47 protein-coding genes (1 of these 47 running past the window's edge) are annotated in these 57,671 nt (G+C 72.0%); 29 read left to right on the top strand and 18 right to left on the bottom strand.

What is annotated here, in order from left to right:
• Nucleotides 1–1,213 carry the 5' portion of an aldehyde dehydrogenase family protein gene (locus ACZ60Q_RS33025; protein ID WP_469641250.1) on the bottom strand. The gene continues 227 nt to the left of window position 1, outside the view, so only the first 1,213 of its 1,440 coding nucleotides appear in the window; it begins with the start codon at nucleotides 1,211–1,213; the stop codon falls past the left edge of the window.
• A 5-nt stretch (nucleotides 1,214–1,218) separates the two neighbouring features.
• Nucleotides 1,219–2,166, bottom strand: coding sequence for a deoxyribose-phosphate aldolase (gene deoC, locus ACZ60Q_RS33020; RefSeq protein ID WP_469641296.1), 948 nt, complete (start codon nucleotides 2,164–2,166; stop codon nucleotides 1,219–1,221).
• A gap of 178 nt (nucleotides 2,167–2,344) precedes the next feature.
• Here deoC and ACZ60Q_RS33015 point away from each other — a divergent pair, with 178 nt between their 5' ends.
• On the top strand, nucleotides 2,345–2,983 hold the full coding sequence (locus ACZ60Q_RS33015; RefSeq protein ID WP_469641249.1) for a PH domain-containing protein: 639 nt from the start codon (nucleotides 2,345–2,347) through the stop codon (nucleotides 2,981–2,983).
• Nucleotides 2,984–3,074: 91 nt separating this feature from the next.
• Here the strand turns inward: ACZ60Q_RS33015 and ACZ60Q_RS33010 are convergent, their stop codons facing one another.
• The 3 genes from ACZ60Q_RS33010 to ACZ60Q_RS33000 all read right to left on the bottom strand — a co-directional run bounded on the left by ACZ60Q_RS33010 (nucleotide 3,075) and on the right by ACZ60Q_RS33000 (nucleotide 6,339).
• Complete coding sequence (locus ACZ60Q_RS33010; RefSeq protein WP_469641248.1) at nucleotides 3,075–4,715, bottom strand: phospho-sugar mutase; 1,641 nt, start codon at nucleotides 4,713–4,715, stop codon at nucleotides 3,075–3,077.
• A 245-nt stretch (nucleotides 4,716–4,960) separates the two neighbouring features.
• On the bottom strand, nucleotides 4,961–5,785 hold the full coding sequence (locus tag ACZ60Q_RS33005; protein WP_469641247.1) for a purine-nucleoside phosphorylase: 825 nt from the start codon (nucleotides 5,783–5,785) through the stop codon (nucleotides 4,961–4,963).
• A 116-nt stretch (nucleotides 5,786–5,901) separates the two neighbouring features.
• Nucleotides 5,902–6,339 carry a gamma-glutamylcyclotransferase family protein gene (locus ACZ60Q_RS33000; RefSeq protein WP_352240392.1) on the bottom strand — a complete coding sequence of 146 codons (438 nt, stop codon included), beginning with the start codon at nucleotides 6,337–6,339 and terminating at the stop codon, nucleotides 5,902–5,904.
• Between the two features lie 271 nt (nucleotides 6,340–6,610).
• Between ACZ60Q_RS33000 and ACZ60Q_RS32995 the strand changes: the two genes are divergently transcribed.
• On the top strand, nucleotides 6,611–8,050 hold the full coding sequence (locus ACZ60Q_RS32995) for an NAD(P)H-quinone dehydrogenase (RefSeq protein ID WP_469641246.1): 1,440 nt from the start codon (nucleotides 6,611–6,613) through the stop codon (nucleotides 8,048–8,050).
• Nucleotides 8,051–8,246: 196 nt separating this feature from the next.
• Nucleotides 8,247–9,206 (top strand): DeoR/GlpR family DNA-binding transcription regulator, encoded by a 960-nt coding sequence (locus ACZ60Q_RS32990; RefSeq protein ID WP_469641245.1) that lies wholly within the window; start codon nucleotides 8,247–8,249, stop codon nucleotides 9,204–9,206.
• Between the two features lie 177 nt (nucleotides 9,207–9,383).
• Here the strand turns inward: ACZ60Q_RS32990 and ACZ60Q_RS32985 are convergent, their stop codons facing one another.
• From ACZ60Q_RS32985 to ACZ60Q_RS32960, 6 genes are all read right to left on the bottom strand, one after another.
• Complete coding sequence (locus ACZ60Q_RS32985; RefSeq protein WP_469641295.1) at nucleotides 9,384–9,926, bottom strand: TetR/AcrR family transcriptional regulator; 543 nt, start codon at nucleotides 9,924–9,926, stop codon at nucleotides 9,384–9,386.
• A 218-nt stretch (nucleotides 9,927–10,144) separates the two neighbouring features.
• Nucleotides 10,145–11,899, bottom strand: a complete 1,755-nt coding sequence (locus ACZ60Q_RS32980) for an acetyl/propionyl/methylcrotonyl-CoA carboxylase subunit alpha (RefSeq protein ID WP_469641244.1) — start codon at nucleotides 11,897–11,899, stop codon at nucleotides 10,145–10,147.
• Between the two features lie 443 nt (nucleotides 11,900–12,342).
• Nucleotides 12,343–12,987 (bottom strand): nucleoside triphosphate pyrophosphatase, encoded by a 645-nt coding sequence (locus ACZ60Q_RS32975; RefSeq protein ID WP_469641243.1) that lies wholly within the window; start codon nucleotides 12,985–12,987, stop codon nucleotides 12,343–12,345.
• A gap of 71 nt (nucleotides 12,988–13,058) precedes the next feature.
• Nucleotides 13,059–13,187, bottom strand: coding sequence for a morphogenic membrane protein MmpB (gene mmpB, locus ACZ60Q_RS32970; protein WP_469641242.1), 129 nt, complete (start codon nucleotides 13,185–13,187; stop codon nucleotides 13,059–13,061).
• Between the two features lie 111 nt (nucleotides 13,188–13,298).
• Nucleotides 13,299–13,505: an acyl-CoA carboxylase epsilon subunit gene (locus ACZ60Q_RS32965; protein WP_469641241.1), complete on the bottom strand. Its 207-nt coding sequence runs from the start codon at nucleotides 13,503–13,505 to the stop codon at nucleotides 13,299–13,301.
• 55 nt (nucleotides 13,506–13,560) lie between these two features.
• Nucleotides 13,561–15,141 carry an acyl-CoA carboxylase subunit beta gene (locus tag ACZ60Q_RS32960; RefSeq protein WP_469641240.1) on the bottom strand — a complete coding sequence of 527 codons (1,581 nt, stop codon included), beginning with the start codon at nucleotides 15,139–15,141 and terminating at the stop codon, nucleotides 13,561–13,563.
• A gap of 153 nt (nucleotides 15,142–15,294) precedes the next feature.
• On the opposite strand from ACZ60Q_RS32960, the gene ACZ60Q_RS32955 reads away from it, so the two are divergent.
• The 5 genes from ACZ60Q_RS32955 (at nucleotide 15,295) to hutH (ending at nucleotide 21,694) form a co-directional block, all read left to right on the top strand.
• On the top strand, nucleotides 15,295–16,203 hold the full coding sequence (locus tag ACZ60Q_RS32955; protein WP_469641239.1) for a biotin--[acetyl-CoA-carboxylase] ligase: 909 nt from the start codon (nucleotides 15,295–15,297) through the stop codon (nucleotides 16,201–16,203).
• 203 nt (nucleotides 16,204–16,406) lie between these two features.
• On the top strand, nucleotides 16,407–17,606 hold the full coding sequence (locus tag ACZ60Q_RS32950; RefSeq protein WP_469641238.1) for an adenylate/guanylate cyclase domain-containing protein: 1,200 nt from the start codon (nucleotides 16,407–16,409) through the stop codon (nucleotides 17,604–17,606).
• Nucleotides 17,607–17,779: 173 nt separating this feature from the next.
• A complete protein-coding gene (locus ACZ60Q_RS32945; protein ID WP_469641237.1) occupies nucleotides 17,780–18,592 on the top strand; it encodes an enoyl-CoA hydratase/isomerase family protein in 813 nt (270 codons plus the stop codon).
• Nucleotides 18,593–18,739: 147 nt separating this feature from the next.
• Entirely contained in the window at nucleotides 18,740–19,894 is a 1,155-nt protein-coding gene (locus tag ACZ60Q_RS32940) for a GGDEF domain-containing protein (protein WP_469641236.1), read from the top strand.
• 249 nt (nucleotides 19,895–20,143) lie between these two features.
• Nucleotides 20,144–21,694 (top strand): histidine ammonia-lyase, encoded by a 1,551-nt coding sequence (gene hutH, locus ACZ60Q_RS32935; protein WP_469641235.1) that lies wholly within the window; start codon nucleotides 20,144–20,146, stop codon nucleotides 21,692–21,694.
• A gap of 53 nt (nucleotides 21,695–21,747) precedes the next feature.
• On the opposite strand, the gene ACZ60Q_RS32930 is transcribed toward hutH, so the two are convergent.
• Entirely contained in the window at nucleotides 21,748–22,074 is a 327-nt protein-coding gene (locus ACZ60Q_RS32930) for a hypothetical protein (RefSeq protein ID WP_469641234.1), read from the bottom strand.
• A 153-nt stretch (nucleotides 22,075–22,227) separates the two neighbouring features.
• On the opposite strand from ACZ60Q_RS32930, the gene ACZ60Q_RS32925 reads away from it, so the two are divergent.
• Complete coding sequence (locus ACZ60Q_RS32925) at nucleotides 22,228–22,632, top strand: hypothetical protein (protein WP_469641294.1); 405 nt, start codon at nucleotides 22,228–22,230, stop codon at nucleotides 22,630–22,632.
• A gap of 236 nt (nucleotides 22,633–22,868) precedes the next feature.
• Nucleotides 22,869–24,137: a L,D-transpeptidase gene (locus ACZ60Q_RS32920; protein ID WP_469641233.1), complete on the top strand. Its 1,269-nt coding sequence runs from the start codon at nucleotides 22,869–22,871 to the stop codon at nucleotides 24,135–24,137.
• 98 nt (nucleotides 24,138–24,235) lie between these two features.
• Here the strand turns inward: ACZ60Q_RS32920 and ACZ60Q_RS32915 are convergent, their stop codons facing one another.
• Nucleotides 24,236–24,805 (bottom strand): ATP-binding protein, encoded by a 570-nt coding sequence (locus ACZ60Q_RS32915; RefSeq protein ID WP_469641232.1) that lies wholly within the window; start codon nucleotides 24,803–24,805, stop codon nucleotides 24,236–24,238.
• A complete protein-coding gene (locus ACZ60Q_RS32910) occupies nucleotides 24,802–25,095 on the bottom strand; it encodes a recombinase family protein (protein ID WP_469641231.1) in 294 nt (97 codons plus the stop codon). Before ACZ60Q_RS32910 ends, ACZ60Q_RS32915 begins: the two co-directional genes overlap by 4 nt.
• A 243-nt stretch (nucleotides 25,096–25,338) precedes the next feature.
• On the opposite strand from ACZ60Q_RS32910, the gene ACZ60Q_RS32905 reads away from it, so the two are divergent.
• The 3 genes from ACZ60Q_RS32905 to ACZ60Q_RS32895 all read left to right on the top strand — a co-directional run bounded on the left by ACZ60Q_RS32905 (nucleotide 25,339) and on the right by ACZ60Q_RS32895 (nucleotide 26,961).
• Nucleotides 25,339–26,217, top strand: a complete 879-nt coding sequence (locus tag ACZ60Q_RS32905; RefSeq protein ID WP_469641230.1) for a helix-turn-helix domain-containing protein — start codon at nucleotides 25,339–25,341, stop codon at nucleotides 26,215–26,217.
• Between the two features lie 3 nt (nucleotides 26,218–26,220).
• Complete coding sequence (locus tag ACZ60Q_RS32900; protein WP_469641229.1) at nucleotides 26,221–26,433, top strand: DUF397 domain-containing protein; 213 nt, start codon at nucleotides 26,221–26,223, stop codon at nucleotides 26,431–26,433.
• Between the two features lie 168 nt (nucleotides 26,434–26,601).
• On the top strand, nucleotides 26,602–26,961 hold the full coding sequence (locus ACZ60Q_RS32895) for a DUF1330 domain-containing protein (protein WP_469641228.1): 360 nt from the start codon (nucleotides 26,602–26,604) through the stop codon (nucleotides 26,959–26,961).
• A gap of 106 nt (nucleotides 26,962–27,067) precedes the next feature.
• Here the strand turns inward: ACZ60Q_RS32895 and ACZ60Q_RS32890 are convergent, their stop codons facing one another.
• Nucleotides 27,068–27,520: an RDD family protein gene (locus ACZ60Q_RS32890; protein ID WP_469641293.1), complete on the bottom strand. Its 453-nt coding sequence runs from the start codon at nucleotides 27,518–27,520 to the stop codon at nucleotides 27,068–27,070.
• 523 nt (nucleotides 27,521–28,043) lie between these two features.
• Here ACZ60Q_RS32890 and ACZ60Q_RS32885 point away from each other — a divergent pair.
• The 3 genes from ACZ60Q_RS32885 (at nucleotide 28,044) to ACZ60Q_RS32875 (ending at nucleotide 30,567) form a co-directional block, all read left to right on the top strand.
• Nucleotides 28,044–28,226 carry a hypothetical protein gene (locus tag ACZ60Q_RS32885; protein WP_469641227.1) on the top strand — a complete coding sequence of 61 codons (183 nt, stop codon included), beginning with the start codon at nucleotides 28,044–28,046 and terminating at the stop codon, nucleotides 28,224–28,226.
• 334 nt (nucleotides 28,227–28,560) lie between these two features.
• Nucleotides 28,561–29,949: an NADP-specific glutamate dehydrogenase gene (gdhA, locus tag ACZ60Q_RS32880; RefSeq protein ID WP_469641226.1), complete on the top strand. Its 1,389-nt coding sequence runs from the start codon at nucleotides 28,561–28,563 to the stop codon at nucleotides 29,947–29,949.
• Nucleotides 29,950–30,162: 213 nt separating this feature from the next.
• Nucleotides 30,163–30,567, top strand: coding sequence for a helix-turn-helix domain-containing protein (locus ACZ60Q_RS32875; RefSeq protein WP_469641225.1), 405 nt, complete (start codon nucleotides 30,163–30,165; stop codon nucleotides 30,565–30,567).
• 46 nt (nucleotides 30,568–30,613) lie between these two features.
• Here the strand turns inward: ACZ60Q_RS32875 and ACZ60Q_RS32870 are convergent, their stop codons facing one another.
• The gene (locus ACZ60Q_RS32870; protein WP_469641224.1) at nucleotides 30,614–31,528 is read right to left on the bottom strand and encodes an alpha/beta fold hydrolase; all 915 of its coding nucleotides are present in this window, start codon (nucleotides 31,526–31,528) and stop codon (nucleotides 30,614–30,616) included.
• A 94-nt stretch (nucleotides 31,529–31,622) separates the two neighbouring features.
• Between ACZ60Q_RS32870 and ACZ60Q_RS32865 the strand changes: the two genes are divergently transcribed.
• On the top strand, nucleotides 31,623–32,327 hold the full coding sequence (locus ACZ60Q_RS32865) for a TetR/AcrR family transcriptional regulator (protein ID WP_469641223.1): 705 nt from the start codon (nucleotides 31,623–31,625) through the stop codon (nucleotides 32,325–32,327).
• A gap of 94 nt (nucleotides 32,328–32,421) precedes the next feature.
• On the opposite strand, the gene ACZ60Q_RS32860 is transcribed toward ACZ60Q_RS32865, so the two are convergent.
• Nucleotides 32,422–32,637 (bottom strand): hypothetical protein, encoded by a 216-nt coding sequence (locus tag ACZ60Q_RS32860; RefSeq protein WP_469641222.1) that lies wholly within the window; start codon nucleotides 32,635–32,637, stop codon nucleotides 32,422–32,424.
• A 323-nt stretch (nucleotides 32,638–32,960) separates the two neighbouring features.
• Here ACZ60Q_RS32860 and ACZ60Q_RS32855 point away from each other — a divergent pair, with 323 nt between their 5' ends.
• The 11 genes from ACZ60Q_RS32855 (at nucleotide 32,961) to ACZ60Q_RS32805 (ending at nucleotide 54,314) form a co-directional block, all read left to right on the top strand.
• Complete coding sequence (locus ACZ60Q_RS32855) at nucleotides 32,961–33,713, top strand: HalD/BesD family halogenase (RefSeq protein ID WP_469641221.1); 753 nt, start codon at nucleotides 32,961–32,963, stop codon at nucleotides 33,711–33,713.
• Between the two features lie 183 nt (nucleotides 33,714–33,896).
• Nucleotides 33,897–34,472 (top strand): isochorismatase family protein, encoded by a 576-nt coding sequence (locus tag ACZ60Q_RS32850; protein ID WP_469641220.1) that lies wholly within the window; start codon nucleotides 33,897–33,899, stop codon nucleotides 34,470–34,472.
• On the top strand, nucleotides 34,469–36,889 hold the full coding sequence (locus ACZ60Q_RS32845) for a M20/M25/M40 family metallo-hydrolase (RefSeq protein ID WP_469641219.1): 2,421 nt from the start codon (nucleotides 34,469–34,471) through the stop codon (nucleotides 36,887–36,889). The genes ACZ60Q_RS32850 and ACZ60Q_RS32845 overlap by 4 nt, the downstream gene beginning before the upstream one ends.
• Before the next feature lie 6 nt (nucleotides 36,890–36,895).
• The gene (locus tag ACZ60Q_RS32840) at nucleotides 36,896–39,061 is read left to right on the top strand and encodes an ABC transporter ATP-binding protein/permease (RefSeq protein ID WP_469641218.1); all 2,166 of its coding nucleotides are present in this window, start codon (nucleotides 36,896–36,898) and stop codon (nucleotides 39,059–39,061) included.
• A 123-nt stretch (nucleotides 39,062–39,184) separates the two neighbouring features.
• Nucleotides 39,185–44,470 carry an amino acid adenylation domain-containing protein gene (locus ACZ60Q_RS32835; protein WP_469641217.1) on the top strand — a complete coding sequence of 1,762 codons (5,286 nt, stop codon included), beginning with the start codon at nucleotides 39,185–39,187 and terminating at the stop codon, nucleotides 44,468–44,470.
• Nucleotides 44,471–44,567: 97 nt separating this feature from the next.
• Nucleotides 44,568–45,875 (top strand): cation:proton antiporter, encoded by a 1,308-nt coding sequence (locus ACZ60Q_RS32830; protein ID WP_469641216.1) that lies wholly within the window; start codon nucleotides 44,568–44,570, stop codon nucleotides 45,873–45,875.
• Between the two features lie 139 nt (nucleotides 45,876–46,014).
• Nucleotides 46,015–47,361, top strand: coding sequence for a serine hydroxymethyltransferase (locus ACZ60Q_RS32825; protein ID WP_469641215.1), 1,347 nt, complete (start codon nucleotides 46,015–46,017; stop codon nucleotides 47,359–47,361).
• Entirely contained in the window at nucleotides 47,358–48,341 is a 984-nt protein-coding gene (sbnA, locus tag ACZ60Q_RS32820; protein WP_469641214.1) for a 2,3-diaminopropionate biosynthesis protein SbnA, read from the top strand. Before ACZ60Q_RS32825 ends, sbnA begins: the two co-directional genes overlap by 4 nt.
• Nucleotides 48,342–48,424: 83 nt before the next feature.
• Nucleotides 48,425–49,471, top strand: a complete 1,047-nt coding sequence (gene sbnB / locus ACZ60Q_RS32815; protein ID WP_469641213.1) for a 2,3-diaminopropionate biosynthesis protein SbnB — start codon at nucleotides 48,425–48,427, stop codon at nucleotides 49,469–49,471.
• Nucleotides 49,468–49,674, top strand: a complete 207-nt coding sequence (locus ACZ60Q_RS32810; protein ID WP_469641212.1) for an MbtH family protein — start codon at nucleotides 49,468–49,470, stop codon at nucleotides 49,672–49,674. Before sbnB ends, ACZ60Q_RS32810 begins: the two co-directional genes overlap by 4 nt.
• The gene (locus tag ACZ60Q_RS32805; protein WP_469641211.1) at nucleotides 49,671–54,314 is read left to right on the top strand and encodes a non-ribosomal peptide synthetase; all 4,644 of its coding nucleotides are present in this window, start codon (nucleotides 49,671–49,673) and stop codon (nucleotides 54,312–54,314) included. Before ACZ60Q_RS32810 ends, ACZ60Q_RS32805 begins: the two co-directional genes overlap by 4 nt.
• Here the strand turns inward: ACZ60Q_RS32805 and ACZ60Q_RS32800 are convergent.
• The gene (locus tag ACZ60Q_RS32800) at nucleotides 54,300–54,470 is read right to left on the bottom strand and encodes a hypothetical protein (RefSeq protein ID WP_469641210.1); all 171 of its coding nucleotides are present in this window, start codon (nucleotides 54,468–54,470) and stop codon (nucleotides 54,300–54,302) included. The genes ACZ60Q_RS32805 and ACZ60Q_RS32800 overlap by 15 nt on opposite strands.
• A 26-nt stretch (nucleotides 54,471–54,496) precedes the next feature.
• Here ACZ60Q_RS32800 and ACZ60Q_RS32795 point away from each other — a divergent pair.
• A partial coding sequence (locus ACZ60Q_RS32795; RefSeq protein WP_469641209.1) for an amino acid adenylation domain-containing protein occupies nucleotides 54,497–57,671 on the top strand: 3,175 nt, incomplete at its 3' end.

Here is a 57,671-nt window from a genome sequence, read left to right as displayed (position 1 = left end):
CGTCCGGGGTGCGGAACGTCAGGACGGAGAGCACCGGGCCGAAGATCTCGTCACGGGCCACCGTGTGCGCCTGGGTGACGTTCGTGAAGAGCGTCGGGGCGAACCAGTAACCGGAGGACGGCAGTTCGCAGGGGGCGCTCCAGCGCTCCGCGCCCTCCGCCACGCCGGTCTCCACCAGGGCGGTGATCCGGGCCAGCTGCTCGGCGGAGTTGATCGCGCCGATGTCGGTGTTCTTGTCCAGCGGGTCGCCGAGGCGCAGCGTGGACAGCCGGCGCTTCAGGGCGTCCAGCACCTCCTCCTGGACCGACTCCTGGACCAGCAGCCGGGAGCCCGCGCAGCAGACCTGGCCCTGGTTGAAGAAGATCCCGGTGACGATGCCCTCGACGGCCTGGTCGATCGGGGCGTCGTCGAACACGATGTTCGCGCCCTTGCCGCCCAGCTCCAGGGTGACCTTCTTGTCCGTGCCCGCGACGGAGCGCGCGATGGCCTTGCCGACGGCGGTCGAGCCGGTGAAGGCGACCTTGTCGACGTCCGGGTGCGTGACGAGCGCCTCGCCCGCGTCCCCGTAGCCGGTGAGGATGTTGACGACGCCCTTGGGGAGCCCCGCCTGGCGGCAGATGTCCGCGAAGAACAGTGCGCTGAGCGGGGTCGTCTCGGCGGGCTTCAGGACCACCGTGTTGCCGGTGGCGAGCGCCGGGGCGATCTTCCACGCGAGCATCAGCAGCGGGAAGTTCCACGGAATGACCTGGCCGGCGACGCCCAGCGGGCGGGGACTGGCCCCGTACCCCGCGTGGTCCAGCTTGTCGGCCCAGCCCGCGTAGTAGAAGAAGTGCGCCGCGACCAGCGGGAGGTCCGCGTCGCGGGTCTCCCTGATCGGCTTCCCGTTGTCGAGCGTCTCCAGGACGGCCAGCTCACGGCTGCGCTCCTGGATGATCCGCGCGATCCGGAACAGGTACTTGGCGCGCTCGGAGCCGGGCAGCGCCGACCACGTCCCGAACGCCCTGCGGGCCGCCTGCACGGCCCGGTCCACGTCCGCCGCGCCCGCCCGCGCGACCTCGGAGAGGACTTCCTCGCTGCTCGGCGAGATGGTCTTGAAGACCTTGCCGTCGGCTGCCTCGGTGAACTCGCCGTCGATGAACAGCCCGTAGGAGGGGGCGATGTCGACGACGGCGCGGGACTCCGGCGCCGGTGCGTACTCGAATGCGGATGCCATGGCTATCAGTCCACCGTCACGTAATCGGGGCCGGAGTAACGGCCGGTGCTGAGCTTCTGGCGCTGCATCAGCAGGTCGTTGAGCAGGCTGGACGCGCCGAACCGGAACCAGTGCGGGTCCAGCCAGTCCTCGCCCGCGGTCTCGTTCACCAGCACCAGGAACTTGACCGCGTCCTTGGTGGTGCGGATGCCGCCGGCCGGCTTCACGCCGATCTGCGTACCGGTCTGCGCCCGGAAGTCGCGGACGGCCTCCAGCATGAGGAGGGTGTTGGCGGGGGTGGCGTTGGTGGCCACCTTGCCGGTCGAGGTCTTGATGAAGTCCGCGCCCGCCAGCATCCCGATCCAGGAGGCCCGGCGGATGTTGTCGTACGTGGACAGCTCGCCGGTCTCGAAGATCACCTTGAGGCGGGCGGTCCCGCACTCCGCCTTCACGGCGAGGATCTCCTCGTACACCTTCAGGAACCGGCCGGAGAGGAACGCCCCCCGGTCGATCACCATGTCGATCTCGTCGGCCCCGGCCGCCACGGCGTCGCGGACGTCCGCCAGCTTGACGGCCAGCGCGGCACGGCCCGCCGGGAAGGCGGTCGCCACGGACGCCACCTTCACCCCGGAGCCGGTCAGCGCGGCGGCGGCGGTGGCCGCCATATCGGGGTAGACGCAGACCGCGGCGGTGTGCGGGGCCGTGCGGTCGGTCGGGTCGGGGTTGACGGCCTTGGCGGCGAGAGCCCGGACCTTGCCCGGGGTGTCCGCGCCTTCCAGCGTCGTCAGGTCGATCATCGAGATGGCGAGATCGATGGCGTACGCCTTGGCCGTCGTCTTGATCGAACGGGTTCCGAGGGAGGCGGCGCGCGCTTCGAGGCCGACGGCGTCGACGCCGGGGAGCCCGAACAGGAAGCGGCGCAGCGCACTGTCGGACGCCGTCGCGTCGGAGAATGCGGGAGCAGTGGTGGGCATGGTCACCAGAGGAGCATATCTACGCGCGTAGCGACCTGTACAGGGGGCCGGGCCGTCCGCGCGTCCAGCACCCCTCGCCCGCCGGCCCCGCACCTCCGGGCGCCACGGCCCGGCGGCGGGCGGCCGTGCGGTGCGTCCGCCGCGACGCCCCCCGCGCCCGTCAGGCAGAATCGGCTCCATGACGCGCCCCACACCTCCCGCGGAGCCGCCCCCCGCGACCCGGACCCACCGTTCCGTCGCCGCCCTGGTCTGCGGGTCGCTGCTGCTCCTGCTGATCGCCTGGATGGCCGGGGACGCCATGATCCGGGGCGAGGGACGGGTGCCCTGGCTGGCGGCGGCCGCACTGCTCCTCGTGGTGCCGCTGGTCGTGGCGTTCACCCTGCGGCCCGCCGTCTTCGCGGACGACGAGCGCATCCGGATCCGCAACCCGTTCCGGACGATCCAGCTGCCCTGGACCGAGGTCGCCGACGTACGGGCCTCGTACTCCTCCGAGCTGCTCGCCCAGGACGGCACGAAGTACCAGCTGTGGGCGATTCCGGTCTCCCTGCGCTCCCGCAAGCGCGCGGCGCGCAGCGCGGCCCGCGCGGCACACGACGACCCCTACGGCCGCACCTCCGTCAGCGCCGACGTCCGCGACTCCGCCGCGCGCACCGCCTCCGCCGACCAGACCGTCCGCGATCTGCGGGACATCGCCGAGCGGGCCGGCGGCACGACCGCCGAGGGCGCGGACCGGGGCTCCGTGCGCTGGGCGTACGAGGTGATCGCCCCGGCCGTCGCGGGGGCCGTCCTGCTCGTGGTGGTGGGGGCGCTCGGCTGAGACCGACGCCACCGGACACCGAAGGGCCGGCGCCCCTGGGAGGGGCGCCGGCCCTTTCGCGTGGAGCGGCCCTTTCGCGTGGAGCGGCGCGTCAGATGCCCGCTGCCGCCGCCAGGTCCCGCTTGATCCCGGCGAGGAGTCCGGCCCCCCGGGCCCGCGCGGCGGGCAGCCCGGCCGCGTCCGCCACCGGGACGACGACCTCCAGGTAGCACTTCAGCTTCGGCTCGGTGCCGCTCGGGCGGACGATCACCCGGGCGCCCTCCAGGTGGTAGCGCAGCCCGTCGGTGGGCGGCAGCCGGTCCGTGCCCCGCGCCAGGTCCTCGGCCGAGGTGACGGCGAGGCCCGCCAGCGCGGCCGGCGGCTGCTCCCGGAGCCGGGCCATGGCGTCCGCGATGACCGAGAGGTCCTCCACCCGCACCGAGAGCTGGTCGGTGGCGTGCAGGCCGTGCGCGAGCGCCAGGTCGTCCAGCAGGTCCAGAAGCGTACGGCCCTGCTCCTTGAGTACGGAGGCGAGCTCGGCGACGAGCAGGGCGGCGGTGATGCCGTCCTTGTCGCGGACGCCCTCGGGGTCGACGCAGTAGCCGAGCGCCTCCTCGTAGCCGTACCGCAGGCCGCCCACCCGGGCGATCCACTTGAAGCCGGTCAGCGTCTCCTCGTAGCCGAGGCCCGCCTTCTCCGCGATCCGGCCGAGCAGCGACGACGACACGATCGACTCGGCGAACACGCCGCTCACGCCCCGCTCCACCAGGTGAGCGGCCAGCAGCGCCCCCACCTCGTCGCCGCGCAGCATCCGCCAGCCGCCCGCCGTGGCGGTGTCGGGCACGGCGACGGCGCAGCGGTCCGCGTCCGGGTCGTTGGCGATGATCAGGTCCGGTGCGGCCCGGCGCGCGGTGGCGAAGGCGAGATCCATCGCGCCGGGCTCCTCCGGGTTGGGGAAGGCCACGGTGGGGAACGCCGGGTCGGGCTCGGCCTGCTCGGCCACCAGTACCGGCGCGGGGAACCCGGCCCGCTCGAACGCGGCGGTCAGCACGGAGGTGCCGACGCCGTGCATCGCGGTGTAGACGGTGCGTGCGGTACGGGGGCTGCCGGGGGCCAGGACCGCGTCCGTACGGGCGAGGTAGGCCTCCAGGACCTCCTCGCCGAGGGTCTCCCAGCCGTCCCCGGGGCGAGGCACGCCCGCCAGGGGGCCGACCGCGTCGATGGCGGCGGCGATCTCGCCGTCGGCCGGCGGCACGATCTGCGAGCCGTCGCCCAGGTAGACCTTGTAGCCGTTGTCACGCGGCGGGTTGTGGCTGGCGGTTACCTCTACCCCGGCGACGGCTCCCAGATGCCTTATGGCGTACGCCAGTACGGGGGTGGGGAGCGGGCGGGGGAGCACGGCGGCGCGCAGCCCGGCCCCGGTCATCACGGCCGCCGTGTCGCGTGCGAAGTCGGCGGACCTGTAGCGGGCGTCGTACCCGATGACGACGAGCCCGCCCTCCTCGCCCCGGGCCTTCAGATACGCGGCGAGGCCCGCCGCCGCCCGGATCACCACGGAACGGTTCATCCGCATCGGCCCGGCTCCCAGCTCCCCGCGCAGCCCGGCGGTGCCGAACTGGAGCGTGCCCGCGAAGCGGGCGGCCAGCTCGGCGGTGTCGCCCGCCTCGACGATCGCGCCCAGTTCCGCACGCGTCTCGGGGTCGGGGTCCTCGGCCAGCCAGGTCCTGGCCTGCGCGATGAGGTCGAGCTGCACGGGGTCCGCCTTTCGGGGGCGCGGAAGGGGTACGGGGATGGGGTGCGGGGGTGGGGTGCGGGCGGGGCGGGGCCGGGCTCCGCCCCGGACCCCGGTCCTCGAACGCCGGACGGGCCGGAAGGCGGCCGGACGGGCCGAGGAGAGGCCGGGAGCCGAGGAGGAGCCGGGAGCCCAGGAGAGGAGCCGGGGGAAAGGCGGGAGCCGAGGAGGGAGGGACGGCGGAGCCGGTCCCCGAAGGGTTCGGCTCAGACGCGGTCGAGCACCCGGGCCAGCAGCGCGCCCATCCGGGTCGCCGAGTCGCGGCCGGCCTGGAGGACCTCCTCGTGGTTGAGGGGTTCTCCGGACAGGCCCGCCGCCAGGTTGGTGACGAGGGAGAGGCCGAGCACCTCGGCACCCGCCTCCCGGGCCGCGATGGCCTCCAGGACCGTGGACATGCCCACCAGGTCGCCGCCGAGCACCCGGACCATGTTGATCTCGGCCGGGGTCTCGTAGTGCGGACCGGGGAACTGGACGTAGACGCCCTCTTCCAGGGTGTCGTCGATCTCCTTGCACAGCGCGCGCAGCCGCGGGGAGTAGAGGTCGGTCAGGTCGACGAAGTTGGCGCCGATGATCGGGGAGGCGGCCGTCAGGTTGATGTGGTCGCTGATCAGGACCGGCTGTCCCGGGCGCATGCCCTCGCGCAGACCGCCGCAGCCGTTCGTCAGGATGACGGTCCCGCAGCCCGCGGCCACCGCCGTACGGACGCCGTGGGCGACGGCGGCGACGCCCCGGCCCTCGTAGAAGTGTGTGCGGCCGAGGAAGACCAGAACCCGCTTCTCGCCGATCCTGTACGAGCGGACCGTGCCGCCGTGGCCCTCGACGGCGGGCGCCGGGAAGCCGGGCAGGTCGGTCACGGGGAACTCGGCCTCCGGGACGCCGAGCGCTTCGCCCGCGGGCGCCCAGCCGGAGCCCATGACCAGGGCGACGTCATGGGTCTCGGCGCCGGTCAGCTCGCGCAGGCGGGCGGCGGCCCCGGCGGCGGCTGCCCGCGGGTCGCCCTGGATGTTGTCCGGAATAACAGATGCGTTCACGCGGACGAGCGTAACCGCTCAATCCCTACGCGCGTAGATATACGGGCGCAAAGACGTCCCGCGGGTCTTTGTGCTTTTGTACGAAGGCGGGGTGACCGGGCTCCGGTCCGCCCCGGTCAGCAGGGGCGCTTGCGCAGTTCCATCGCATAGTCGTGCGGTGCGCCGGCGGATTCCGCGGCGTCCGCGATCTCGCCCAGATAGCGCGCCGAGGGCAGCCCGCCCTCGTAGCCGTTCAGCACGTACATCCAGGCCGGCTCCTCGCCGTCCAGGGTGTGCACCCGCACCCGCATCCGACGGTAGATGTCGAGCCCGACACCCTCCCAGCGGTCCATCGAGTCCTCGTCCATCGGCGCCAGGTCGTACAGCGCGACGAAGACCTGGGAGCGCGGCGCCTCCACCACGGTGGCCAGCGCCCCCTCCCAGCCCATCTGCTCCCCGCCGAAGGTCAGCCGCCAGCCGTTGAGCCAGCCGGTGCTGCGCATCGGGGAATGCGGAGCGCGGCGGGTCATGAGCCGCGCGTCGAGGTTGCCGGCGTACGCGGCGTAGAGCGACATGGGACCGAGGGTACGGGAGGTGGGCGCGGGAGCGGCGGTTCCTGTGACAAAGGCCCCGGTCGGGGGAGTGCGCGGCGGGTCCGCGGCCCCGTTCCCGGCGGTTCGTTCCCGTGCGACGGACGCCCTCGTTCCCGTATGGAGGGCCCCGGGGCGAAGCACTTTGGCGCGTGCGGGACAATGGAGTACGTACTGCATTCCCCCGGGGCGATCCCCCGGACCCCCGGCCGGGGCGGCGATGGCCGCGGGTTACACAACGCGAGGCGGACTTTTCGTGACCCGGATCGTGATCATCGGCGGCGGCCCCGGCGGCTACGAGGCAGCCCTGGTGGGCGCCCAACTCGGCGCGGAGGTGACCGTCGTCGACTGCGACGGTCTGGGCGGGGCCTCGGTCCTGACCGACTGTGTGCCCTCGAAGACCCTGATCGCCACGGCCGAGGTGATGACCACCTTCGACTCCTCGTACGAGGAGCTGGGCATCATCGTCGCCGACGACACCCCGCACCACGAGCAGGCGGCCCGGGTCGTCGGTGTGGACCTCGGCAAGGTCAACCGCCGGGTCAAACGCCTCGCGCTCGCCCAGTCCCACGACATCACCGCCTCCGTCACCCGGGCCGGCGCCCGCGTGATGCGCGGCCGGGGCCGGCTCGACGGGCTCCAGGCCGCCGACGGGTCCCGCCAGGTCGTCGTCACCGCCGCCGACGGCACCGAGGAGCGGCTGACCGCCGACGCCGTGCTGATAGCGACCGGCGGTCACCCCCGGGAGATCCCGGACGCGCAGCCCGACGGCGAGCGCATCCTGAACTGGACCCAGGTCTACGACCTCGACGAGCTTCCCGAGGAGCTCATCGTCGTCGGATCCGGTGTCACCGGCGCCGAGTTCGCCGGGGCCTACCAGGCGCTCGGCTCGCGCGTCACCCTCGTCTCCTCCCGCGACCGGGTGCTGCCCGGCGAGGACCCGGACGCCGCCGCCGTCCTGGAGGACGTCTTCCGCCGTCGCGGGATGAACGTCATGGCCCGCTCCCGCGCCCAGTCCGCCAAGCGCGTCGGCGACCGGGTCGAGGTGACGCTCGCCGACGGCCGGGTCATCACCGGCTCGCACTGTCTGATGGCGGTCGGCGCGATCCCGAACACCGCGGGCATGGGCCTGGAGGAGGCCGGCGTACGGCTCAAGGACTCCGGGCATGTCCTCACCGACCGGGTCTCGCGCACCAGCGCACCCGGCGTCTACGCGGCCGGTGACGTCACCGGGATCTTCGCGCTGGCCTCGGTCGCCGCGATGCAGGGCCGCATCGCGATGTACCACTTCCTGGGCGACGCGGTGGCCCCGCTGAACCTCAAGGCCGTCTCCGCCAACGTCTTCACCGACCCGGAGATCGCCACCGTCGGCTACAGCCAGGCCGAGGTCGACGCGGGCAAGATCGAGGCCCGGGTGGTGAAACTGCCGCTGCTGCGCAACCCGCGCGCCAAGATGCAGGGCATCCGTGACGGCTTCGTCAAGATATTCTGCCGTCCCGGCACGGGGATCGTGGTCGGCGGCTGCGTGGTCGCGCCGCGTGCCAGCGAGCTGATCCACCCCATCTCGATCGCGGTCGACAACAACCTCACGGTGGAACAGATCGCCAACGCGTTCACCGTGTACCCGTCCCTGTCCGGATCGATCGCCGAAGTGGCCCGACAGCTGCACACCCGCAAGCTCACGGGCGAGGACTGAGGCCCCGGGGGGCGCGGCATTTCCGGCATCTCGCCGCAACTCGGCGGCAGTCCGGGCGGCGCGGCGACCGCCTGACGATCACCGCCGGACAACAAAGGGGCCTCCTATACCACTTGGGGGCCCCTTTGAAGTACAACTTCTGCTATTCGGCGCAAACTACTGAAAACTCACCCGCGATCAGGTTACTGTCAGTTCCGTGTTCGCTGCAGAACGTCGTCAGTTGATCCTCGAAATGGTGCGTGCCAACGGGGCGGTATCGCTCCGTGAGCTCGCCCGCGTCGTCCAGACCTCAGAAGTGACCGTACGGCGGGACGTGCGGGCACTGGAGGCAGAAGGACTCCTCGACCGCCGGCACGGCGGTGCGGTCTTGCCGGGCGGTTTTACGCGGGAGTCCGGCTTTCCGCAGAAATCCCATCTCTCCACCGCGGAGAAGACTGCCATCGCCGACCTGGCCGCGGGCCTCGTCGGCGAGGGCGAGGCCATTGTGGTCGGCGCCGGCACGACCACGCAGGAGCTGGCCCGTCGGCTCGCGCGGGTTCCCGGTCTGACCGTCGTCACCAACTCCCTGCTGGTGGCCCAGGCGTTGGCCCACGCCAACCGGGTCGAAGTCGTCATGACCGGCGGCACCCTGCGCGGGAGCAACTACGCGCTGGTGGGCAGCGGGGCCGAGCAGTCCCTCCAGGGGCTGCGGGTCTCCCGGGCCTTCCTCTCCGGTAGCGGACTCACGGCGGAGCGTGGCCTGTCCACCTCCAACATGCTCTCGGCCAGTGTCGACCGGGCTCTCGTGCAGGCAGCCGCGGAGGTGGTCGTCCTGGCGGACCACACCAAGCTCGGCTCGGACACCATGTTCCAGACGGTGCCCACCGAGCTGATCACCCGCCTGGTGACGGACGAGCCCCCGCTCCACGACGAGCGGGCCGCCGCCGAACTCCAGTCCCTGGCGGACCAGGGCGTGGAGATCACGGTGGCCGGTCCGGGCGCGGACGCGTCCGGCGGGAACGGCCCCTCTCCGGGGCGTCAGCCCCGCCGGGACATGCCGCTCCCCGGTCAGCGGCGCACGCAGAACGGTGGTCTCGGGCCGCAGCTCCGCAGCGCCTCCGCGCTGGCGGACGTACCGGGAGAGCGGGCGCGGGTCGCGGACCTGCGGAGGCGGTAGGCCCGGTTCGGGGGCGCCGCCCCCGAACCCCCGCTCAGGCCCTCACCTTTCAGCCCCTCCGGCGTTCGGGGAGCGGGGTCCGGGGTGGAGCCCCGGGGTCGGGAGGGGGCGGGGTGGGGAGAGGCCCCGAGCGGGGGCCGGCCACGTCGGGCGCAGGGGTGGAGCCCGGAACGCCCGCTACTTCAGCCCGCGCAGCGTCAGCCGCAGCAGCCGGTCCGCCAACTCCGGATCGTCGGGCGACTGCTCGGCGGCCAGCGCGATCGCGTTGGTGAGCTGGAGCAGATCGTCGATCGAGACGTCGGCCCGCACCGACCCGCTCTCCTGGGCCCGGCGCAGGAGCCCCGCGCCCGCCTCCCGGAGTGGCAGATGGCACTGGACGAGCGCCGAGGTCCCGTCGCGCGAGGCGGACATCAGGCCGTGGGCCAGGCCGCGGTACTCACCCGCATGAGTGATAATCGCGCCCAGCCAGTCCACCAGTGCCCGGCACGGGGCTTCCGCCGCCGCCAGCTCCCGGGAGCGGTCCAGGAGTGAGCACAGCGCGTCCTGGAAGACCGCGTTCATCAGGGCGTCCCGGTTCGGGAAGTGCCGGTAGAGGGTGCCGATGCCCACACCCGCCCGCCGGGCGATGTCCTCCAGCGACGCGTCCGTGCCGTGCTCGGCGAAGGACCTGCGAGCCTCGGCCACCAGCCGGTCGTGGTTCCGGCGCGCGTCCGCGCGCATCGGCCTGGCCGGCGGTTGTGCCGTGCTCGTCTCCATCGGGATCGCCCCTGCCATGGCTTCTGCCCCTCCCTCGGTCCTCGGACCCTCTGGGTTCCAGGATGCCACTGTGACGAGGGGGCCCGGCCCGTTGTGGCGAAGAGGACCGGCCCGCTGTGACGCAGGGGCCCGGTCCGCGTCATCACGACGTGGACCGGGCCCCTGCGGAGTGTGCCGGGCGGTCAGTCCTTGATCTCGCAGATCAGGGCGCCGGAGGAGACGGAGGAGCCGACCTCGGCGCTGAGGCCCTTGACGATGCCGGAGCGGTGCGCGTTGAGCGGCTGCTCCATCTTCATGGCCTCCAGGACGACGACCAGGTCGCCCTCCTGGACCTCCTGGCCCTCCTCCACCGCGATCTTGACGATGGTGCCCTGCATGGGCGAGGCGAGGCTGTCGCCCGAGGCTGCGGAACCGGCCTTCTTCGCGGCGCGGCGCTTGGGCTTCGCGCCGGCGGCGAGGCCGGTGCGGGCCAGCGACATGCCGAGCGAGGACGGCAGCGACACCTCCAGGCGCTTGCCGCCGACCTCGACGACGACGATCTCCCGCCCGGCCTCGTCGTCCGTGTCGGCGTCGGCGGGGGCGGCGAAGGGCTTGATGTCGTTGACGAACTCGGTCTCGATCCACCGGGTGTGGATGGTGAACGGGTCCGAGGTGAAGGCGGGATCCGCGACGACGGCACGGTGGAAGGGGATGGCCGTGGCCATGCCCTCGACGGTGAACTCGGCGAGCGCGCGGGCGGCGCGCTGGAGCGCCTGCTCGCGGGTCGCGCCGGTGACGACGAGCTTGGCGAGCAGGGAGTCCCAGGCGGGGCCGATCACGCTGCCGGACTCGACGCCCGCGTCGAGGCGGACACCGGGGCCGGTGGGCGGGGCGAAGGTGGTGACGGTGCCGGGGGCGGGCAGGAAGCCGCGGCCCGGGTCCTCGCCGTTGATGCGGAACTCGAAGGAGTGACCGCGTACGGCGGGGTCGCCGTAGCCGAGTGCCTCGCCGTCGGCGATGCGGAACATCTCGCGTACGAGGTCGATGCCCGTGACCTCTTCGGTGACGGGGTGCTCGACCTGGAGGCGGGTGTTGACCTCCAGGAAGGAGATCGTGCCGTCGCCGCCGACGAGGAACTCCACGGTGCCCGCGCCGACGTATCCGGCTTCCTTCAGGATCGCCTTCGAAGCGGCGTACAGCTCCTCGTTCTGCGCCTGGCTCAGGAACGGGGCCGGGGCCTCCTCCACGAGCTTCTGGTGGCGGCGCTGGAGCGAGCAGTCGCGGGTGGAGACGACGACCACGTTGCCGTGGGTGTCGGCCAGGCACTGGGTCTCCACGTGGCGCGGCTTGTCGAGATAGCGCTCGACGAAGCACTCGCCCCGGCCGAACGCCGCGACGGCCTCGCGGACCGCGGAGTCGTACAGCTCCGGGATCTCCTCCAGGGTGCGGGCCACCTTCAGGCCGCGACCGCCGCCGCCGAAGGCGGCCTTGATCGCGATCGGCAGTCCGTTCTGCTCGGCGAACGCGACGACCTCGTCGGACCCGGAGACCGGGTCCGGGGTGCCGGCCACCAGCGGGGCCCCCGCGCGCTGCGCGATGTGCCGGGCGGCCACCTTGTCGCCGAGGTCGCGGATGGCCTGCGGCGGCGGGCCGATCCAGGTCAGCCCGGCGTCCAGGACGGCCTGGGCGAACTCCGCGTTCTCCGACAGGAATCCGTAGCCGGGGTGGATCGCGTCCGCCTCCGAGTCCTTGGCGGCCTGAAGCACCTTGGCCATGTCCAGATAGCTGGCGGCCGGGGTGTCACCGCCCAGGGCGAACGCCTCGTCTGCGGCCCGGACATGCAGCGCGTCCCGGTCCGGCTCGGCGTAGACCGCGACGCTCGCGATCCCCGCGTCCCGGCACGCCCGAGCAACGCGGACAGCGATTTCGCCACGGTTGGCGATGAGCACCTTGCGCACGATGACTCCCTCCTCGAAACAAGCTGAGTTTAGGGACTACCGACACGGCTGTACGACCCGTCCCCATTGGTGAGCTTGCCCACACGGAGTGTGATCCGAGGCTTGCCCCAGTAGTGAAATCCCTTGTGGCACCACGGTACGCCGCGATCCTCAACCGCACAGTAACCAGCCGGTGTGGTGCGGGTCTCTGTCTTTAGGGTCAACGCCTCACGGCATTTCTTTGTGGGGTTCCTACGAACGGTCGATGGATTCTTTGCCCCGGGCGCGGGCCCGTCCAGGGCCTTGTCCGAAGCAATACCCAGGAGTAGGGCCCGCGCCACATGCGTACCGTGGGTAACAGAGGGTGGATCGGTTATGTGCGGACCGGTGGCGATCGTGACCGCGCTCGTGCTGTTCGGGGAGGCGGCCCAGGCTGTGGCCCGGACCGCCCGGGGGCCGGCCCTTCAGGAGGCGTCCGCCGGGGCCGCCGGCCGGTCTTGGACCCACAGTTCCGTGACGGAGACGTCCAGCTCGCCCAGCAGTCGGCGCAGCAGCGGCAGCGAGAGCCCGATGACATTGCCGTGGTCGCCCTCGATGGAGTCGACGAACGGCGCCGAGCGGCCGTCCAGGGTGAACGCCCCCGCGACATGGAGCGGTTCGCCCGAGGCCACGTAGGCGGCGACCTCGGCGTCGCTCGGCTCGCCGAACCGTACGACCGTGGACGCCGTCGCCGAGGCCGTACGACCGGAGGCGGTGTCGATCACGCTGTGGCCGGTCCGCAGGACGCCCGACCGGCCGCGCATCGACATCCAGCGGGCGGTGGCCTCCTCGGCGTCGGCCGGCTTGCCCAGCGCCTCGCCGTCCAGCTCCAGCACCGAGTCACAGCCGATGACCAGGGCGCCCGCCGCCTCGGCGCGCTCCGCGACGGCCGCCGCCTTGGCCCGGGCCAGGACGAGCGCCAGCTCGGCGGGGGTCGGCGCGCTCAGGGCGTCCTCGTCCACACCGCTGACGATCACCTCGGGCGCGAATCCGGCCTGGCGCAGCAGACCGAGACGGGCGGGGGAGGCGGAGGCGAGCACGAGACGGCGCTGATCAGTCATGCGGGCCATCGTAGAAGGGCCGTGAAAGCCGTGAAAGCCGTGGGGGGCATGGGGGCCGTGGGGGCTGAGGGGCCCGGCTCTCAGCGGATGCCGAGGACGAACATCGCCACCAGCATCGCCAGCGCCAGCAGGACGCCGGCTCTGCGCATCATGGCCTGGGCGTCGCGCAGTTCCTTGGGCGGCCTGTTCTCGGGGTCGGACCACAGCATGCCTCCGATCCTGCTGCGCCGCCCGCCCGCACGCCTGAGTACGGGTACTCAAAGCCGCCCCCGGTGCGGACGGGGGCGGCTCGGGGGCGGCTCGCGACCGGGCCGGCGTGCTCAGGCCGGCCAGTACGTCCGCGCCCAGGCCCGGGGGCCCGGCTGCGGGCTGCCGCTGCGGGCGATGCGCCCCGGGTCGGACCACTGCTCGGGCGGCAGTGGCGCTCCGGACGAGACGGCGGACGCCGCCGCGGCGCGCGCCCGGACCACCGCCAGTGCGGCGGCCAGCTCCTCCGGGGTGGGGTTGCCCCGTACGACCTTGATCATGGGGGGACCTTTCTGCGATCGGGCGAACGGCGATCGGGCGAACGTACGGCTGTGGCTAGAGCGGGATATTGCCGTGCTTCTTCGGAGGCAGGGATTCCCGCTTCGTACGCAGTTGACGCAGCCCCTTGACGATATGGGCCCGGGTGTCGGACGGCATGATGACCGCGTCGACGTAGCCCCGCTCGGCCGCCACGTACGGGTTGAGCAGCGCGTTCTCGTAGTCCGTCATCAGCTCGGCCCGCGTCGCGTCCGGGTCCTCGGCTGCCGCGATGGTGCGGCGGTGCAGGATGTTCACCGCGCCCTGGGCGCCCATGACGGCGATCTGGGCGGTCGGCCAGGCCAGGTTCAGATCGGCGCCCAGGTGCTTGGAGCCCATCACGTCGTACGCGCCGCCGAAGGCCTTGCGGGTGATGACGGTGATCAGCGGGACCGTCGCCTCCGCGTAGGCGTAGATCAGCTTCGCGCCGCGCCGGATGATGCCGCCGTACTCCTGGTCCACTCCCGGCAGGAAGCCCGGCACGTCCACGAAGGTGATGACGGGGACGTTGAACGCGTCGCAGGTGCGGACGAAGCGCGCCGCCTTCTCGCTGGCGTTGATGTCCAGGCAGCCGGCGAACTGCATCGGCTGGTTGGCGACGATGCCGACCGGGTGGCCCTCGACCCGGCCGAAGCCGGTGATGATGTTCGGCGCGAACAGGGCCTGGGTCTCCAGGAACTCTCCGTCGTCCAGAACGTGCTCGATCGCGGTGTGCATGTCGTACGGCTGGTTCGCCGAGTCCGGGATGAGCGTGTCCAGCTCGCGGTCCTCGTCGGTGGTGGCGAGGTCCGCCTCCTCCGGGAAGACCGGGGCCTCGGAGAGGTTGTTCGACGGCAGGTACGACAGCAGCGACTTGACGTACTCGATGGCGTCCTTCTCGTCGCCCGCCATGTGATGCGCCACCCCGGAGGTGGTGTTGTGCGTCCGGGCGCCGCCCAGCTCCTCGAAGCCGACGTCCTCGCCGGTGACCGTCTTGATGACGTCGGGACCGGTGATGAACATGTGTGAGGTCTGGTCGACCATCACCGTGAAGTCGGTGATGGCGGGGGAGTAGACCGCACCGCCCGCGCACGGGCCGACGATCAGCGAGATCTGCGGAATCACCCCGGAGGCGTGCACGTTGCGGCGGAAGATCTCGGCGAACAGGCCGAGCGCGACGACGCCTTCCTGGATCCGCGCGCCGCCGCCGTCGTTGATGCCGATGACCGGACAGCCGGTCTTCAGCGCGAAGTCCATGACCTTGACGATCTTCTCGCCGTAGACCTCGCCGAGTGAGCCGCCGAAGATCGTGAAGTCCTGCGAGTACACGCAGACGGGGCGGCCGTCGACCGTGCCGTAACCGGTGACGACACCATCCCCGTACGGGCGGTTCTTCTCGATGCCGAAGTTGGTGGAGCGGTGCCGGGCGAACTCGTCGAGCTCCACGAAGGAGTCCTCGTCCAGCAGCAGTTCGACCCGCTCACGGGCCGTCAGCTTGCCCTTGGCGTGCTGCTTCTCGACCGCGCGGGCCGAACCGGCGTGCGTCGCTTCGCCGATACGGCGGGTCAGGTCCGCGAGCTTGCCCGCGGTGGTGTGGATGTCGCTTTGCGGCTCGGACATCGGGGGGCGGCTCCCTGCCTGGTCACGGGGACGACGTCTGGCACCGGTCACGGGGACGGCCAGCTGTCGGTCCGGCTCTGGCTACTGACTCGTAGGGTATCGGCGCGTCCCGGGAAAGGCAGTGCGTCCTTTGCCACACCTAGGCTGGGTTGCATGACACCACCGGATGCGCCACACAACCGCTGGTCGGACCTCGACCGGCCGCCCCTCAACGTGACCGCGCTGCGTCGCGGACTGCTGCGGCCGGACGCGCTGTGGACGTCGCTGGAGGTCGTGGAGTCCACCGGATCCACCAACACCGACCTCGCCGGGCGGGCCCGTGGCGGGGCGGCGGGCGAGGGCACGGTGCTGGTCGCCGAGGAGCAGACCGCCGGGCGCGGACGGCTGGAGCGGACCTGGACGGCACCGCCCCGCTCCGGGTTGTTCTTCTCGGTCTACCTGGAGCCCGGCGACATCCCCGTGGAGCGCTGGGGGTGGGTGCCGCTGCTGGCCGGGGTCGCCGCCGCGACCGGGCTCGCGAAGTCGGCGGGTGTCGACATGTCGCTGAAATGGCCCAACGATCTGCTGGTCACGATCCCCAAGGGCTCCGGCGGGCTCCGTCCGGGGGAGGCCCCGCCGAGGGAGGAACGCAAGACGGGCGGCATTCTCGGCGAGTTCGCCGGGGACGGCATCGTCGTCGGCCTGGGCGTCAACGTCTCCCTGCGCGCCGACGAGCTGCCCGCCCCCACCGCCGGGTCGCTGGCGCTCGCCGGAGCGGTCTCCACCGACCGGGAGACCCTGCTGCGCGCCGTCCTGCGCTCGCTGGAGCACTGGTACGGCCGGTGGAAGGCGGCCGACGGCGACGCGGCCGCGAGCGGGCTCCAGGCCGCCTACGCGGCGGGCTGCGCGACGCTGGGCCGGACCGTGCGGGCGGAGCTGCCGGGGGGTACGTCCCTGGTCGGCGAGGCGGTCGCGATCGACGGGGACGGGCGTCTCGTCCTCTCCACCGAGGACGGGCTCCGGCAGCCGGTGTCGGCCGGGGACATCGTCCATCTGCGGGGAGCGGCGGGCGGCCTGACCTGAGGCGTGTCCGATCGTCCCGCAGGGGCGGGTTCCCACCCCCCGATGGGCGTACGGGCCGATACCGCGTATGCCTGAGATGTCACGCGCGACGCACCGGGGACGGACGACCAAGGACGTGAGCTGGGGCACACCTGTCGTATCGTTGGGGCGATCCAGCGACAGATCGGCAGGGCAGTGCGCAGGGAACGGGCAGGAGGCGGCTGGTGACCGTCGGCGACACGACGTCCGGCGCGGGTGAGGAGCCAGGGCCGGACTCCTCGGTCCACGCCACACCCCACCTCGAGGTCGACCACACGGTGGAGCCGACCGACGACCCCCTCGCCATCCGCCTCGAAGCACTGATCCTGGGGGCCGACCGGCGCTACACGCCCTTCCAGGCGGCCCGCACCGCCGGGGTCTCCATGGATCTGGCCTCCCGGTTCTGGCGGGCGATGGGCTTCGCCGACATCGGTCAGGCCAAGGCGCTCACCGAGGCCGACGTGCTCGCCCTGCGGCGGCTCGCCGGTCTCGTCGAGGCGGGGCTGCTCAGCGAGCCGATGGCGATCCAGGTCGCCCGCTCCACCGGGCAGACCACCGCCCGGCTGGCCGAGTGGCAGATCGACTCGTTCCTGGAGGGTCTGACCGAGCCGCCCGAGCCCGGCATGACCCGCACCGAGGTCACGTATCCGCTGGTCGAACTGCTGCTCCCGGAGCTCCAGGAGTTCCTCGTCTACGTGTGGCGGCGCCAGCTGGCCGCCGCCACCGGCCGGGTCGTGCAGGCCGCGGACGACGAGGAGATGGTCGACCGGCGGCTCGCCGTCGGCTTCGCGGACCTGGTCGGCTTCACCCGGCTGACCCGGCGGCTGGAGGAGGAGGAGCTCGGCGAACTGGTCGAGTCCTTCGAGACGACCGCCGCCGACCTGGTCGCCGCGCACGGCGGCCGGCTCATCAAGACCCTCGGCGACGAGGTCCTCTTCGCCGCCGACGACGCGGGCACGGCCGCCGAGATAGCGCTCCGGCTGATCGAGGCCATGTCCCAGGACGAGACGATGCCGGCCCTGCGCGTCGGCATCGCCTTCGGCACGGTCACCACCCGGATGGGCGACGTCTTCGGCACCACGGTGAACCTCGCCAGCCGGCTCACCTCGATAGCGCCGAAGGACGCCGTCCTGGTCGACGGGGCGTTCGCCAAGGAACTGGTCCGGCACGGGGACGCCCCGGAGTCCGAGGCGCAGGCCGCCGAGGCCGTCGCGGCCGCCGCCGAACGGGCCCGGGTCGCCGAGAAGGAGGGCCGCGAGCCCGACGACACGTCGCCGCTGCCCACGTACCGCTTCGGGCTCCAGCCGATGTGGCAGCGTCCGGTGCGCGGGCTCGGCGTGGTGGAGCCGTGGCTGCTGGCCCGGCGCGGGAAGACCGGTTCCTGAGCGCGGCGCGCCCCTTCGCCGCGCCTCTGCCGTCCCGCCTCTGCCGTCAGGCCCTCATCGTCCGGGTCGTTACGTCCCCGTCCCCGTCCCGCTCTGTCGGGGCGGTGCCGTCCTGTCTAGGATCCGTGACGGTAACGCTCGTTAACAGGCCGTCCATGAACAGGGGTGCAGCCATGACCGTCACGTCCGAGCAGCGGTACGGGGAGTTCGTCGTCGTACGACGGCACGAGGGGCAGGACCACGTCGCCGAGCTGGTCCTCGACCGGACCGAGGCCATGAACGCCGTCTCCACCGACATGGCCCGCTCGATCGCCGCCGCCTGCGACGCTCTCGGCGCCGACCGGGACGTCCGGGCCACCGTCCTGACCTCCAGCCACGAGCGGGCCTTCTGTGTGGGCGCGGATCTCAAGGAGCGCAACTCCTTCACCGACGCCGATCTCGTACGCCAGCGGCCCGTCGCGCGCGCCGCCTACACCGGGGTCCTGGAGCTGCCGATGCCGGTGATCGCCGCCGTGCACGGCTTCGCCCTCGGCGGCGGCTTCGAACTCGCCCTCGCCTGCGATGTGATCGTCGCCGACGCCACCGCCGTGGTCGGGCTGCCCGAGGTGTCCGTGGGCGTCATCCCGGGCGGCGGCGGTACGCAGCTGCTGCCGCGCCGGGTGGGGGCGGCGCGCGCCGCCGAGCTGGTGTTCAGCGCCCGCCGCGTCGAGGCCGCCGAGGCGCGCGAACTGGGGCTGGTCGACGAGCTGGTCGAGGCGGGCCGGGACCGCGAGGAGGCGCTCGCGCTGGGCGGCCGGATCGCGGCCAACTCGCCGGTCGGGCTGCGTGCGGCCAAGAAGGCGCTCCGGCTGGGGCAGGGGCTCGACCTGCGGGCGGGCCTGGAGGTGGAGGACGCGGCCTGGCGGTCGGTGGCCTTCTCCGGGGACCGGGCGGAGGGGGTGGCCGCGTTCAACGAGAAGCGGCGTCCCGACTGGCCCGGCGCATGAGGCCCGAGGGCACCCGATGACACAGCGCGAGCAGCTCGCGGCACCGCACGGTATCTCGCGGTATCTCGCGGTATCTCGCGCAAAAATAGTCGAAATTAGTTGCGTATCAAACTGATTAAAGAGGGTGAATCTACATAAGCTGGACAAATGGGTGGTGACGATACGCGGCTGCGGGCCGTCGTTTCGCTGGCGCAGGCCATGGCCGCGGCCTGCACGCCGCGCGAATCGTGGCGGGCGGCGGCGCTGGGCGCCGGTGAAGCGCTGAGCGGCAGTTTCGCCGCGCTCTCCGTGTGGGAGCGGGACCGGGGCAGACTGCGGGTGCTGGTGAACGTGGGGCAACGGGCCGAGGGGGAGGAGGAGTTCCCCGAGGAGGAGGCCTACCCGGTCCACGAGTTCCCGGAGATCACCGAGTTCCTGCACGAGCGCTGGGCCGGTGGCGGAGAGCCCGACGCCTGGGTGGAGACCGCCGACGGGCTGCCCGGCGCGGGAGGCCCGGCGCGCGGCGCCCGCCCGTACTGCCACGAGCGGGTCGCGGCGCTCCGGCGGCGCGGCCGGGGCTGCTGCGTGGTCGCGCCGATCGTGCTGCACGGCCGGGCGTGGGGCGAGCTGTATGTGGCGCGGCCGGCCGGGGGGCCCGTCTTCGACCGGGTCGACGCGGACTTCGCGACCGTGCTCGCCGCCGTCGTGGCCTCCGGGATCGCCCAGACCGAACGTCTGGAGGAGGTCCGCAAGCTGGCCTTCACCGACCCGCTGACCGGTCTGGCCAACCGCCGCGCGGTCGACATCCGGCTCGACGAGGCCGTCGAGCGGCATCGCGTCGACGACACGGTCGTCAGCCTCGTCGTCTGCGACCTGAACGGCCTCAAGGCGGTGAACGACACCCACGGCCACGCCGTCGGCGACCGTCTGCTGGAACGTTTCGGCTCGGTGTTGTCCCTGTGCGGGGCGATGCTGCCGGAGGCGCTGGCGGCCCGGCTCGGTGGCGACGAGTTCTGCCTGCTCGCGGAGGGTTCCCCGGCCGACGTGGTGGTCGGTGTCGCCACCGAGCTGTGTGACCGGGCCGCGCTGATCGAGTTGGGCGACGGCGTCGCCTGCGGGGTCGCCTCCACCGGCGACCCGATCGGCCCGGTGCGCTCGGCCCGCCGGCTGTTCCGGCTCGCGGACGCCGCCCAGTACCGGGCCAAGGCCGCCCGCTCGCCGGGCCCCGTGGTGGCCGGGCGGGACGGCGAGGTCATCCGGCTCGCGGACTCCCCGCCGAAGTCCGCGCACGACCGGCGCAGGCTGCGCGGCAACAGGCCATGAGCCCGGGTGCGCTGTTCGGGCCGTCACCGACAACGGGGCGAGCGACAGGGGCCGGTGCGTGGGGCGGCCGCCAGATCCCCGATGCCGGGCAGCAGATCGACCCCGGCGCCCGCCGCGTCCTCCACCAGGTGCGGCCCCACGGGCGGCGCGCGCGGCGGGCGAGCCGCTCACGTATGCGTGCGGTCCCGTAAGGGGCCCTGCGCCGTACCACTAGTGACATGAAGGGTTTCAGTCCGTACGCTGCTGAATATGGATATGCACACTGTTGTGGTGGGGACGTCCGGAACCACCGCCGAGGACGTCGTCGCCGTGGCCCGCCACGGCGCCCGGGTGGAGCTCTCCGCCGCCGCCGTGGAAGCCCTGGCCGCCGCCCGTCTCATCGTGGACGCGCTCGCCGCGAAGCCCGAGCCGGTCTACGGCGTCTCCACCGGCTTCGGCGCCCTCGCCAGCCGCCACATCAGCCCGGACCTGCGGGCGCGGCTCCAGCGCAACATCGTCCGCTCGCACGCGGCCGGCATGGGCCCCCGCGTCGAGCGCGAGGTCGTCCGCGCGCTGATGTTCCTCCGGCTGAAGACGGTCGCCTCCGGCCACACCGGCGTACGCCCCGAGGTCGCGCAGGCCATGGCCGACCTGCTGAACGCGGGCATCACGCCCGTCGTCCACGAATACGGCTCGCTCGGCTGCTCCGGCGACCTCGCCCCGCTCTCGCACTGTGCGCTCACGCTGATGGGCGAGGGCGACGCGGAAGGCCCCGACGGCACCGTCCGCCCGGCCGGTGAACTCCTCGCCGCGCACGGCATCAGCCCGGTCGAGCTCCGCGAGAAGGAGGGCCTCGCCCTCCTCAACGGCACCGACGGCATGCTCGGCATGCTGGTCATGGCCCTCGCCGACCTGAAGAACCTCTACACCTCGGCCGACATCACCGCCGCCCTCTCCCTGGAGGCGCTGCTCGGCACGGACAAGGTCCTCGCCCCCGAGCTGCACGCCATCCGCCCGCACCCCGGCCAGGGTGTCAGCGCCGACAACATGCTGCGGGTGCTGGCGGGTTCAGGGCTGACGGGCCATCACCAGGATGACGCGCCCCGGGTCCAGGACGCCTACTCGGTGCGCTGCGCCCCCCAGGTCAACGGCGCGGGCCGCGACACCCTCGACTACGCGGCGGTCGTCGCGGGCCGCGAACTGGCCTCCTCCGTCGACAACCCGGTGGTCCTCCCCGACGGCCGCGTCGAGTCCAACGGCAACTTCCACGGCGCACCCGTCGCCTACGTCCTGGACTTCCTCGCGATCGTCGCCGCCGACCTCGGCTCGATCTGCGAACGCCGCACCGACCGGCTGCTCGACAAGAACCGCTCGCACGGTCTGCCGCCGTTCCTCGCGGACGACGCCGGGGTCGACTCGGGCCTGATGATCGCCCAGTACACCCAGGCCGCCCTGGTCAGTGAGATGAAGCGGCTCGCGGTCCCCGCCTCGGCCGACTCCATCCCGTCCTCCGCGATGCAGGAGGACCACGTCTCCATGGGCTGGTCCGCCGCGCGCAAACTCCGTACCGCCGTGGACAACCTGGCCCGGATCGTCGCCGTCGAGCTGTACGCCGCGACCCGCGCCGTCGAGATCCGCGCCGCCCAGGGCCTGACCCCCGCCCCCGCCTCGCGGGCCGCCGTGGACGCGCTGCGGGCCGCCGGCGCCGAGGGCCCGGGCCCGGACCGCTTCCTCGCACCGGACCTGGCCGCCGCCGACACGTTCGTACGGGAGGGGCGCCTGGTCGCGGCCGTGGAGCCGGTCACGGGACCGCTGGCCTGAGCCGGTCCCGTAACGCGGAGGTGCCGGACCCCGCTCCCGTACGTACGGGATTATCAGAGCGCCGCGCGGTCACCGGACCCGGAGCGGCGTACCGAGTACGTGACGAAGCTCGCGCCGAGTCCCAACAGGGCTGTGCCGCCGATGAGATACGGGGTCGTGTCCGGGCCCGACCCGGTGTCGGCGAGGAGCGCGCCGGAGGCGTCGTCAGGGCTTCCGGCGGTCTGTTCGACGGCCTGTTCGGCGGTCCGGCCGGATGCGGCGGCCGGGGCGCCCGGGGCGCCGTTCTCCCCGGTCGCGTTGGCCGACGGGACGAACCAGAGAGCGGCCAGCAGCGTGCCTGCGGCGGTGGTGGTCAGCAGTGTGCGACGAGCGACGGACACAGATTCGATCCCCTTGCGACAACCATGAGTTAGCCCCGTGCGCCGATGCTAAGCAAAGCAGCGGGTCGGTGGAAAGTCGCGGCCTCACCGGGCCTTACGCTCCGGCCTATGAGCACAGAAGAGACATCCAGGTTTGTTCGACTTCGCGTGGAGATGGTCCTGGAGGTCACCGACCTCGACGCGCTGACCGGCACCGCCCTCGAATCCATCGCCGCCGAGTACGGGGAGCCCGTCGCGGCGGTCGCCGGGAGCGACACCGCCGAGGAGCGGATGCATGCCGAGGCCACGGTCCGGGCAGACGGAGCGGAGGCCCTCGCCTCGCTGGTCGATCCCTTCGACCTGATCAGTGAGGTGCCCGGGGTCGAGCTGGCCCAGGCCTCCTGGAGCAGCGAGAGCATCGACTACGACCCCGACGCGGAGGACTGGGACGACGCGGACGACGGCGAGGAAGGCCTCTTCCTGCCGGAGGACGGGGACGACGAGGAGGGGGACGGCGACACGGTCGCGCACAATGGGAGCAACGACGGCGAGGACGGTGACCCCGCACAGCGGGTGTGACGTGTGAGAACACCGGCCCCGGTCCCGCTCGGCGGCGGACCGGGGCCGTGCCGCACGGCGGCGGAAAGCAGGGCCGGATCGCGGGAACCACCGCCGCCCGGGCCGCGTCGATGAGTGGTGTTCCCCACATCTGTCATGGATGTGGAACGGAGCCCCCTTTCCAGGGGTTCTTGGAATATTGACGGGGAATAGCGGCCCGGCGGCCCCGTCCGGGGAATTTTGGGGAATCGGCAACGATGGAGAAGCGTGTGATGACGGACAGCAAGCGGCGCAGGGGCCTCGTGGCCATGTCCGCACTGCTCGGCGGCGTGCTGGTGCTTTCGGCCTGTAGCGACGACGGCGACAAGGGCGGCAAGACCAACGCCGGGAGCTCGGAGTCGTCGCAGCGGGAGGTGGACAAGGCGGCAGCCGCGGACGCCTCCGAGGCGCAGATAGCGATTCTGCCGAAGAACGGCGCGACCAACGCCAGCATCAACAACGCGGCCAAGGTCACCGTCGCCAAGGGCAAGCTGACCAAGGTCGTCATGACCACGGCGGACGGCACCCCGGTCGAGGGCACCCTGGCGGCCGACGGGTCCAGCTGGAAGCCCGCGGGCCAGCTGGAGCGGTCCACCACGTACAAGATCGACGCCACGGCGGCCGACTCGAAGGGCCGCGAGGCCCACGAGAACAGCTCCTTCACCACCGTCTCGCCCGACAACAGCTTCATCGGGAACTTCACCCCCGAGGACGGCTCCACGGTCGGCGTCGGAATGCCCGTCTCGATCAACTTCAACAAGGCGATCACGGACAAGAAGGCCGTCCAGAGCGGCATCACCGTGACCTCCAGCAGCGGCCAGGAAGTCGTCGGCCACTGGTTCAACTCCCAGCGCCTGGACCTGCGCCCGGAGGACTACTGGCAGGGCGGCTCGACCGTCACCCTGAAGCTGGCCCTCGACGGCGTCGAGGGTGCGGACGGTGTCTTCGGCGTCCAGCAGAAGACCGTGACCTTCAAGGTCGGCCGCAACCAGGTCTCCACCGTCGACGTGAAGGCCAAGACGATGACGGTCACCCGCGACGGCAAGACGGTCAAGACGATCCCGATCTCCGCGGGCTCCCCCGAGAACCCCACGTACAACGGTCAGATGGTGATCTCCGAGAAGCACAAGGAGACCCGGATGAACGGCGCCACCGTCGGCTTCACCGATGACGACGGCAAGGGCGAGTACGACATCAAGGACGTGCCGCACGCCATGCGCCTGTCCACGTCGGGCACCTTCATCCACGGCAACTACTGGGGCAAGGGCATCTTCGGCAACGCCAACACCAGCCACGGCTGCGTGGGCCTCGCCGACGTGAAGGGTGCGAACGACTCCAGCGCGCCCGGCGCCTGGTTCTACGACAACTCCCTCGTCGGCGACGTGGTCGTCGTCAAGAACTCCCCGGACAAGACCATCACCCCGGACAACGGCCTCAACGGCTGGAACATGGACTGGGCCAAGTGGAAGGCCGGCTCCCAGGTCTGATCCACCCGCCGTTCCTCCTCGGCGCCACCCCCGTCCCCGCCCGAAGGCGGCGGTCCCCGGAAGACTCCGGACCGCCGCCTTCGGCGTGTCCGGTGCCCCTACAGTGCTGTGTCCAGCCCCAGCAGGACGCGCCGGAGGAACGCCACGTCGGGGCCCGGCGGAGCGGCGGAGGGCCTGTCCCCGGGGTGTTTGTGCCCGGGGCGTCGCGGCAACGGCGTCCGGGCCGCGAGCTGGGCCCACACCGCCTTTCCGCCCGTGGTGGGGTAGGAGCCCCAGCGGGCCGCCAGCTCCTGTACGAGGAGGAGACCGCGACCGTCCTCGGCGTCGTCGTCGGCACGCTTGAGCGCGGGGCGCTCGTCCGACACGTCCCGCACCTCGATGACGATGCTGTCCCGCAGGCCGACCACGCGGAGGTGGACGAGGTCGAGCCGCTCCAACTCTCCCCACGTCGGCTGCTCCGCCACCACTCCGGTGACGGTGATGGCGTTGGTGACCAGCTCCGAGGCGACGAGAAGGACGTCGTCCTCGATGAGAGCCGCCTGCCATTTGGCCAGGGCGAGCCGCAGGAAGTGACGCGAGGCCGGGACGGCCGACTGCGCGGCGGCCAGCGACAGTTGGTCGACGAAGCGCACGTGCTGCGGTCGGTAGGGTGCCTCGTCGCGCGTCATGAGCAGTCGTCCAGGCTGACGACTTCCGCGCCGGTGGAGTGGGAGAGGTGCGTGAGCATGGCGTCCTGGAGCGACCGGTTGAGCGCCAGCTCTCGGTAGGACGGTACGACCACGTGCTTGGCCTCGGCGCGCTTGACGGCCTCGACCAACTCCGTGAACGCGTACTGCGCTCCCGGTACGTACTCGTAGAACACGGTCGCCAGGTGGAAGCCGTTGCTCTCGGCGTACGTGTTCAGGTCGTCCTGTTGCTGCTTCGCCTCCTCGTCGCTCATGTCGTCGGGCACACGCATGTAGCCAAAGATCAGCGGGTTCATCGCGCTTCGGTCCCCTCGCCATACCTGCGGTCACACAACGTGCGCGCAGCTTTCCTGTGGGTCACCAAGTGAAGCACTGTAGGACTCTGTTATGCAAGACTACATTTTGAATAATCGATTCGAAGTACTCGAACTCTCGTGCGACATTGCGTATCGGAAGTCCGGGCCATTACATTTCGGGTGCAAGAGGCATCCGTATTGAAGGAAGGCGGGCTGCCTGTGAGCGGCGCAACGACCGGTTCGACGGTTCCCCGACGCCAACTCGGTCGGCACCTGCGAGACTTGCGCAACGCCTCGCGCCTCACGGTGCGCGCCGCTGCCAAGCAGTTGGAGTGGTCGGAACCGAAGATCTGGCGTATCGAGACTGGCCAGGTGTCGCTTCGCAGCCTCGATGTCGAGGCCATGTGCCGGACGTACGGGGCGGACGCCGAGCTGACCAAGGGCCTGATGGGGCTGGCCAAGGAGACGAAGAACCGGGGCTGGTGGCATGCGTACGGCGATGTGATCCCCGAGGGCTTCGATCTCTATATCGGGCTCGAAGAAGCTGCCAAACGTCTGTCCTGGTATTCATCCGAACTGGTGCCGGGGCTTCTGCAGACCCCGGCTTATGCCGAGACTTTGATTCGCAACGACAACCCCGGAGTGCCGGACGAGGAGATCGCGCGGCGCGTAGAGGTGCGCATCGCACGGCAAGCGCTCGTAACCCGAGTGACGGCGGCACCCACTGTGGAAGTCGCACTCAATGAAGCCGTTCTTCGCCGCCCAGTTGGGGGCACCAAAGTGATGGGCGACCAGTTGCGACGCTTGGTCGAGCTGAATGAGCTGGACAACGTGGCCGCCCGCGTCGTGCCGTTCAGTGCGGGCCTGCACGCGGGCATCATGTCCGGCCCGTTCGTCAAGATGCGCTTCCCGACCAATGGTGACGGTCGGGATACGGAGCCGCCCACGGTCTATGTGGAGGGCTTCACCGGGGCTCTGTACCTCGACAAGTCCCACGAGATCGATCGCTACGACGCAGCCTTCGAAGCGATCTGGGGTTCTGCCTTGAACCACGAGAAGACGCAGAGCCTTCTACACCGAGCAACAAGGGAGCTGTAGAGAGTGAAGAGTTCCGACCTGACGGGCGCGGTGTGGCGCAAGAGCAGCCGCAGCAACGGCCAGGCCGAGTGCGTCGAGGTCGCCTTCCTCGGCGATGGCCGCGTAGCCATGCGCGACACGAAGGACCAGGGCAACGGCCCCGCTCTCGTCTTCACCTCCGGCGAGTGGGCCGCTTTCGAAGGCGGCGTCGTGGGCGGCGAGTTCAAGCGGTCGTAGTACGAGCCCCGCACGCGGCCCCAGGAGCGCCCGGCCAGCCGTCCCGGCCGGGCGCTTCGCCGCGTCGGCCCGGCATGACTTCCGGGATAATCGACACGTGCCAACCAGCCCGGCAGCATCGTGGGTGTCACGAAGAGCGCCCCGACCCATAACAGAGGAACCCGGACCATGACCGCGTACGCCATCGCCCATCTGCGTCCCACCGGCGGCCCCGTCGAGGACGAGGTGCTGAGCTACATCGAGCGTATCCAGGCCACCATGGAGCCCCACGGAGGCCGCTTCCTCGTGCACGGCGCGGAGGTGGAGGAGCTCGAGGGAGCCTGGCCGGGCGGGTTGGTCGTCATCGGCTTTCCCGGCGTCGCGGAGGCCCGCGCCTGGTATGCGTCCCCCGCCTACCAGGAGATCCTGCCGCTGCGCACCCGGCACTTGGCCGGTGACGTGATCATCGTCCCCGGCGTCGGCCCCGAGTACGACGCGTCGGTAACGGCGGCGGCGATGAGGGCCGCGCGCGAGCGCGCGGACGGGTAGGGCGAGGAGTGCGACCCGTACACGGCCCACCCCCGCCTCGCTGCCCGGATCACCGGCGACTGGCGCTGAAGGGGGCCTTCTCACCCGAAGGTAGGACGGAGCAGGCTCAGTCCGGGCGCCCCCGCACCGCCGCCCGGTAGGACCGCAGGTCGCTGCGCCGTACCTGGCGCACCCCCACGAGGTCCTCGCACGGTTCGAAAGGGCTGCCCGGGGCCCTGTCGGGGCCGTCGGCCGCCGCCGGGGTTCGGCGGAGCCGGCGCCAGGGCCGGCGCGGCAGCCAGAGGAGCCCGTACAGCCAGCGCAGCACCAGCAGGCGGAATCCCGGCCGTCCCGCGTCGGGCAGCCGGATCACCCGGACGCCCATGATCAGCTTTCCGGCGCTCGCCCGGACGGCCAGCGTCAGCAGCACCTGGTTGGCGAACGACAGCGCCACCAACGGGACGACCAGCACGGCGACCGTGTGCCCCGTCCCGCCGGAGTTCAGGCAGGACCGCACGAGGAGGCCGACGGCCAACAGGCACAGATAGCTGTCGAGCCCGACCGCCAGATAGCGCCGCATGTCGCCCGTGCCCTTGGGAACGCGCGGCTGCCCCCGGGGCGCCGGGGCCGGATACACCGAGCGGGCGTACGCCGGATACGTGGCCCGAGGGGGTGTGACCCCGTACGGCGGCAGGCCCGGCGCCGCCGGCGGGGTCGGCCGGGGCCGCCCGGCGCCGCTCCCGGCCCGGCGACCGCGGTGCACCGCCCGTAACTCGTCAGGAGGCTGCCCTCTCCTACGCCCCCTCGGCTTCGTCATGGGGGCATCATGACTGATCGTCAAGCGGCGCGTCCCTGTTCCTGACCGGTAACTCCGGTGCCCCGGCGTTGTTTTCACCAGACCATTACCGTTGCCATTCGCCGGCTGCACGCGTGCTTCCCCCACGGCCCGGCTCATGGCGCCGGCCGCTTCCTCCGGTCCGCCCGCCCGCTCGGCGGGGGCGGGGTGCGGCAGGCTGCACCCCGATACGGGGGTCCGCTCCCTCCTCATGGCGTGGCCCGGCCGACAGGCTGGACGCATCACCGACCACGGAGGCATCGCCGTCATGAAGCCCTTGCTCTGGCTCGTCCTGTCCGCCGCGCTCGCCGCGAACGTCTTCCTCAGCGTCGCGTTCGAGGAAAGCGCCCTCCAGATCGCCCTGAGCGTCGTCGCGGGCGTCACCGCGCTCGCCTCCGGGGCCGGGCTCTGGGTACTGCGGGGCTCAGGCGAGAGCCGATCCGACATATGACCCTCGCCACTCGGAGCGTGGTGGCCGGGGAACGGGCCCGAGCCGCAGAGTCGTCCGGGGCGGTGGACCGAGCCCGCTCAGGGCCCCGCGCGGTGGTCCGGGCGCTGATCAGAACGGCTGATCACGGCCAATATGTGGATGGCCCTCGAAGATCATCGGACCGCGCGGGAGAATCGGACCGTACGACGGTCCTGCGCATCGCCCGGCCGGGCGACGGCCGCGTGGTCCTCCCAGGAGGGAGTCCGCGGGGCTCCGGCGGGGGAGGCGGACCGGTGGCGCTCCCCGGGGCGGGAGCGCCGACGCGCACGAGCCGACCACGGAAGGTCTTGATCAGATGCCGGTCATCCCCGACTCGCCCGACTCCGCCCGCACCCACGATGCCGCGGCCCGTGTCATCGAGCCGCTCTACGCCGAGATCCTGCGCCGCAACCAGGGCGAGCGGGAGTTCCACCAGGCGGTACGCGAGGTCCTGGAGACGCTCGGACCGGTGCTGACCCAGCGCCCCGAGCTCGTCGAGGCGCGCATCATCGAGCGGCTGTGCGAGCCCGAGCGTCAGCTGATCTTCCGGGTGCCGTGGTCGGACGACTCCGGCGACATCCACGTCAACCGCGGATTCCGGGTGGAGTTCTCCAGCTCGCTCGGCCCGTACAAGGGCGGGCTGCGCTTCCACCCCTCGGTCAACCTCGGCATCGTGAAGTTCCTCGGCTTCGAGCAGATCTTCAAGAACGCCCTCACCGGCATGCCCATCGGCGGCGGCAAGGGCGGTGCGGACTTCGACCCCAAGGGCCGGTCCGACGCCGAGATCATGCGGTTCTGCCAGTCCTTCATGACCGAACTCCACCGCCACCTCGGGGAGTACACCGACGTCCCGGCCGGCGACATCGGCGTGGGCGGCCGCGAGATCGGCTACCTCTTCGGCCAGTACAAGCGGATCACCAACCGTTACGAGTCCGGTGTCCTCACCGGCAAGGGCCTCGGCTGGGGCGGCGCACAGGCCCGTACGGAGGCCACCGGCTACGGCACCGTCCTGTTCACCGCCGAGATGCTGCGCAGCCGCGGCGAGTCGTTGGAGGGCCGGACCGTCGCGGTCTCCGGTTCCGGCAACGTGGCCATCTACGCGATCGAGAAGGCCCAGCAGCTCGGCGCGACCGTGGTGACCTGTTCGGACTCCAGCGGCTACGTCGTCGACGAGAAGGGCATCGACCTCGCCCTCCTCAAGGAGGTCAAGGAGGCCGGCCGGGGCCGGGTCTCGGAGTACGCCGAACGGCGCGGCGCACACGCCCGGTTCGTCCCCGGTGCGGGGGTGTGGTCGGTCCCCGTGGACGTGGCCCTGCCCTGCGCCACGCAGAACGAACTCCACGAGGCGGACGCGCTGGACCTCGTGCGCAACGGGGTCAAGGCGGTCGCGGAGGGCGCCAACATGCCCACCACGCCGGAGGCGGTCCAGGTGTTCCAGGACGCGGGCGTCGCCTTCGCCCCCGGCAAGGCGGCCAACGCCGGCGGGGTCGCGACGAGCGCGCTGGAGATGCAGCAGAACGCGTCCCGGGACTCGTGGACCTTCTCCCACACCGAGGAGCGGCTCGCCGAGATCATGCGGCACATCCATGACTCCTGCCACACGACCGCAGAGCGCTACGGCAGCCCCGGCAACTACGTGGTCGGCGCGAACATCGCGGGCTTCGAGCTGGTCGCCGACGCGATGCTGGCACAGGGCCTGATCTGACCATCCGGCCATCCGGCCATCCGACCGTACGGACGAGCCGCCGGCGACGGTGTGCGTCACCCCCGGTTGCCGGGGGAGCGCGCACCCAGGCGGGCGGGCGGCGGAGGTGCCCCGGAAGCGGCTGTCTGTCACGTGACTTAGCCAGCAGCAGATCCGCCCGGAGCGCAACGCCCGACCCGTGCCGGGGCGGTGCCGCGCTCCTAGGCTGGGGCGGTGAGCATCCGAGCGACGAACCAGGCCGACGTGTTCCCCCTGCGCCCGCTGCCGACGGCCCCGGCCCCGGCCCTGCCCCGAGATCCGCTCTGGCGGGACCTCGTCGGGGAGGTCCTGCGCCGCGAACGCCAGGCGCAGAGAAGGACCCTGAAGGACGTCGCCGATGCGGCCCGGATCTCCATGCCGTATCTCTCCGAGGTGGAGCGGGGCCTCAAGGAGGCCTCCTCGGAGGTGCTGGCCGCCGCCGCCCAGGCGCTCGGCCTGAGCCTCGCCGACGTCCTGGCGCTGGCGGGGGAGCGGCTGGTCAGCCTCACGGCCGCGCGGTCCCGGCCGGTGCGGGTGGCCGATGGCCGCCGGTCCGTGGGCCCGGCGGGCCCGATGGGCGGTGTGCTGCTGGCCGCCTGACCGGGGTTGGGTCTCACGCGCCGCCGCCCGACCCCGGGGAGGGACGTCACGCGCGGTCGGCCACCGGGGTGGCCCGGTCCGCGAGGGCACGCAGCTCGGCGGCGACGGCCGCGAACCGCTCCTGCGGGATGTCATGGCCGACACCGGGCTGGAGGACGAGCCGGGCGTCGCGGATCGCCGCGGCGGTGGCCCGGCCCGCGGAGGGCTTGAGCAGCGGATCGTCCATGCCGTGCAACACGAGTGCGGGGACGCGCAGTTCGGCGAGGGACGGGCCGTGCCAGGCCGCGCCGATCTGGCGGGACTGGGCGTCCGGGTCGGCGATACCGGTGTCCACGTCGGCGGTGATCCGCTCCAGGGCCTCCGCCTCGTCGAACGGGTAGCCGGGCGAGGCGCAGATCCGCGCCACCGTGAGCCCCGTCGCGATCCGCTCCGCCCGGGTCCGGGGACGCTTGAGGCGGGCGAACTTCGCGAGGGTGGCGAACCGCAGATGACGGAAGGCCCCCAGTCCCCCGACATCGCTGGACAGCGAGGCGGACGAGGTGAGCGTGCGCACCCGGTCCGGGTGGCGCAGGGCGACGCGCTGGGCGACGACCCCGCCCAGCGAGTGCCCGAAGAGATGCGCGGACTCCCAGCCCAGCGCGTCCATGACGGCGACGGCGTCGTCGGCCATGTCCTCGGCGCTGTACGTGGCGCCGCGCCCGGCGGCCAGGGCGGCGAAGGGATTGCCCCGGGCGGCCGGCTTCGGGGACCGGGTGGACTCGCCCGCGTCCCGCTGGTCGTAGCGGGCGACGGCGAAGCCGGCGTCGGCGAAGGCCGCGCACAGCGCACCGGGCCACCAGTGCCGGGAGACCGCCAGCCCCATCACCAGGAGCAGCGGTTCACCGGCCGCGCCCTCCTGGAGCCGGTCGTGGGCGAGCTCGACCGCGCCGTTGCGGGCGAAGCGGCGTTCGGTCCAGGCCATGGCGGGCTCCTTCGGCGGCGAAATACTGCGATCGATGTTCGCAGTATTAGACTACAGCCAGTTGTCCGATGTCCGGAAGGGAAGGTGGCGGACCATGACCGACCGCGAGACCCGGCCGACGACCGTCTGGTCACGCCCCGAGCGGGGCGCGCGCGGCCCCGCACCCGAACGCAGCCGCACCCAGATCGCGACGGCCGCGCTGGCCCTCGCCGACGTGGAGGGCCTGGCGGCCGTGTCGATGCGCGCCCTCGCACAGAAGCTGGGCACGGGGCCCGCCTCGCTCTACCGCTACGTGGGGAGCCGGGACGAACTGCTGGACCTCATGGCGGACGCGGTCGCGGGGGAGATGGACCTCTCCGGGACCACCGGCGGCGACTGGCTGGACGAACTCGTCGGTCTGGCCCTCCAGTCCAGGGCCGCTTACGTACGGCACCCATGGCTGGCCGATCTGAACGACCGGCGCGGCGAGGTGCTGGGCCCGCACGCGATCGACTACCTCGACCACGCGCTGGGGATCCTGGCCCCCGTACCGGGCACCGCCACGCGGAAGCTGGAGGCCATCGGCCTCCTCGGCGGCCTGGCGGTGCTCTTCGCCCGCCGCGAGGCCGGCGCGACGGGCGGCGGCGACCCGTCCGCCCAAGCGGCCCACCTGGCCGCAGTGGCCGCAGAGGGCCGCCACCCGCACCTGCTCGGGGCCCTCACCGCTGCGGGCGGACCGCCCCCGGCCGACCGGGACGCCCTGTTCGTCGAGCTGCTGCGGCGACTGCTTCCGGCGATGCTCGGCCACGGGGAGGCGTGAAGCCCCGAGGGCGAGGCGTAAAGCTCCGAGGGTGGTCCTCGACCGGGGCCGCGTCGATCGCGCCGAGCGGGAGCCCCGGTAGACCCCACGGCCGTCAGCGGCGAAAAGTCGTGTCGTTGAGCAGGTACGCGGTGAGCACGGTGGTCGTACGGGCGTGGGTGCGCGCCTTGCGGAGCAGGTTGAGACGCTGTCCGGCGCCGACGGGAAGATCCGCCGCCTGTAGGAGACAGAGGGTCGTGAGCAGTCCGCTGAGCTGAGCGCGCGCGAGCGGATCGGGCGGGGTGGGGCCGGCCTGGGCCAAGTCCGCCAAGAGGGATTCGATCTGATGTCTCGCTGAGACTCCGTGCTGCGGTTCCACGGGTTCAGTCATCGTGTCGCCTCTCCGGGTGGCGCTTGGTGAGCGGTGTGCGCGGACAAGAGCCTGAGTCGACCGGGGGGTCGGCGCAAGGCGGTCGGGCGGCAGTTCAGCGGCGATTCCGGCAGCGGCGGGGCAGGTTTCCCGTATCACCGGCAAGGGCGCCGGAGATGGCGCCCATCTCCTTGTGGGGCCTCTTCGGCGCTGATTGTGTTCCCTCACAACTCGCCCGACGAACTCCGATAGCGGGCTCCAGTGCTGACGTAGGGAGAACCCACATGTCATTCGAGGAAATCAACCCGGCCGGTATCGAGAAAGAGCTGGCGAACCACTTCGCGGAAGCTCTCGACGACGCCACGCTGGTCGAGCTCTCGCAGAGCTTCCGGCGCAACGGCTATGTGAAACTGTCGAATTTCGTCTCCGAAGACCTCTTCAAAACGGTCACCAAGGAGTGCCACCGGCTCCTCGACCTGCACCAGCAGCGCATCGACATCCACCTCAAGGAGACCAGCAACTCCCCGCGCTTCATGAGCACGGTGAGCCAGAAGGCCATCGAGCAGGACAGCGAGCTCATCCGGGCCGTCTACAGCTCCGAGGCGATGATGGGCGCGCTGTCCCGCATCGCCGCCCAGCCGGTCCTGCCGTGCCCGTGGGACGAGGAGAAGTACGTCCTCATCCGCCAGCACAAGCAGGGTGACACGCACGGCTGGCACTGGGGCGACTTCAGCTTCACCGTCATCTGGATCATCGAGGCGCCGGCGCCGGAATTCGGCGGACAGCTTCAGGCCGTTCCGCACACGGACTGGAACAAGGAGGACCCGCGGGTCCACGAGTACCTCACCAAGCACCAGATCAGCACCTACCCGCACGCCACCGGCGAGATGTACTTCCTGCGGTCGGACACGACCCTGCACCGCACGATTCCGCTGAACGCCGACCGGACGCGCATCATTCTCAACACCTGCTGGGGCAGCGAGAAGGACCAGCAGAAGCCCGCGTCCCACGAGACCATGCAGGCGATGTTCAACTGATCTCGCGGTATTCGAGCGGTAATTCCGCCGAAAACCCCTGTTGTTCCCGCCGGTCGTTCCGGCCGGCGGCAGCAATGCACGTGACGGGCCGGTGCGTTCGGCCGCGCGGGTGCGACGGCGACGCCGTCGTGCCACGGCCGGCACCGGCCCACATACCCCCCTCAACCGAAGGTGAGAATCTCTGTGACCACAGCCCTTGTCCTGGTGGACCTCCAGGTCGGCCTGCTGAACGGCGAGGAAGCGGTGCCCGACGCGGACTCCCTGCTCGGCCGGCTGCGTCCGCTCGCCGAGAAGGCACGTGCTCTGGGGATCCCCGTCGTCCACGTACAGGACGACGACCTCGGTGACACCACCTCCGAGGAGTGGCAGATCGACGCTCGGCTCGGCGCGCAGGAGGGCGACCTCAAGGTGCGCAAGGCGGAGTGCGACTCCTTCCACGAGACCGACCTCGACGAGCTGCTGCGGGCGCGCGGCGTCCAGCACCTGGTGATCGCCGGCCTGGTCACGGAGCTGTGCATCGACTCCACCTGCCGCAAGGCGGTCACGCTGGGATACGACGTGACGCTCGTCTCCGACGGCCACTCGACGACGGCCACGCACCTTCCCGTCGAGGCGGTCATCGACCACCACCACCGCATCCTCGACGGCTACGGCGTCTACATCAAGCGCCGCCCGTACGAGATCCGCCTCCAGTCCGCCGCCGAGGTCGACTTCGTCGCTCCCCCGGAGCCCGAGCCGCAGGGCGCGGATACACCGTGACCACCACGACCTCTGCCCAGGTGAAGGTGGACCCGGCCGGTCCCGGAGCCGTGCCCCCTACGGCCCCCGCCGCCGGCCGGCGTACCCCGGTAGCACTCGTCGTGCTGGCACTGGTCGCGCTGCTCGGCACGCTGGCCGCACTGGCGCTGCGTCCGCCGCCCGCGAAGGGGGCGGACGCGCCGCGAGCCGAATTCTCGGCCACCCGAGCCGTCGGCCACCTCACCGAGATCGCCCGCAAGCCGCACCCGCTCGGAAGTGCCGAGCACACCAGGGTCCGGGACTATCTCGTGCGGACGGCACGGGCGCTCGGGGCAGAGGTCGAGGTCCGGTCGGGCGAGGTGGCGCAGCCCGATATGGGCAGCCCCTTCCCCTCGGCGACCGTGCACAACGTCATCGCGAGGCTGCCCGGCACGGGCGGGCCGGACACCACGGGTGACGGCGGGAACGCGCTTCTGCTGGTCGCGCACTACGACTCCGTGCCGAACGGGCCGGGAGCGGCGGACAACGGAGCCGCTGTCGCGGCGCTCCTGGAGACGCTGCGTGCCCTGAAGGCCTCCGGCGGCATCCGCAACGACGTCGTCCTCCTGTTCACCGACGGAGAGGAACTCGGCGCACTGGGGGCCGAGTTCTTCGTACGGGAGCACGGCCTCGAAGAGTTCGGCGCGGTGCTCAACTGGGAGGCACGCGGCAGCGGCGGTCCGCTGATGATGTTCGAGACCGGCGAGGGAAACCTTCCGCTGATCGACGCGTTCGCCGAGGCCAACCCACGCCCGGTGGCCAACTCGCTGGCGTACGAGGTCTACAGGCATCTGCCCAACGACAGCGACTTCACCGTCTTCCGCGACGAAGGTGTGGCGGGTCTGAACTCCGCCTTCATCGAAGGGTTCCACGACTACCACTCGCGCTCCGACACGATCGAACAGCTCGACCGCGACAGCCTCCAGCACCACGGCGAAACCATGCTCGGCATGGTGCGGTCCCTGGACGGCGCCGAAGCGGATCAGTTCCGGGGCGCGAACGGGGTCTACTTCGACCTGTTCGCCCGGGTCCTCGTGCGCTACCCGGCCAGCTGGGCACCGCCGCTGGCCGGGGTGACGCTGACGCTGCTGGGCGGCCTGCTGGTGTGGGCGGTACGCCGCCTCGCCCTGCGGCCCCGCCGGCTCGCCGCGGCGACGGGGGTGGCACTCGGGACGCTGGTGGCGGCCGGTGGCGTGGTCCACGGGCTGTGGACCCTCGCCCTGCTGCTCGCCCCCGACCTGGCCGCACTGCCCCTGACCGAACCGTACGGACGGGGTTGGTTCGTGGCGGCCTTCGGCGCGGCCGTGGGCGGGGTACTCCTCACGGCGGCCCGGGTGCTGCGCCGGCTGCGTCCGGCCGAGGTGGCGGGTGGCGTACTGCTCTTCGCCGGCCTGCTGCTCGCCGTGCTCACCCTCGTGCTGCCCGGCGCCGGTTACCTCGTGCAGTGGCCGCTGCTCGCCGCGCTGCCCGCACTGTGGTGGACCTGCCGGACCAACGAACGCGCGAAGGGCGAGTGGGTCCTCGGGGCGCGGGAGTCGTGGACCTGTGCCCTGCTGTGGTCGGCCGGGCCCGCTGTGGCCGCCGTTCTCTTCGTGCCGCTCACCGGCAGTCTGCTGACGGCGCTCGGCATACCGCTCGGCTCGGTGGCCATGGTCTTCGTGACGGCCGGAGCGGTGTCGGCCCTGCCGCTCCTGGCCCGGCTCCCCGCGCACGGCACAAGCGCCGTCGTCGCGGCCGGTGTCGCACTCGCCCTGCTCGGCACGGGCGTCGTCAAGGAAGGGTTCAGCGCGGAGCGGCCACGGCCCAACTCGCTGCTGTACGTGCGTGACGACGTGACCGGCGAGGCCCTGTGGTTCAGCGGCGACCCGGCCCCCGACGCCTGGACGCGCCGAGTGCTCGGCGACGATCCGCGGCGGGCCCCCGTGAGCGACTACTTCCCACCGCGCGGCGACGAACCGGCGATGGTGGCGAAGGCGCCCCGCCTCGACATCCCCCGGCCGACGGTCACGGTCATCGACGACAGCACCGGCGACGGCACCCGCACCGTCCGCTTCCGGGCCGAGTCGCAGCGGCCGGCCTGGCGGATCCAGGTACGCCTGGAGCGCGCACCACTGGCCGCCTGCACGGTCGCGGGCACCCGCCTGGACCGGGCGGCCCTCAAGGAGGGGACGGGGGGCGCGAAGGACGTCGTCCTCCACCACTACGGAGCGCGCGGCTTCGACATCAGCTGCGAGGTCCCGGCCGGCACCCGGCTCGCGGTGGACGCCGCGGACTTCACCCTCGGCCTGACCCCACAAGTGTCGGAGCTGGTCGGGCCGCGGCCGCGGGACACCGTCCCGGTGGCGTTCGGCTTTCTGCCGGAGGACTCCGTCATCGCCCGTACGACGGAAACGATCTGAGGACACATGACGCACACAGCACGGGACAGCGCGATCGAGGTCCGCAACCTCACCCGGGTCTTCCGGACCGGAGGTTCGGGGCCGGACGTCAAGGCCAACGACGACCTGACCTTCAGCATCCCCCGCGGGCAGGTCTTCGGACTGCTCGGCGCGAACGGTGCGGGCAAGACCACGCTGGTCTCCCAGCTCCTCGGCCTGGTGCGGCCCACATCGGGCGAGATCCTGGTCGAGGGCGTGGACGCCGTCGCCCATCCGGACGCGGTCAAGGCCATGACCGGCTTCCTGCCGCAGACCGGCCTGTCGATGCGCCTGGTGGAGGTGCGGCGGGCGCTGCACTACACCGGACGGCTGCGGGGCCAGTCCGAGACCGACGCACGACGCCAGACGGCCGAGCTGATCGAGGAGCTGGGTCTGGGTGACGTCCAGGACCGCTACGTGGACCAGCTCAGCGGCGGCATGACGCGGCTCGTCAACTTCGGTATGGCTCTCATGGGCCGCCCCAAGCTGCTCATCCTCGACGAGCCGACCAACGAACTCGACCCGCACAACCGTCGGTTGGTGTGGAACATGGTGTCGCGGCGCAGCGCCGAGGACGGCACGACGGTGCTGCTCGTCACGCACAACGTCCTTGAGGCCGAGTCGGCCGTCGACCAGGTCGCCGTCATGAACGGCGGCCGGATCACCGCGATGGGCACCCCGGGCGATCTCAAGGAGGTGCTGGGCGACCGCATCAGGCTGGAGCTGTTCGTCAAGGGCGAGGACGGCCTCGCGCGGCACGAGCGGGAACTGTTCGACGCGGTCGGCAACCTCACCGAGGGCAAGCGGGACGGCAGCTACCTGGTGCAGACGGACTCGGCGCGGATGCCGGAGTTGATGCGGCTGGTCCACGGCGAGCTCGGCATGGACCGGGTGGCCGACTTCCGGCTGACCCGGCCGACCCTGGAAGACGTCTACCTCACCCTCGACGGCCGCTCGGACACCTCCCCCGCGCCGGACGCGGCGGCTCCGGGTCCGGCGGCGACCGCACGGCCGGACATCCCGGACGACGCCCCGGTGCCCGCCGCCACGACGGCTACGTCCGCCGAGACCGCCGCGACCGCTACATCCACCGCGACCACCGCGACCGCCACGACGGCTACGTCCGCCGAGACCGCCGCGACCGCTACATCCACCGCGACCACCGCGACCGCCACGACGGCTACGTCCGCCACGTCCACCGCGACCCGCACGCCGGCCGAGGCGCCCCAGGCGGCGGCCGGTTCCACGGTGACGGCCGTCCTGACCGCGGACGCGCCTCGCACGGCGACGTCCCCGGCCGTCACCGGGGCGACCGGGGCGAACCGCACCGCTCCGGTGCGGCACCCCAGGCCCGGGAAGGCCTCCGGGACCGGCAACGGTGTGCCCCCGACCGGCCTGGGAGCGCGGGCCCGGCGGATGGGCGTCGACCTCAAGTTCCTCTGGCTGGAACAGATGCTGGAGGTCCGGACCACCTGGTCATGGGTGCTGATGTTCGGCCTCCTCATGCCGGCCGCCATGGTCTTCGGACTGACCCGGATCGGTGACGGCCTGTCCGACGAGGAGAGCCTGCTGTTCATCGTCAGCGGCGCGGCCATCTTCTCCGTGGCCAACGAAGGCATCGGCACGCTGGCACAGCGCATCGGCGCACTGCGTCAGGACGGCATGATGGTCTACTACGCGTCGCTGCCCATCAGCAGGATCTCCTTCCTGGCCGCGATGGTGTTCTCCCGGCTGCTGCTGATCCTGCCGGGCCTGATCACTCCGATGATCACGGCGAAGCTGATGTACGACACGGACTTCGTCATCTCGCCCGCGCTCCTCCTGGTCCTTCCGCTGTCCTGTATGGCGCTTTCGGCCATCGGTCTGGCCATCGGGACGCTCGTGCGGAGCATGGACCTGCTGCTCGTGATCGTCAATCTGATGATCTTCGTGCTGCTCCTGGTGGCACCGGTGCTCATCCCGATCGAGTCGCTGCCGATGCCGCTCCAGGTGTTCGGCTACCTGCTGCCGCCCACCTACGCCGCGGAGTCCCTGCGCCTCGCGCTCGTCGGGGACTTCGGTTCGGCCTTCCTGCTCAACATCGGCGTGCTGACCGCGATGACCGCCGTCGGCCTGGCCGGCGCCAGCCGCTGGCTCCGCTGGCGCACCGCCTGAGCGCACCGCCCGCCCGCCCGGACGGCCCGCCCGGACCGCCCGCCCGGACCGGGCGCACCGCCCCGAGCGGCACCGCGCGCCGGGCCCCCGACTCCGTACGACTGCGTGAGGAACCTTCCTGCCATGGACCTGCTGGACAAGACGGCCCCGCCCACGGACCTCTCGGTCGGACGAGCCCCGACCTTCGTGGACGTCGTGACCGAACGCGCCGCGCTCAGCGGTGGTACCGCCTACACCTTCGTGAGCCCCGACCGGGAGGAGCGGCCCTCGCTGAGCTTCCCGGAACTCGACGCCCGCTCCAGGGCGGTGGGCGCCATGCTCGCCGGACGGGGACTCACCGGCGAGCGGGTCCTGGTGCTGCTTCCGCCGGGCCTCGACTACGTGGTGGCGTTCCTCGGCTGCCTGTACGCGGGTGCCGTGGCCGTCCCGCTGTACCCGCCGAGCGGCGGCAAGTACTCGGCCCGGCACCTGGCCGTCCTCGCCGACTCGCGGCCCGCCGCCGCGCTCGTACCCGGCGGTGACCTGGCGCGCGCTGCCGAGCTCGCCGAGGAACTGCACGCCCCCGGCCTTCAGTTGCTGTCCGTCGACGGCGAACTGCCCGGGGCTGAGGACTGGCGGCGTCCTCGCATCGACGGGGACAGCCTGGCGTTCCTCCAGTACACCTCCGGATCCACCGGAACCCCGCGCGGCGTCCGGGTGACCCACCGCAACCTGGTGGTCAACTCGGCGCAGATCCAGGAGCGGTTCGCGGCGGGACCGGACACCGGTGTGGTGAGCTGGCTGCCGCCCTACCACGACATGGGCCTGATCGGCGGCATCCTCCAGCCCGTCTACGCGGGAGCGAAGGCCACGCTGCTCAGCCCGACGGCCTTCATCACCCGCCCCCTGCTGTGGCTCGAACTGATATCGGAGCTCGGTGCCACGATCAGCGGTGGTCCGAACTTCGCGTACGACCTGTGCGTGGACCGCATTCCCGAGGAGCGGCTCGCCGGACTCGACCTGTCGCGGTGGCAGGTGGCGTTCAACGGAGCAGAGCCCGTGCGGGCGAGAACCCTCGACCGGTTCGCCGCCCGCATGGCGCCCTTCGGCTTCCACCGCGACGCCTTCTTCCCGTGCTACGGCCTCGCCGAGGCGACCCTGATGGTGTCCGGCAGGCGCGTCGCCGGCGACCACCTCGCCCAGACCTTCGCCGCGGACACCCTCGGCCCCGGCCGTCTCCCCGAGCCCGCGCCGGACGGGCTGTCCGTGGTCGACTGCGGGCCCGTCGCCGTGGACCTGGACCTGACCGTCGCCGACGCCGAGCGCGGCGAGACCTGTGCCCCGGGCGTCGTCGGCGAGGTCTGGGTCGCCGGTGAGAACGTGGCGGACGGGTACTGGGGGCACGCCGCCGCCGACGGTACGTTCGGCGCCAGGCTGCCCGGCGACGCCCGCACCTACCTGCGGACCGGCGACTACGGCTTCGTACGCGACGGCCGTCTGTACGTCACCGGCCGCAGCAAGGACCTGATCGTGGTCCGGGGCCGCAACCACTACCCGCAGGACCTGGAGACCACCGCACTCGCCGCGCACGACGCGCTGCGCCGCGGCGCGGCCGCCTTCGCCGTCGAGCAGGACGGCCGCGAGGAGATCTGCCTCGTCCTGGAGACCACGCACGGCCATGTGCCGGAGACGGCCGACGCGGTCATCGGCGCCGTCCGCTCCGCGCTGGTGCGGGAGCACGCCGTGGCGCCCGGCACCGTGGTGCTCGTCCGGCCCGGTCAGATTCCGCGTACCACCAGCGGCAAGATCCAGCGTTCCGCGGCCCGTGCGGCGTTCGCCGACTCCACGATGAAGGTGGTGCACCGGTCGGACACGGGCGACGGTGCCCTTCCCGTCCCGACGTCACAGCAGGCCCACGCCGACCTTGGGCAGGGGGCACCGGACGACACCCTGCGCGTCGTCGTCGCGGAGCTGGCCACCCGCCGCCTCGGCGTCACCGTGGACCGTTCCGCGCCCCTGGTCGGGCAGGGCCTCGACTCGCTGGCCGCCGTCGAACTCCAGGCCACCGTCGCCCGGGCGGCCGGCGTGGAACTGTCGTTGGAGCAGCTGCTCGCGGGCGCCTCCGTCGACGAACTGACCCTCGACACCCCCGCCGCGCCGGCCCCGCTCCGGACCTCCGCCGCCCCCGGCGACCGCCTGCCGCTGACCACGAACCAGCAGGCCATGGTCTTCCTGGAGCAGCAGCACCCCGGCACGTCCGCGCTGCACATCTCCCTGGCCGTACGGCTGCTGGTCGAGGTCGACCCCGATGCCCTGCGACGCACCTTCCAGCGGCTCGTGGACCGCCACCCCGTGCTGCGCACCGCCCTGCGCTGGGCGGACGGCGAGCCGCACCAGAGCGTGCTGCCCCGGCTCGACGCCGACTTCACCGTGGAGGACGCGCACACCCTCGACGCCGCCGCCCTCGCCGCCCGGCTGGAACGGGCCTGCGAGGGAACCCCGTTCGCCCTCGACGAGGGCCGGGTGATGCGCGCGCTGCTGCTGCGCCGCGCCGACGGCGACGTCCTGTCCCTCACCCTTCACCACGTCGCCGCCGACATGTGGTCGATGGCGCTGCTCACCGACGAACTCGGCCGCCTCTACGCCCAGGAGCTCGGACGTGGCCCGGCGCTGCCCGAGCCGGCCGGGGCGGCCTACCTCTCGCTCGCCGACCGCCAGCGACGGCTGCTGGAATCGCCGCGTGGCGAGCGGCTGTGGGAGTACTGGAAGACCGAGCTGGAGGGCTGCGAGCCGGTCGTCGAACTGCCCGCCGACCGGCCGCGACCGCCGGTGCGGAGCCACCGCGGCGACACGGTGCTCTTCGCCCTCGACCCCGAGGTCACGCGGGAACTGCGACGCCACGCGGAGGCCGGGGACACCACCCTGTTCGTCGCCCTCCTCTCGGTCTTCCAGCTCCTCGTGCACCGCTACACCGGCGAGAAGGACTTCCTCGTCGGCGTGCCGGGCTCCGGGCGGCACGACGCCGATCTGCACGACGTCATCGGCTACTTCGTGAACCCGCTGCTCATCCGCTCCCGGGTGACCGAGGACGCGACGTTCACCGAGCGCATGCGGGACACCAAGCGCACGGTGGTGGGCGCGCTCGCGCACCAGGAGATGCCCTTCCCCGCGCTCGTCCAGCGGATGCGCCTGCACCGCGACGCCTCCCGCTCACCCGGCTACCAGGTCATGTTCAGCCTCACCAACCCCCACCTCCTCGGCCAGGACGGGCTCGGCGCGCTCCAGACCGGCAAGGGAGGCCTGCGCACCCGGATCGGCGAGCTGGACGTGGAGTCGGTCGAGCTGATCCGCAGGACGTCCCAGGTCGACCTCGGGATGACGCTCTCCGAGGCGGGCGACGGCCTCGAAGGCCTGATCGGCTACAGCACCGACCTGTTCGACCGTACGACGATCGACCGTTTCGCCGCTCACTTCGCCCAGCTCGCCGCCCAGGTCGCGGCGGCGCCCGCCGAGCCGCTGCGGCTGCTGCCGCACGCCTCCGAGGCCGAGCAGCGCGAGGCCGCCGTCTGGAACGAGACCGCGACCGCCTACCCGAAGGACAGCACGCTCAGCGCCCTGTTCGCCGATCAGGTGCGGGCGGCGCCGGACGCGCCCGCCCTGGTCTACGGCGAGTTCCGCCGCACCTACCGGGAGCTCGACCGGTGCACCAACGCACTGGCGGCCCACCTCAGGAAGCTCGGCGTCGGGCCGGAGACGCTGGTCGGCCTGTATGTGGACCGTGACCCCGCCGTCGTCGTCGCGATGCTCGCCGTGGTGAAGGCGGGCGGCGCCTACCTGCCGCTCGACCCCTCCCACCCCGGGCGGCGGCTGCGGCAGATCCTGGACGAGGCGCGCCCGGCCCTGGTGCTGACCCCGTCCGCCGACCGGGTGCCCCCGGTGGGAGCCGGCCTGCCGGTGGTGCCCGTCGACGCGTTCCTGGGCTCCGACATCGCCGCCGACCCCGCCCACGACACCGCTGTGGACGGCGGCGCCGGCCCCGCCTCGCTGCTCTACGTGATGTACACCTCGGGATCATCGGGCCGCCCCAAGGGCATCTGCATCACGCACCGCAACGTGATCCGCCTGGTCCGCGACACCAACTTCATCGACATCACGCCGGGCGACAGGATGGCGCAGATCTCCAACGCCGCCTGGGACGCGGCCACCCTGGAGATCTGGGGCGCCCTGCTGAACGGGGCCGAACTGCACGGCTTCGACCAGGCCACCGTGCTGAACCCGCCGGCGCTCGGCGAGGCCCTGCGCTCGGCCGCCGTCGACACCGTCGTCTTCGCCACACCGCTGTTCACCGAGGTCGCGGCGTACGACCCCACGGTCTTCGCGGGCGCCAGGGAGCTCGTCGTCGGTGGCGACACGATGGACCCCAAACGGGCCCGGGAGGTCGTCGAGCTGGGCGGACCGCTGCTCATCAACGACTTCGGGCCGACCGAGTCGACCAGCATCGCCGCCACCTTCGCCGTCCGCCAGGTGCCGGAGGGCACCTGGCGGGTACCGATCGGCCGGCCCATCTCCAACACCCAGGTCCATGTCCTCGACGCGTGGCTGCGACCGGTGCCCGTGGGCGTCCCCGGCCAGCTCTTCATCGGCGGCGACGGGCTCGGCCGCGGCTACCTCGGCCGGCCGGAGCTGACCGCCGGGGCGTTCCTGCCCGACCCGTTCAGCGACGATCCGGGAGCGAGGATGTACGCCACCGGCGACAAGGTGCGCCGGCTGCCGGACGGCATGCTCGACTTCCTCGGACGCATCGACTTCCAGGTCAAGATCCGCGGCTACCGGATCGAGCTGGGCGACATCGATTCCGCGGCCCTCTCCCACCCGGGCGTACGGGAGTCGCTGACCGTGGTGGACGAGAGCGCCGGGCACAAGCGGCTCGTCGCGTACTACGCGGGCACGCCGTCGCCGCAGGAGCTGACCGGGTACCTGGCCGACTGGCTGCCCCGGTACATGATTCCGCCGGTCCTGATCCCGCTGCCCGAGCTGCCGAAGAACCCGAACCGCAAGATCGACCGTGCCGCACTGCCGCAACCGCCCACCGGCCGTGCCGCGTCCTTGGACGCCGACCCGGAACTGACGCCGCTGGAGCGCGAGGTGGTGGCCCTGCTCGCCGACGTGCTCGGAGCGCCCGAGGTGCGGGTGGACGACAACTTCTTCGAGATCGGCGGCCACTCCCTGCTCGCCATCCGGATGACGACGCGGCTGCGGGCCCAGCACGGCGTGGAGATCAACCTCAACGCCTTCTTCGACGATCCGACCGCCCGCGGCGTGGCGCGCTCCGTCCAGGAGCTCCTCGACGCCACAGCGGCCGTGACCCGGCCCGCGCCCGTGGCCGGGCCGGTGGCCCTGCCCCGTGCCCGGTACGCCACTCCCCGCTGACCCGGCCGACCCCGCCGACACCGCAGTCGGTGCCCGGCACCCGGCGCGATCGAGGCCGGACCTACCGACAACCCAGAACCAGAAAGGTGGTGCGGCCATGGCCGGACCCGTGAAGGACAGCGAGTCGGTCACCGCGATGGTGATGGTGGGCTTCGCGGTCATCCTGCTGACCGGAGTCGTGCTGCGTCGTCTCGCGGTCCGCTTCCGGCAACCCGGCGTCATCGGGGAGCTGTTCGCGGGCCTCGTTCTCGGCCCGTCCCTCCTCGGCCTGTTGCCGGGCAACCTCACCGAGGTGCTCTTCCCGGCGGACGTACGCCCCTACCTGTCGGTCCTCGCCCAGGTGGGCGTGGTGCTCTTCGTCTTCCTCATCGGCTGGGAGTTCGACTCACGGCTGCTCCGCGGCAGGGGGCGGATGGTCGTGGGCGTGTCCCTGTCGGCCATGGTCCTGCCCTTCCTGCTCGGGCTGCCGCTCGCGCTGCTGCTCTACCGGGGGCACGGCGTGGTGAACGGCGAACAGGTGGGCCAGGTTCCGTTCACCCTCTACATCGGTGTCGTCATCTCCATCACGGCGTTCCCCGTCCTGGCCCGCTTCCTGACGGACCGCCGGATGCAGCACACCCAGGTGGGCGTGATGGCCCTGGCCTGCGCGGCGTTCGGCGACGCCATCGCCTGGTGCACGCTGGCCCTCGTCGTGGTCATCGTGACGGCGGGCTCCCTGTTCGGGGTGGCGGCCATGGCGGGCTGGCTGGCGCTGTTCCTCGGGGTGATGATCCTGGTCGTGCGCCCCCTGCTGGGGCGCCTCGTGGACCGGATGAGCCTGGGCACCGGGGCTCCGTACCTGGTGGCCGTGGTGGCCGCCGGCGTGTTCCTCGCCTCCTGCGCGACCACCTGGATCGGGGTGCACGCCATCTTCGGCGCCTTCGTCTTCGGCATGATCATGCCGCGACCGATCCACCCGCAGCTACAGAAGTACGCGCTCGAACCCGTCGAGCAGATCAGCCACTTCCTGCTGCCGCTGTTCTTCATCGTCGTCGGCATGTCGATCGACCTGAGCGCCCTCTCGGTGGGCAACTCGCTGGAGCTGGCCCTCATCCTGGCCGTCGCCTGCGCCGGAAAGCTCATCGGAGCGGCCGTACCCGCGCGCCTCCTCGGCATGTCCTGGCACCAGAGCAGGACGCTCGGACTGCTCATGAACATGCGCGGGCTCACCGAGCTCATCGTGCTCAACGTCGGTCTCGGCCTGGGCCTGCTGGGTCAGGAGATCTACTCCATGATGGTGGTGATGGCGCTGTTCACGACGTGCCTGCCGGGCCTGTTCATCCGCCGTGACGCCGACGCGACCCTCATGGAACCGGTACCCGCGCCACCCGCCGCCTCGCCCGCCTCCGTGCCGCAGAAGGTCTGAGACCTCCCGGCACAGCGCGCCCGAACCCGGTACCCCGTCCGCCGCACCGTCACGCGCCGGCGCGCGACGCACCGGCACCGTCCACTCCGGCGTTCTCCTATTCCACCTTTCCGATACCGCACAAGGGGCTGTATTGACCATGCTCGCCACCGAAGATTTCGCACGGCACGCCGCGCAGTTGCTGGCCTCGGAGGACGAGGAACTCGTCACCGCCATCGCCTGCGAGGACCTCCGCCAGCAGAACTCCCTGATGCTCGTCGCCTCCTCCAGCGTCACCGACCCCTCGGTCCTCGCCTGCCTGGCGACCTCCTCGATGAACGTCACCGCCGAGGGCTACCCCGGCGCCCGCTACCACGCGGGCTGCGAGGCCATCGACCCGATCGAGCGGCTGGCGATCGACCGGGCCCGCGAGCTGTTCGGCGCCCGGTACGCCAACGTGCAGGCCCACTCGGCGACCACGGCCAACTACGCGGTGCTGTCAGCGGTCCTGAACCCGGGTGACGTCGTGCTCGGGATGCGGCTCAACCACGGCGGACACCTCACACACGGCTACAGCGTGGCCTACTCCGGCACGTACTTCACCCCGGTCAACTACGGCCTGGACGACCAGGGCCGCATCGACTACGACGAGGTCGCCGCCCTCGCGGAGGAACACCGGCCGGGGCTGATCATCTGCGGTGCGACGGCCTACCCCCGCACCGTCGACTTCGAGCGCTTCCGGGCCATCGCCGACCGCGTCGGCGCCCTGCTGATGGCCGACATCTCGCACATAGCCGGACTGGTGGCCGCGGGCCTGCACCCCAGCCCCATCGACCACGCGCACATCACCACCAGCTGCACCCACAAGCAGCTCGCCGGGCCGCGCGGCGGTGTCATCATGTCCGGCCGGGACGCCGAAACCGTCCTGCCGGCCACCGGCCGGACCCTGGCCAGGACCCTGGACCGCGCCGTCTTCCCCTACTTCCAGGGCGCACCCATCCTGCCCGCCATCGCGGCGAAGGCACGGGCCTTCGCACGTGCCGCGACCGATGACTACCGGAGAACGGCCCAGCGCATCCTGGACAACTCCGAGGCCCTCGCCGCCGAACTGACCGCACTCGGCCACGAGGTGGTGACCGGGGGCAGCGACAACCACATCGTGCTGCTCGACCTGACCCGGGACAACGTCAGCGGCATGGCCGCCGAGCGGGCCCTGGAGTCGATCGGCATCGTCGTGAACAAGAACCGCGTCCCCGGCGACACCCGCCCCGCCGCCGTCACCAGCGGCGTCCGCATCGGAACGAACGCCGTCGCCCAACGCGGCCTCGGTCCGAGCGAGATGCGTACCTGCGCCGGGATCATCCACACCGCCCTCACCACCATGCGCCCCGTCGGCGACCGCGACTTCACCCTGGACGAGTTCACCGCCGCCGGGCTGCGCGCCGAAGTGGACAAGCTGACGGGCGAGTTCCCGCTGCCCCGCTACGAACCGAGCGGCCGACCGTGAACCCACTGCGCAAACGCCTCGACATGATCGGCGCCTCCGTGGGCCGCACCCCGCTCCTCTGGCTGCCGGACGACAGCCTGAGCCTGTTCGCGAAGCTGGAGTCCGTCAACCCCAACGGCAGCACCAAGGACCGCTCCGCGTACTGGATCCTCAAGAAGGCCATCGAGCGCGGCGACATCACGGAGAGCACCACCGTCGTCGAGTCCTCGTCGGGGAACTTCGCGACCTCGCTCGCCGTCTTCTGCCAGTCCCTGGGCATCCGGTTCGTGCCCGTCATCGACGCCAACTGCAACGCGCTGACCGAAGCCGTACTGCGCTCGTGCTGCGAGCGGGTCGAGAAGGTCATCGCCCCGGACGGCGCCGCCCTGCTGCCCGCCCGGCTCGCACGGGTCGCCGAGCTGCGCGAGGAGATCGACGACGTCTACTGGCCCAACCAGTACGCCAACAGTGACGCGGCGGACGCCCACTACCAGCTGACCGGTGGCGAGCTGAGCAGCGCGTTCTCCCGCATCGACTACCTCTTCGTCGGGGTCGGCACCGGCGGCACCATCGCCGGGCTCTCCCGACGCGTCAAGGACCAGTTCCCCGGCGCCACCGTCGTCGCCGTCGACGTCCACGGCTCGGTCGCCCTCGGCGGCGCCCCCGGCAAGCGCCACATCCCCGGCCTCGGTTCGAGCATGGTGCCGCCCCTCCTCGACCAGGCCCTCATCGACCACGTCATGCACGTCAGCGAGTACGAGACCGTCATCGGCTGCCGGACCCTGTACGCCGAACACGGCCTGTACGCGGGCGGGTCGACCGGCAGTGTCTACGCCGCGATCGGCCGGTACTTCGCCGAGCACCCGGTGCCCCCCGGCGAGCGGCCCACCGCCGTCTTCCTCTGCGCCGACCGGGGCATCCCCTACGCCCGGACCGTCTACGACCTCGACTGGGTGGAACGCACCCTCGCCCCCGACGCCGTGGCCACGGCCGCGCTCTGAACCCCGCCCCGACCGTCCGCCACGCCCGTCCGCCACGCCCGTCCATCCCGACCGACCGCCCCGCCCGCACGAAAGGAACCATCGTGTCCGTCCGCACCCCGGACTCTCCGCCGTCGCTCATCTTCATCCCCGAGGCAGCCGTCGCCGCGCAGATCGAGGGTCACCGCGAACGGTGCGTGGATCTCGTGCGTCGCGCCTACCTCACGCACGACAACGGCGACAGCGTCAACCCGCAGAGCGGCTTCCTGCGCCTCCCCGACAACCCGAAGTCCCGCATCATCTCGCTGCCGGCCCACCTGGGCGGCGAGTTCGGCGTCTCGGGCCTGAAGTGGATCTCCAGCTTCCCCGACAACCCGCGCACCTACGGCATCCCGCGCGCCTCCGCCGTACTCCTGCTCAACGACCCCGACACCGGCTACCCGGCGGCCTGCCTGGAGTCCTCCGTCATCTCCGCGACCCGCACCGCGGCCTCCGCCGTCCTCGCCGCCGAAACCCTCGGCGGCGGTCGCAGCGCCCGCCGCGTCGGCGTCGTCGGCACCGGTCTGATCGCCCGGCACGTGTGGAAGTTCCTGCGCGACCTGGACTGGAAGATCGACGGCTTCACCCTCTACGACCTCGACCCCGCCGCCGCCCGCTCCTTCGGCGAGGAACTGACCGCCGAGGGCGCCAGGGACTTCACCGTCGCCGACGACGTCGCGCAGGCCTTCACCGAGTGCGACCTGGTGATCCTCACCACCGTCGCGGGCGAGCCGCACATCCACGACCCGAAGCTGCTCGACCATGCCCCCCTCGTGCTGCACCTCTCCCTGCGCGACCTCGCCCCGGAGATGATCCTCGCCGCACAGAACATCACCGACGACACCGAACACGCCGTACGCGAACGCACCTCGCTGCACCTGGCCGAACAGGCCGAAAACGGGCGCGACTTCATCACCGGGACCCTCGCCGACGTCCTGCTCGGACGCGTCGAGGTCGACCGCTCCAGGCCGGTCGTCTTCTCGCCCTTCGGCCTCGGCGTCCTCGACCTGGCCGTCGGCTCCTGGGTGCACTCCCGCGCCCAGGCCGCCGGCGCCGGCCGCGTCGTGAACGACTTCTTCGCATCCACCACCACCAAGGCAGGCACCCCATGAGCAGCGACACCCTCCAGTTCCGCGTCGTCGTCAACGCCGAGGAGCAGTACTCCGTCTGGTTCCTGGAGCGCCCGCTCCCGACCGGCTGGACCGACACCGGGTTCACCTCCACCCGCGACGCCTGCCTGGCCCATATCGCCGAGGTATGGACCGACCTGACCCCCCGCTCCGTACGGGAACGCCGGGGGAGTGTCGCCGCATGAACGACCTCGACACCCGCATAGCCGGGCTGTCCCCGGCCAAGCAGGCCCTGCTCGCCCGCATGCTGCGCGAGCGCCGGGCGGCCGGCCGGCCGCAGATCACCCCGAGCGGCGACGACGGCCCCGCACCCCTGTCCGCGGCGCAGCGGCAGTTCTGGTTCCTCTGGCAGCAGGACCCGGAGAGCTCCGGCGTCTACAACGTGCCGATGGCGCTGCGACTGCGGGGAGCGATCAACGCGGGCACCATCGACCTGGCGCTCCGCCGGATCATCGAACGGCACGCGATCCTGCGTACCCGCTACGTCGACGGGGAAGCCGGGACCGACGGACCCCTCGCCGTGACGTCGGCGAACGCCACCGGTTTCTCCCTGGCCGTCGAGGACGTCACCGCCCTGCCCGCCGACCAGCGCGAGGAGGCGGCGCGCGCCATCGTCGACCGCCGCGCGGCGTACGACTTCGACCTCGCCGCCGAACTGCCCGTGCGGGCCGTCCTGATCCGGCTCGGCGACGAGGACCACGTCCTCGCCGTGATCGTGCACCACATCGCCACCGACGGCGCGTCCGTGGAGATCCTGTTCCGCGAGTTCGCCGCCATCTCCCGCGCCGTACAGGAGGGCGAGCCGCTCGACCTGCCCGAGCTGCCGGTCCAGTACGCCGACTACGCCCGCTGGCAGCAGTCCGGCATCGGCGCGGAACGGCTCAGCGAAGGACTGGACTTCTGGGGCACCTGGCTGGACGGCGCGGACACCTCCCTCGACCTGCCCACCGACCGGCTCCGTCTCCCCGACGGGCAGCGCAGCGGGGGGCGCCGCCGTCGCCGCATCGAGCCGGAGCTCGCCGAACGCGTGCACACCTTCTCCCGGGAGCACGGCGTCACGCCGTTCATGACGCTGCTCACCGGGCTCGGCCTGGTGCTGCGCCGCTACAGCGGCAAGAGCGACCTGCTCGTCGGCACCCCGGCGATGAACCGGCCCACCGCGGAGACCGAGCACCTCATCGGCTGCTTCGCCAACACACTCGCGCTGCGGCTGCGCCTCGACGCCGCGCACACCGCCGCCGAAGCGGTCCGCCGGATCAGGCAGGACGTCACCGCCGCGTACGAATACCAGGACGTGCCGTTCGAGAAGGTCGTCGCCCGCACCGGCACCGAGCGCAGCCTGGACCGCAACCCGCTGTTCCAGGTGATGTTCGTCTACCAGCGCGTCGCCGAGGGCTTCGGTCTGCCCGGTGTCGAGGCCGAGACCTTCGACACCCACAACGGCACCGCCAAGTTCGATCTCGACTTCTCCCTCCTGGACGGGCCCCAGGGCATCGAGATGTCCTGCGAGTACGACGCCGGGATCTTCACCGCCCAGCGGATCGACCGCATGCTGGCCCACCTGGAACAGGCCCTGGTCACTCTGATCGACGCGCCGGACACGACGGTCGCGGACCTCGGTGTGCTCACCGCCGAGGAGGAGGGGCGCGCCGCCCTGGAGTGGAACGCCACCGCCGCCGAGTACCCGCGCGACCGCACCCTGCCGGACCTCTTCGCCGAGCAGGCCGCCGCCCGCCCGGACGCCCCGGCCGTACGGACCCCGTCGGGCACCGTCACCTACGGGGAGCTGGCGAGGCGCAGCTCCCAGCTCGCCCGGGTCCTGGGACAGCGCGGGGTGGGGCGGGGGGAGGTCGTCGCCGTGGCCGTCGAGCGGACCGCCGAACTGCCGCTCGCGGTGCTCGGCGTCCTCAAAACGGGAGCGGCCTACCTGCCGGTCGACCCCGACCAGCCCGCCGAGCGGCTCACGATGATGCTCCAGGACGCCGGTATCCGGGCCGTCGTCACCACCGAGGCGGTGCGCGGCCGGCTCCCGGCCGTGGAGGTCCCGGTGCTCGTGCTCGACGCCGACGAGGTCCGCCGGGAACTCGACACGGCGTCCGACGCCCCCCTGCCCTGCCCGGCCGACGCGGGCGACCTCTCCTACATGATTTTCACCTCGGGGTCGACGGGGCGGCCCAAAGGAGTCCTGCTAGACCACCGCGGCCGGGTGAACAACTTCCACGACTTCAACCGGCGGTTCACCATCTCGACCGGTGACGCCGTCCTCTCGGTGTCCTCACTCGGCTTCGACATGACGGCGTACGACCTCCTGGGCACCCTGATCGCCGGAGCCTGCGCGGTCCTCCCCGCACCGGAACGGGACCGTGACCCGAGCCACTGGCTCGACCTGATGCGGGAACACCGGGTCACCGTCTGGCACTCCGTACCGGCCCTGCTCGGACTGCTTCTCGACGGCATGGACGACCTCGGCGTCGAGGCGCTCCCGGACCTGCGGGTGGTCCTCCTCGGCGGTGACTGGATCCCCGTCACCCTGCCCGGCCGTCTCCGCACCCGGGCCCGCGATGCCCGGGTGATCGGCCTGGGCGGCGCCACCGAGGCATCGATGGACTCCACCGTCTTCGAGATCGAGCAGGTCGATCCCGCGTGGCAGAGCATCCCGTACGGCGTTCCCATGGCCAACCAGACCGCCTATGTCACCGATGGCGACCTGCGCCTGGCCCCCCAGGGGGTACCGGGTGAGCTGTACCTCGGCGGCACCGGCCTGGCCTGGGGTTACGCGGACGCCCCCGGGCAGACGGCGGACCGCTTCGTACCGAACCCGTTCAGCGAGGTGCCCGGCGACCGGATGTACCGCACCGGCGACCTGGCCCGCTACCGGCCGGACGGCAGCCTCGAACTCCTCGGCCGTGTCGACTTCCAGGTGAAGATCGCCGGCCACCGCATCGAGCTGGGTGAGGTGGAGGCGGCCCTGCGCGACCGGCCCGGTGTCGGCCAGGCCGTCGCCGCGGCCATGACGCTGGGCGGACAGCGCCGCCTGGTCGGCTACGTCGTACGGGAGGAGGGCGCGGGCCCGGTGGACTCCGCCGCCGTACGCGAGGACCTGGCCACGCGGCTGCCCGGCTACATGGTGCCGGCGTTCCTCGTCGAGCTGGCGGAGCTGCCGCTGTCGCCCAACGGCAAGGTCGACCGCGGGCGGCTCCCCACGCCGGGCACCCCGGCCGAAGCGGCCACCCGCTCGGTGGGCCGTTCCCCCGTGACCCCCACCGAGCTGCTGCTCGCCGGCGTGTGGCAGGAGCTGCTCGGCCTGGAGGACATCACCGCCACGGACGGCTTCTTCGCCCTCGGCGGAGACTCGGTGACCTGTATCCGCATGGTCACCCGGGCCCGGGCCGCGGGCCTGGCCGTCACACCGCGCATGGTGTTCCAGCACCAGACCGTCGAGGAACTCGCCGAGGCCGTCGACGCCTCCGCCACGACACCGGCACCGGAGCCCCAGCGCACCGGGCAGGCACCACGGAACCCGGGCGGCGCGGAAGCGCCGCTCGACCGGTACCCCCTCGCGCCCATCCAGCACCACATGCTCACCACCGCCCGGCAGCGGCCCTTCCCCGGCCTGTACGTCATCCAGTCCGGCTTCCCGCTCCCCGGCGAACTGGACGAGACGGCGTTCCGCCAGGCGTGGGAGTGGCTGTTCGCCCGGCACGCCGTGCTCCGCACGTACTACGAAGACCTGGACACCGACACCCCGGTGCAGGTCGTCGCCGACCGTGTCGAGCCGTGGTTCGAGGAGCGCGACCTGCGCGGCCTCGACCCGGCGACGCAGGAGCGGCGACTCCTCGCGGAGCTGGACGAGCTGCGGCTCGCGGGCTTCGACCTCGGCCGCCCGCCGCTGATCAGGCTGATGCGCTACCGGCTCTCCGACGATCTGCAACTGCTCGTCCAGCACCACCACTACAGCCTGCTCGACGGCTGGTCCTGCATGCGGCTGCGGCAGGAACTGCTCCTGGCCTACCAGGCGTTCGCGACCGGCGCCGAGCCGGAGGCCGCCCCGGCGCGCCCGTTCGCGGAGCACGTGGCCTGGGTGGGGAGTCTGGACCGGGACGCGGCGGCCGGGTACTGGGCCGGCGTCATGGAGGGCAGCGCCGGCCCGTGGGCCGAGGCGCCGCAGCGCGCCCAGGGGCGCCCGACGCAGGTGCAGCGGGCACTCGACCCGCGGCTCACCGAGCGCCTCGACGCGGCGGCCAGGAACGCGGGCACCACCTATGCCACGTTCGCGCAGCTCGCCTGGGCGCGGGTCATCGCGGACCGCGGCGGCCACGAGGACGTCGTCTTCGGCGTGACCTCGAACGGCCGCCAGGCCACGGCCGAGGCCGAGGCGGCGGTGGGCCCGTTCATCAGCACGCTGCCCGTCCGGTTCGGCTTCGCACCGGGCGAGTCGGTCACGGCCGCCGTGCGCAGGCTCCACCTGCGGCGCCTGGAGGCGGAGGAGTTCGGCGGCGTGGAGCTGGCGGTGATGACCGGCGGGCGCCCCCTGGAGTCCGTACTCGTCTTCGACAACTACCCGGTGGACGCCTCGCTCGGCGCGGTGTCCGCGTCCGTACAGCAGGATCACCCGCTGGCCGGACGGAGTCTCTCCGTGGCGCAGACCGAGTTCCCGATCCGGGTCGATGTGCTGCGCGGCGCCGAGGACGCACTCGTGCTCACCTTCGCCGGCGACCGTGAGCCGCCGCACGACGCCGACGAGCTCGCCGACCGGTGGGTGGCCGCGCTGGAGGACCTCGCGGCCCGGTCGGAGTCCGAGCCGGAGACGTCAGGGTCCGCCTGACGCCTCCCGCAAGCCGCCGGACGGGGCGACCCCCGCGCCCCGTCCGGCCCCCGGCACGAGAACGACCGCAGCACCACGACGATCCATGACCACCCGCAGCACCACGACGACCCGCAGCACCGCGACGACCAGCAGCACGGAAAAGACCGGCAGCACCGCCAGAGGGAACAGCGAGGAACCCCATGTCCGCAGATCAGGTCTATGTCATGCCTGCCTCCCCGAGCCAGCTCGGCCTGTGGCTGCAGGGTGAGCTGGAACCCGAGTCGAGCGCCTACAACGTGCCCGTGGCCATGCGCCTCACCGGCCCCCTCGACGCTGCCGCTGTTGACGACGCCGTACGGCTGCTCGGTGTGCGGCACGAGATCCTGCGCACCACCTTCGGCCTGTCCGACGGGGAGGTGTCCCAGTTCATCCACCCCGAGCCCGCCTGGCGCATGGAGCACATCGCCCTGGATCACCTGACGCCCGGGACCGCCGAGGAGGAGTGCCGCAAGGACAGCGCCACGCGCGCGGCCGTCCCCTTCGACCTCACCGCGGGACCGTTGCTGCGACCGGTGCTCTACCGGCTCGCCGAGCAGGACCATGTGCTGCTCCTCGCCATGCACCACATCGTCACCGACGGCTGGTCCATGGGCGTCGTCATGACCGAACTGCGCGCCCTGTACGCGGAGCGGAACGCCGACGCGCTGCCCGCTCCCGCACTCCAGTACGCCGACTTCGCGGTCTGGCACCGGGACTGGCTGGCCGGAGGTGTGAGCGAACAGCAGCTGGACCACTGGCGCGCCGACCTCGCCGACGAGCTCGTCCTCGACATGCCCACCGACCACCCGAGGCCCGCGGTGCCCACACACCGAGGCGAACGGATCACCGCGGTGCTGTCCGAGCGGGTCACCCAGCAGCTCCGGGAACTGGCCGCCTCCCAGAGCACGGGCCTGTTCGCCGCGATGCAGGCGGCGTTCGCCGCCACCCTGTCCCGGTACAGCGGCCAGCACGAGATCCGGATCGGCGTGCCCACCGCGGGCCGCCACCACCCGCACACCGAGGGGCTGATCGGCTTCTTCGCCAACACCCTCGTCGTACGTACCGAGGTCGACCGGAGCCAGGGGTTCCGCGCGCTGCTCGGCCAGGTGCGCGGCCGGCTCGCCTCGGCGCTCGGCCACGCCGACGTCCCGTTCCGTGATGTCGTGCGGGCACTCGGCCAGGGGCAGGACCGCACGGGGCAGCCGCTGTTCCGTGCGATGGTCAGCGAGGAGAACATGCCGGAGGCCCTCGACCTCGCCCCCGGGCTGCGCGCGGACCGCTTCGACATCCCCAACCCCACCGCCAAGTTCGATCTGACCCTGTTCGTCGCGGACAGCCCCGGCGGCGCCCGGCTGACCCTCGAGTACAGCACCGAACTGTTCACCGAACAGACCGCCGTGCGGCTCCTGGACGCGGTGCTGGCACTGAGCCGCAACGCCGTCAACCACCCGGACCGGGCCCTGTGCACACTGACCGCGGTGTCGGTCGAGGACCAGGTCCGGCTGTCCGGCTGGTCACGCGGCGCCGACGCCGTGGACGGCGGGGTCACGGCCCTCGACCTGTTCCACACCCAGGTGGCCGAAGCCGCTGGGGCCGTGGCCGTCGTGGAGGGCACCACCCGGGTCACCTACGACGAACTCGACCACCGGGCGGGCCGCGTCACGGCCGCGCTGCTCGCGGCGGGTGTACGCCCCGGGCAGGTGGTGGGCGTGCTGCTGCCGCGCTCGGTGGACCTCGTCGCGGCGATGCTGGGCGCTTGGAAGTGCGGCGCCGCGTTCCTCGCCCTGGACACCGGGCAGCCCGCCGAGCGCCTGGCCGCTCTGGTGCGGGACGCCTCGGCCGCCGTCGTCGTCGGCACCGGGGACCGGGCACGGGACGTGGCGGGCAGCACCCGTGTCGTCGACGTCACCGCCCTGCCCGAGCACCCGGTGCGGGAACCGGCCGGCGCGGGCGCCGCGGCGTACGTGCTGTACACCTCCGGCTCGACCGGCCGCCCCAAGGGCGTCGTCGTGCCGCACCAGGGCCTCGCCAACTACCTGCGCTGGGCCGCCGACGCCTACAGCGCGGGGCGTGCCCCGGTGGCCCCGCTCCACTCCAGCGTGGCGTTCGACCTCACGGTGACGAGCCTGTGGGTGCCGCTGATCGCCGGCGGCACGATCCACCTCGTGGACGAGGCCGATCCGCTGGACGGCCTGGTCGCCCTGCTGAGCGGCCCGGTCCGGCCCAACCTGGTCAAGCTCACCCCCTCCCACCTCCAGGCCCTGTGCCGGCTCATCCCCGAGGGCGGCCTCGCGGGCCTCGATGCCTGCTTCGTCGTCGGCGGTGAGGCGCTGTCGCCCGTCCTCGTCGACCAGTTCCGCGCGGTCGCTCCCGACGCGTCGGTCGTCAACGAGTACGGGCCGACCGAGACCGTCGTCGGGTGCTGTGTCCACCCGCTCGCCCCGGGTGAAGCCGCGCCCACGCGCCCGGGCATCCCTGCGGGGCGGCCCATCGCCGGCACCTCGCTGTACGTCCTGGACGAGCGGATGGCGCCGGTGCCGGTGGGGGTGCCGGGCGAGCTCTACATCGGCGGCACCCAGGTGGCCTGGGGCTATCTGGGCGATGCGGCGAAAACGGCGGCCGTGTTCGTGCCCGACCCGTTCAGTTCGGTGCGGGGCGCCCGGCTGTACCGCACCGGCGACCTGGTGCGCTATCTGCCCAACGGCGATCTGGAGTTCCTGGGCCGGCGTGACCACCAGGTCAAGATCCGAGGCCAGCGCATCGAACTCGGCGAGATCGAGAACGCCCTGCGCGGCCTCCCCGACATCACCGACGCTGTCGTCGTCGCCCGGCCCGACACCACGGGCAGCACCGCACTGGTCGGCTATGTGACCGGCACCGTCGATCCGGCGGAGGTCCGCACGGCGCTGGCCAGGACCTTGCCGGAGGCGATGGTCCCGGCCACCGTCGTCGTGCTCGCCGTGATACCGCTCACCCCCAACGGCAAGATCGACCGCGCCGCACTCCCCGCGCCTGACCTGTCGGTGGTGCGGGTGGGCTATCGGGCGCCGGTGACGGGGGAGGAGTGCCGGCTGGCGGAGTTGTTCGCGGAGGTGCTGGGTGTTGAGCGGGTGGGTCTGGACGACGACTTCTTCACTCTCGGCGGCCATTCCCTTCTGGCCACGCAGCTCATCGCCCGTATCCGCTCCGACTTCGGTGTCCAGCTCCCCTTGCGCACCCTCTTCGAGACGCCGGTGCTGGAGGCGTTGGCTGTGGTGGTGGTGTCGGCTGGGTGTGTGGGTGCGTTGCCCGCGTTGGTTCGGGTGGAGCGGGGTGGGGGGTTGCCGTTGTCGTTCG

It is taken from the genome of Streptomyces sp. NPDC104313, assembly GCF_055583985.1.
The sequence above is the reverse complement of the archived record's forward strand: the minus strand, read 5'-3'. Positions and strand labels throughout refer to the sequence as shown.

Coding starts and splice junctions, on each gene's coding strand:
- ACZ60Q_RS32840 (WP_469641218.1), top strand. CDS start 36,896: ATGACGCACACAGCACGGGACAGCGCGATCGAGGTCCGCAACCTCACC.
- ACZ60Q_RS32985 (WP_469641295.1), bottom strand. CDS start 9,926: ATGCGCGCGGACGCGCGCCGGAACCACGACCGGCTGGTGGCCGAGGCT.
- ACZ60Q_RS32920 (WP_469641233.1), top strand. CDS start 22,869: ATGGAGAAGCGTGTGATGACGGACAGCAAGCGGCGCAGGGGCCTCGTG.
- ACZ60Q_RS32945 (WP_469641237.1), top strand. CDS start 17,780: ATGACCGTCACGTCCGAGCAGCGGTACGGGGAGTTCGTCGTCGTACGA.
- ACZ60Q_RS32915 (WP_469641232.1), bottom strand. CDS start 24,805: ATGACGCGCGACGAGGCACCCTACCGACCGCAGCACGTGCGCTTCGTC.
- hutH (WP_469641235.1), top strand. CDS start 20,144: ATGGATATGCACACTGTTGTGGTGGGGACGTCCGGAACCACCGCCGAG.
- ACZ60Q_RS32810 (WP_469641212.1), top strand. CDS start 49,468: ATGAGCAGCGACACCCTCCAGTTCCGCGTCGTCGTCAACGCCGAGGAG.
- ACZ60Q_RS32870 (WP_469641224.1), bottom strand. CDS start 31,528: ATGGCCTGGACCGAACGCCGCTTCGCCCGCAACGGCGCGGTCGAGCTC.
- ACZ60Q_RS32865 (WP_469641223.1), top strand. CDS start 31,623: ATGACCGACCGCGAGACCCGGCCGACGACCGTCTGGTCACGCCCCGAG.
- ACZ60Q_RS32910 (WP_469641231.1), bottom strand. CDS start 25,095: ATGCGTGTGCCCGACGACATGAGCGACGAGGAGGCGAAGCAGCAACAG.
- ACZ60Q_RS33000 (WP_352240392.1), bottom strand. CDS start 6,339: ATGTCGCTCTACGCCGCGTACGCCGGCAACCTCGACGCGCGGCTCATG.
- ACZ60Q_RS32890 (WP_469641293.1), bottom strand. CDS start 27,520: ATGCGGCGCTATCTGGCGGTCGGGCTCGACAGCTATCTGTGCCTGTTG.
- ACZ60Q_RS32965 (WP_469641241.1), bottom strand. CDS start 13,505: ATGATCAAGGTCGTACGGGGCAACCCCACCCCGGAGGAGCTGGCCGCC.
- ACZ60Q_RS32805 (WP_469641211.1), top strand. CDS start 49,671: ATGAACGACCTCGACACCCGCATAGCCGGGCTGTCCCCGGCCAAGCAG.
- ACZ60Q_RS32955 (WP_469641239.1), top strand. CDS start 15,295: ATGACACCACCGGATGCGCCACACAACCGCTGGTCGGACCTCGACCGG.
- ACZ60Q_RS32835 (WP_469641217.1), top strand. CDS start 39,185: ATGGACCTGCTGGACAAGACGGCCCCGCCCACGGACCTCTCGGTCGGA.
- ACZ60Q_RS32825 (WP_469641215.1), top strand. CDS start 46,015: ATGCTCGCCACCGAAGATTTCGCACGGCACGCCGCGCAGTTGCTGGCC.
- ACZ60Q_RS32885 (WP_469641227.1), top strand. CDS start 28,044: ATGAAGCCCTTGCTCTGGCTCGTCCTGTCCGCCGCGCTCGCCGCGAAC.
- ACZ60Q_RS32940 (WP_469641236.1), top strand. CDS start 18,740: ATGGGTGGTGACGATACGCGGCTGCGGGCCGTCGTTTCGCTGGCGCAG.
- ACZ60Q_RS32830 (WP_469641216.1), top strand. CDS start 44,568: ATGGCCGGACCCGTGAAGGACAGCGAGTCGGTCACCGCGATGGTGATG.
- mmpB (WP_469641242.1), bottom strand. CDS start 13,187: ATGCTGTGGTCCGACCCCGAGAACAGGCCGCCCAAGGAACTGCGCGAC.
- ACZ60Q_RS33015 (WP_469641249.1), top strand. CDS start 2,345: ATGACGCGCCCCACACCTCCCGCGGAGCCGCCCCCCGCGACCCGGACC.
- ACZ60Q_RS32960 (WP_469641240.1), bottom strand. CDS start 15,141: ATGTCCGAGCCGCAAAGCGACATCCACACCACCGCGGGCAAGCTCGCG.
- ACZ60Q_RS32895 (WP_469641228.1), top strand. CDS start 26,602: ATGACCGCGTACGCCATCGCCCATCTGCGTCCCACCGGCGGCCCCGTC.
- ACZ60Q_RS32975 (WP_469641243.1), bottom strand. CDS start 12,987: ATGGCCCGCATGACTGATCAGCGCCGTCTCGTGCTCGCCTCCGCCTCC.
- gdhA (WP_469641226.1), top strand. CDS start 28,561: ATGCCGGTCATCCCCGACTCGCCCGACTCCGCCCGCACCCACGATGCC.
- deoC (WP_469641296.1), bottom strand. CDS start 2,166: ATGCCCACCACTGCTCCCGCATTCTCCGACGCGACGGCGTCCGACAGT.
- ACZ60Q_RS32925 (WP_469641294.1), top strand. CDS start 22,228: ATGGTCCTGGAGGTCACCGACCTCGACGCGCTGACCGGCACCGCCCTC.
- ACZ60Q_RS32855 (WP_469641221.1), top strand. CDS start 32,961: ATGTCATTCGAGGAAATCAACCCGGCCGGTATCGAGAAAGAGCTGGCG.